The organism is Azospirillum sp. VT-I1 (genome assembly GCF_055698305.1).
Window position 1 is genome coordinate 278606 of record NZ_CP168805.1, and the last position, 56833, is coordinate 335438.

Sequence of the window (56833 nt, forward strand, 5' to 3'; positions counted from 1 at the left end):
GCGGAGGCGCTTGCCGCCAAGGACCCCGCCGGCGCCGAGGCCTACCGCACCAATGCCGACCGCACGCTGCAGCAGCTCGACGCGCTGGATGCGGAGCTGAAGGCCACGCTGGCGCCGGTGAAGGACAAGCCCTTCGTCGTCTTCCACGACGCCTACCAGTATTTCGAGGCGCGCTACGACCTGTCGGCTGTCGGCTCCATCACCGTCAGCCCGGACCGCCGCCCGTCGGCCAAGCGGCTGTCGGCGATCCGCGCCAAGATCGGCGGGCTGGGTGCGGCCTGCGTCTTCGCCGAACCGCAGTTCGAACCGGCCCTGGTCCAGACGGTGGTGGAGGGCACCAAGGCCAAGACCGGCGTGCTCGACCCCGAAGGCACCGAACTGCCGGAGGGCGTGGCGCTCTACCCCACCCTGATGCGCAACCTCGCCGCATCGCTGCGCGGCTGCCTTGGCGCTTAAGCACCGGCCGGGCCTGTGCTAAACCGCTGGGAGGGCGGGAAAGCCGGCCGGAAGAGCTGAACAGGGGATTGGCGTCATGAAGATCGGTGTCGTCGGGTGCGCGGGGCGCATGGGGCAGATGCTGGTGCGTGAGATCGCGGCGACCGCGGGCTGCACGCTGGCCGGCGGGACCGAGCGGGTGGGCGGCCCGGCGCTGGGCAAGGATCTGGGCGTGCTGGCCGGGCTGGACCCGCTGGGCGTCACCGCCATCGACGATGCGGTCGCCCTGTTCGCGGAGGCCGACGCGGTGATCGACTTCACCAGCCCCGACGCGACGGAGCGGCACGCCGCGCTGGCCGCCCAGTCGGAGACGGTGCTGGTCGTCGGCACCACCGGCCTGAACCCGGCGCAGCAGGCGGCCATCGCCACCGCGGCCACCCATACGGCCATCATCCAGTCGCCGAACATGTCGCTGGGCGTCAACCTGCTGCTGGCGCTGGTGGAGCAGGTCGCCCACACGCTGGACGACGATTTCGACATCGACATCCTGGAGATGCACCACCGCCGCAAGGTGGACGCGCCGTCGGGCACGGCGCTGGGCCTCGGCCATGCCGCGGCGGCCGGGCGCGGGGTGAAGCTGGAGGACGTCTGGCAGAAGGTCCGCGACGGCCACACCGGCGCCCGTCCGCGCGGCGAGATCGGCTTCGCCACGCTGCGCGGCGGCGACGTCATCGGCGACCACACCGTGATCTTCGCCAGCGAGGGCGAGCGGATCGAGCTGACCCACAAGGCGTCCGGCCGCCAGATCTACGCCAAGGGCGCCGTCCGCGCCGCCCTGTGGGCGCAGGACAAGACGCCGGGCCTCTACAGCATGCGGGACGTGCTGGGCCTCTGACCGTCCAGAGGGGCGGCTACACCCCGCCCCTTCCCGCGTCAGCACCGACAGGAAGGCGTCGACCACGCGCGGGTCGAAATGGCGGCCCGACTCGGCGCGCAGCAGGTCCAACACCTCGGCGATGTCCCACGCCTTCTTGTAGGGGCGGCGGTGCAGCAGCGCATCGAAGACGTCGGCGACGGCGACGATGCGCCCGGCGAGCGGGATGTCATCACCGGCCAGCCCGCGCGGATAGCCGCTGCCGTCGAACTTCTCGTGATGGCTCTCGGCGATCTCCGCCCCCATCGACAGGTAGCCGCGGCGGTCGCCGCCGCAGGCATCGCGCAGGATGCTGCCGCCGATGGACGCATGGTCGCGCATGACCGCCATTTCCGCCTCGTCCAGCCGGCCGGGCTTGCGCAGGATGGCGTCCGGAATGCCGACCTTGCCCACGTCGTGCAGCACGCTGGCCAGACCGATGGTGTCGCAGAACCAGTCGTCCAACTCGCCCGCGAAGTCGCCGCGGACCTGCAGTTCGCGCGCGATGGCCGTGGCCCAGCGGCCGAGCCGCCTCACATGGTCGCCGGTGACCTCGTCCTTGTATTCGGCCAGCTTGCCCAGCGCGTGGACGGTGGCGACCTGCGCCTCGTTCAGCCGCTCGTAGAGCCGCAGATTGTCCAGCCCGACCGCCGCCTTGGTACAGAGCAGTTCCAGCAGCGGCCGGTCGCCCTCGGCGAACGGACCGCCGAGCAGGCAGAGCGCCAGCGCCGCCGCATCGCGCCCGCGCAGCACTGCCACACCGTGGCGCGCCCCCCATCGTGTCCGCCCGTCGCTCAGCGCGGCGGCGATGTCGGCCGCGGCTTCCGCCGGCAGATCGGTCGGCAGCCCGGCCTCGGCGAGCACGGCGACGCCGCCATCCTCGCCGGTCCCGCACAGCAGGGCGGTGGTGGCGTCGGTCACCAGGGCCGACGCCCGCCCCACCAGCCCGGCCAGGAACTGGGACCGCGAGCGCAGCCCGGCCAGATGGACGGCGGCCTCCATCACCCGCTCCAGCCCCTGCCGGCCGCGTTCGATGGTCGCGATATGCTGGTAGGAGCGCAGCGCCGCCACTGCGGCGGTGTAGAGCTTCTGCGCCGTCAGCTCGCTCTTGGCCTTGTAATCGTTGATGTCGTAGGCGGCGATCACCTGCCGTTCCGGCGCCTGCCCCGGCTGGCCGGTGCGCAGGATGATGCGGACCTGCCGGTTGCCCATCTCCTCGCGGATGTGGCGGACCAGCTTCAGCCCGGCATCGTCGGTCTCCATCACCACGTCCAGCAGGATGGCGGCGATCCCCGGATTTTCGGCCAGCAGCGACCGCGCCTGCCGCGCGGTGTAGGCGGACAGGAAGCGGACCGGCCGCTCCTCGAACGTCATTTCGCCCAGCACGACGCGGGTGATGGCGTGGACCTCGTGGTCGTCGTCGACGATCAGGATCTGCCAGGGCGGATTCTGCCGGCCGCCGGCCGCATCGACGCTCTCCGCCGCGAATTCAAGGACATCGCCCGTCATGTCGCCCCTGTTGCAGCCGTCGGCCATCACCGCCCCCGCGGATCGATTCGCTTCGCCCGGCTTCGCGAAGGTTACCGGCGCGTGCATCCCCCTGTCTGTCGACAATTTTCAGAGAAGTTATCTTGCTTTGTCAACAAATCGCCGGCTGCGCGCGCGTGGAGGCACCTACGTCAGGCGGTCCGTTTCCAGGCGACGGTCAGCAGCCCGGCTCCCATCAGCAGCGACCCGCCGGTCCGGTTGACCGCGCGCTGCACCGACGGCGTCCGCACCGCGCGCCGCGCCGCCGAAGCCAGCAGGGCGTAAGCGGCGGCGTTCAGCGTGGCCAGCACCAGGAAGGTCGCCTCCATCACCACCATCTGTTCGGCCAGCGGCCGGGCGGGGTCGAGGAACTGCGGCAGGAAGGCGACGAAGAAGACGATGCTCTTGGGGTTCAGCGCGGTGACGGCATAGGTGTGCAGCATCATGCGCCAGGGCCGGACCGCCGACTCGTCGGCCACCGTCTCGGCCTCCCGGACCGGCGCCCGCCACAGCTTGATCCCGAGATAGACCAGATAGGCCGCACCGGCCCATTTCAGCAGGGTGAACAGCGCCGCCGAGGTCGACAGCAGCACCCCCAGCCCCAGCATCGAGGCGGTCATCGCGGTGAAATCGCCGAGCGCCACCCCCGCCACCGTCGCCATGGCCGATTTCCGTCCATGGCCCAGCGCATAGGACACGACGATCAGCACAGTCGGCCCCGGGATCATCAGCATGACGGCGGAGGCGGCGGCGAAGGCAAGCCAAAGGTCGGGGGACATGGGACGGGTCTCCGGTGCGGCTGGAACCCGTCCATCAATCCACAGCGCTGCGGCCGGCGCAACCGTCCCGGAGCCCGTGCGACCTCAGATCCGCCGCAGCGGACGCCGGGCGCTCCACACCCCGGCCAGGAAGGGCAGCGCCAGCAGGACCTGCAGGCCGGCCCAGCCCAGCGCTTCCCAGTTGGGCAAGGTCCAATCGACCTCGTGCAGCGCCTCCATGAAGGGAAGCTGGCCGTAGATCAGCGATTCGAGCGGGACGAAGCCCTCGGCCACCACGGTCAGCAGCGCGCCCAGCAGCAGCCCGAAGCCCAGCAGCGACTCCACCGGCATGCGGCGGACGGCGCCGCACAGGCCGCGCGGCTCGCCATCCGCGGCGGGGACCGCCGGGCGGAACAGGCTGGCGATGCCCAGCGCGTCGCGCGTCTGCGTCCCCAGCGGCCGGCGGGCGGCGCGGATCAGCCCCAGCGCCGGCAGCGCCACCGCCGGGATCAGCAGGTAGGGGTTGGGGAAGTCGCGATAGCGGCCGTCGTAAATGATGAGCAGCGACCAGACCAGCGCCGCGACACCCAGAGCCACCGCACTCAACCGCCCCACCCGCTCGGTGCGGGTCAGGGCCGGGCGGGCGTGGCGCAGGCCGACCAGCGGCTCACGCGCCAGACCGCCGCTCGCCAGCGCGCGGTGGGCGGTCAGCAGCACCGACAGCACCAGGGCGGCGGTCAGGGCCAGCATGACCACGGCCAGCGTGGTGTCCTGCCAGTAATGCTTGCCGTGCGCCGCCACGAATCCGGCGCGGACATAGAGGGTGGACAGCGCCTGCGCCAGCAGGATCAGCACCACCCAGCCGGTGCCCGGCAGATGGCGGCGGAGCCCGGCCAGCCCGCCCAGCAGCACCAGCGCGATCCCGCTGGACGCCGCGAACAGCCACGGCCAAGCGACGTTGCCCACCACCGGCCCGGCCAGCGAGAATTTCGGCGTGCGGTCGGCGTTGTAGAGGCCCCAATGGCCGCCGACGGTGCCCTCCAGCTTGGCCTTCCATTCCTGGTCGAAAGCCTCGATCACGTTGTAGTCGAAGCCCTCCTGCTCGGCCATGCGGACGAAGGCGTTGACGAACTTCGCCTTGTTGACCAGCCCCGGCACGGCGGCCCCGCGCGAGCGGCCTTGCGTCGGCCAGCCGGTCTCGCCGACCAGGATCGGCTTGCCGGGAAAGCGCTGGGCGATGGCGCGGTAGCTGTGGCGGATGCGCTCGGTGGCGCCGGCGACGCCGGCCGGCACATCCTCCCAATAGGGCAGCAGATGGATGGTCAGGTAATCGACGTGATCCGCGATCTGCGGGTATTTCAGCCACCATTCCCACACGTCGGCATAGGACACCGGCTGCTTCACCGCCGCCTTGACCCGGTAGATGTAGCCGGTCACCTGCTCCGGCGTCAGTTCGCGCCGCAGCAGCACCTCGTTGCCGACGATGACGCGGGTGATGACGTCGGGATAACGGTTGGCGAGGTCGATCAGCGAGGCGATCTCCGCCTCGTTCTTCTCGGCCTTGGAGGACAGCCACGCCCCCATGGTGACCTGCAGCCCATGCCGGCGCGCCATCTCCGGCACCACCTGCAGCCCTTCCAGCGAGGTGTAGGTGCGGATGCCCGCCACCTGCGGCGCCAATGCCGCGAGGTCCTCCTCGATCTGGGCATTGGTCGGGAAGACCTGGGTCAGCGGGCTCTGGCCGTCGCGGAAGGGGGCGAAGGACACGCTGCGCAGCTTGCCCCCCGGCGGCGGATCGAGCGGCACCGGGCGGTTCGGCAGGGACCAGACGGCGAGATTCGCGAGGCCGGCGACGAGGATCGCGGCGAGGATGAGGATCAGGCGCATGGGCGGGATGTCTACACCAAAGGCTTGACGGTTTGAACGGTGACCGTCGCACCAACAGGCCGGACGGCGATTTTATTCACCGGCTGCGGACGGAAAATGGGCGCGCCCCCAAAAGGAGGCGCGCCCAGTCGGTCAAGGATTGAGTGACGTGCCTTCGTCACAGAACGGTAAACGTGCGGGAGGGGGAGATTATTCCGCCGGGAGGGTGTGACTTTGTGGGGGCTTTGTGGGGGAAGTGCACGGCCCCCTCCCTAACCCTCCCCCGCTAACGTGGGAGAGGGAACTCCGCCGCACTTCCCGCAAAGCTCCTACCCCCTCTCCCGCGAAGCGGGGAGGGATGGGGAGGGGGCATCCGCAAGCCGACGCCCAAACCCTCACCGCTCCACGAACGCCTTCTCGATGACGAACCCGCCGGGCTCACCGTTGGTGCCCATGACGAAGCCGCGCTTTTCCATCATCGCGGTGGTCTCGGCCAGCATCGCCGGGCTGCCGCAGATCATCACGCGGTCCTTCTCGGCGTCCAGCTCCGGCAGGCCCAGATCGCTGTACAGCTTGCCGGTCTCCATCAGCGTGGTCAGGCGGCCCTGGTTGCGGAAGGGCTCGCGCGTCACGGTGGGGTAATACAGCAGCTTCTCCTTCACCTGCTCACCGAAGAACTCGTTCTCCGGCAGGCTGTGATGGATCAGGTCGTCATAGGCCAGCTCCGCCACGGTGCGGGTGCCGTGGGTCAGGATCACCCGGTCGAACTTCTCGTACATCTCCGGGTCCTTGATGATGCTGAGGAACGGCGCCAGGCCGGTGCCGGTGCTCAGCAGATACAGGTTCCGCCCGGGAAGCAGGTTGTCGGTGATGAGCGTGCCGGTCGCCTTGCGGTTCACCAGCAGCGTATCGCCTTCCTTCAGGTGCTGCAGGCGCGAGGTCAGCGGGCCGTCCTGCACCTTGATGCTGAAGAACTCCAGCGTCTCCTCGTAATGCGCGCTGACGAGGCTGTAGGCACGCAGCAGGGGCCGGCCGTCGACCTCCAGCCCGATCATGGTGAACTGCCCCGGCAGGAAGCGGAAGGACGGATCGCGCGTGGTGGTGAAGCTGAACAGCGTGTCGGTCCAGTGGTGAACGGTCAGCACGCGCTCTTTGATCAAGTTGCTCATGGGGGCGTTCCAAAACCTGTCGAGGCCAACTCCGTTGGCACTGTTCTAGCCATTGTCCGGGACGCTGCATCAGGTGGCCGGTGCGCAGACACGCAAGCGGAGCTGCCGCGACGCAACGGCCGAAACCTATCAACAAACCCGGTCGAAGGCCACGGATTTATACCAGTCAAATGACGGGCTTTCCGGCAAACAACACAAACATCGCCGTACAACATTGATCCCGGTCAATCGCCGCCCTACTCCGCGCTGGGCGGCGCGAACAGGTAGGGCGAGAGGCCGCGCAGGTTCTCGTCGACGATAAGGCGATGATTCAGCGGCGGAAATGCCCGCTGGGAGCAGTCCAGCCGCGGGCAGAGCCGGCAATTCACGCCGATCGGCGTCGCCGCATCGGTGTTGGACAGGTCGAACCCGTCCGCATAGGTGACCTGAGCCGCATGCTGGACGTCGCAGCCGAGAGCGACGGCGAATTGCTGCGGCGGGCTGCGGTGGCCGCCGCCGGCCTTCACCACCGTGCGCGCGATGGAGAAGTAGGCGGTGCCGTCCGGCATCTCCGCCATCTGGCTGTGGATCTTGCCCGGCGTGCGGAACGCCTCGTAGACGATCCAGCGCGGGCAGCCGCCGCCGAAGCGGGCGAAATGGAAGCCGGCGCCGGAAAAGCGCTTCGACACGTTGCCGGCGCTGTCCACCCGCATGAAGAAGAAGGGCACGCCCTTGGCCCCCGACCGGTGCAAGGTGGTCAGCCGGTGGCAGACCTGCTCGAAGGACGCGTCGAAGCGCCGGCGCAGAATCTCGATGTCGTAGCGCAGCTGGGTCGCCGCCTCGTGGAAGCGGGCATAGGGCATCAGCACCGCCGCGGCGAAATAATTGGCCAGCCCGATGCGGGCAAGCCGCCGCGCCTCGTCGCCCGACAGGTTGGCGGACTCGACGATGCCGTTCAGCAGGTCGCGGTGGCGCAGCAGCGCGATCTGGCAGGCCAGCTGGAAGGTGCGGCCCGACGGCGCCAGCATTTCCGACAGCAGGATGCGCCGGCTGTGGCGGTCGAAGCGGCGCACGGCATAGCCCATCACCTCCGACGGCAGCAGGCGGACACGCACGCTGTGCTGGGTGTTCAGCCAGTCGACCAGCCCGCGATAGAGGTCGCCGCGCTCCAGCTTGCCGTCCTGCCACAGGCTTTCGGCCGCCGCCTCCAGATCAGGGAAATGGTTGGAATGGGTCTGGAACAGGTCGCGCACCTCGTCCTGCGGGAAGCCGGCGCTCTGCACCAGATGCAGCTTCTCGCGGTCGGCCACCCGCTCCGCCAATGCCTGCAGGTCGTCGCGCGCGCCGCGGAAGCCGCGATAGAGCGCCACCACCGCCTGACCCAGCGTCGGCGCCACCGCCGCCAGTTCGCGGAAATCCTGGTTCTTGATGTCGGAACCGTCGAACAGCGGATCGGCGAACACCTCGCGCAGGCCGGCCACCAGCCGGCTTTCCTCATCCTCGGCAAAAGCCTGGAGGTCGACGCCGAACTGCTGGCCCAGCTTCAGCAGCAGCGGCACCGTGACCGGGCGCTGGTTGTGCTCGATCAGGTTCAGATAGCTGGGGGAGATGCCCAGCTGCTCCGCCATCTGGGCCTGGGTCAGGCCGTGGTCGCGGCGCAGGCGGCGGACCTTCGGACCCAGCATCGCCTTCTTTTCCATGGTCGCCACGGCATGCCCTTCAGCTTTACAAGATTTACGGATTTACAGGATTGTGAAAACGGCAGTTTACAAACGGACCTTTTTACAAACAAGGGCTTATTGCAACGCACTCAAGGCAGGTTTAACTCTTGATCCACGGCCGCGCTGTAAAGCGCAAGCGGCCCCGAAGACGGCAAAGTGCAGTCGATAACGGCGGGAGGAAACGCCGCTGCACATCAGCCGCAGGGACCGACAAAAGGCCCGCCCCGAGACCCAAGTTCCGCCCCGATCAACCGGGCGTACCGGACATAAGGAACCTGACCCATGTCGCTCGATGAAAAGACCAAGGCCGCCATCCACGCCGCCCGTTACGAGGGCATCCGCCGCGACTACACCATGGACGACGTCAAGCGTCTGAGCGGCTCGGTCAAGATCGAGTACACGCTGGCCGAGCTGGGCGCGCGCCGCATGTGGGAGCTGCTGCACACCGAGCCCTACATCAACACGCTGGGCGCGCTGACCGGCAACCAGGCGATGCAGGCGGTCAAGGCCGGCCTGAAGGCCATCTACCTGTCGGGCTGGCAGGTCGCCGGCGACGCCAACACGGCCGGCCAGATGTATCCGGACCAGAGCCTGTATCCGGTCAACTCGGTCCCGGCGGTGGTCGAGCGCATCAACAACGCCTTCAAGCGCGCCGACGAGATCCAGACCTCCGAGGGCAAGGGCGACACCTACTGGTTCGCGCCGATCATCGCGGACGCCGAGGCCGGCTTCGGCGGCCCGCTGAACGCCTTCGAGCTGATGAAGTCGATGATCAAGGCCGGTGCGGCCGGCGTGCACTGGGAAGACCAGCTGGCGTCCGAAAAGAAGTGCGGCCACCTGGGCGGCAAGGTTCTGATCCCGACGCAGCAGCACATCCGCACGCTGAACGCCGCCCGTCTGGCCGCCGACGTCTGCGGCACCTCGACCCTGGTGATCGCCCGCACCGACGCGGAGTCGGCGCAGCTCATCACCTCGGACATCGACGAGCGTGACCATCCCTTCATCGATTTCGACGCCGGCCGCACCACCGAGGGCTTCTTCCGCCTGAAGAAGGGCATGGGCGTCGATCACTGCATCGCCCGCGGCCTGTCCTACGCGCCGTATTCGGACCTGATGTGGTGGGAAACCTCCAAGCCGAACCTGGACGAGGCGCGCCGCTTCGCCGAGGCCGTGCACAAGCAGTTCCCGGGCAAGATGCTGGCCTACAACTGCTCGCCGTCCTTCAACTGGAAGGCCAACCTGGACGACGCCACCATCGCCAAGTACCAGCGCGAGCTTGGCGCCATGGGCTACAAGTTCCAGTTCGTCACGCTGGCCGGCTTCCACAGCCTGAACTACTCGGCCTTCACGCTCGCCAAGGGTTACGCCGAGCGCGGCATGGCCGCCTACTCCGAACTGCAGCAGGCCGAGTTCGCGGCCGAGAAGGACGGTTACACCGCCACCAAGCACCAGCGCGAAGTCGGCACCGGCTACTTCGACGCGGTCGCCACGGCGATCTCCGGCGGCACCTCCTCGACCACCGCGTACAAGGACTCCACCGAGGCTGACCAGTTCCATTGATCGCAGGTTCCGATCATCGGGATTGGTCCGTGATCCAGTGTGCGAGCTGGATCTTTTCGAACGGCTGATGCTTTGACTTGCCGACGGCCGGGGGCCTTCCCCCGGCCGCTTTTTTGTGTCCGAACGGTTTTGCCCCGGTTCATTCGGGATAAGCCGTCGGCGAAGCCACGCCGCCATGGTATGGCAGCCCTGCGCGACATCAACCGGTGGTACGGCCGGGCTGGGCCGAAAGTCTTGAACGGGGCTGGAAAATACCGTCGAATCCCCTGCCGGACAGGGATTCCGCGGGCCGCCGGCCTTGGGTGCGGCGCGGAATCCGTTGTTGACTTGGAACCGCATCGGGACCAATTAAGTCCGCATGCTGAAAACAAACCGATCCGGGACGTAAAGGTCCCACACGCCGGCACCCGACCTCGGGGTCCCGGCGGGCGGAACTGGCCGCCGTGCAGTCCCTTGCGCGGCGATGACCGATTCCCGACCGCCCCCTGCTCCGGCGGACCCCCGGCGGGTTCCCCCTGTCAGAGACTGATGGCGGGGAAGCTCCGGCGTTTTTGGTGAAACGATGAAAGGACAAGACAGTATGGATCAATCGCTCGCAGGAAAGTCCATCGCCATCCTCGTCTCCAACGGCTTTGAAGAAGCGGAGATGACCGAGCCGCAACGCGCCCTCATCAAGACCGGCGCGACGCTGCGTACCATCTCCACCGAGACGGGTCTGGTCAACGGCTGGCACGGCAAGTCCTGGGGCCATTACTTCCCGGTGGACAAGCATCTGAGCGAGGCGCTGGGCGCCGACTTCGACATGCTGCTGCTGCCGGGTGGTGAGCGCAGCGTGGCGAAGCTGCAGCAGTCGGCCCACACCCGCCGCATCGTCGGCCATTTCCTGGATGCCGGCAAGCCGATCGCCGCCATCGACCAGGGCATCCAGCTGCTCGCCATCCCCGGCAAGCTGCGCGGCCGCCTGCTGGCCGCCCCGGAAGCCTACCGCGCCGACCTGACCGCCGCCGGCGGCCGGATCAGCGACGAGGCTCTGGTCGTCGACGACATCACGGTCTCGGCCCTGGGCCAGGACCAGCTGAACGAGTTCGTCGAAGCCGTCGTGAAGCTGTTCACCGAGCTGGGTTCGGTTCGCAAGGCCGCCTGATCTCCATCCTCAGCCGGTCCCGAAACGGCCGCCGCACCAATCGGGTGCGGCGGCCGTTTCGTTTTGGTGCCCCTGCCGCTGCAATCTCCGACCAATCCGCTCACCTTCCGTGTTGATAATTTTAAACGTTCGGATTAGTAAGATTGAGGGTCGAATAATTCCATCGGTTGAGAGTTTCTCTTGCCGATGCCTTGGCGGGGATGCAGGCAAAATGGCTAAAATTCGTGCATTCGGGCACCTGACCATCCGCGCCAAGATCATCCTCGCCGTGCTGGGCACCGTGGTGATGGCCGGCGCCTTCGGCCTGTTCACGCTCAGCCGGCTTGAAATCCTAAACAATGCCGCCGAGACGATGCGCAGCCGCTCGCTGCCGGCGACCCAACTGGCCGGTCGGCTGACCTCCGCCGCGCAGAGCCATCGCATCGCCGAGGCCGCCTATGCGCTCGCCACCAACGAGATGCAGGTGAACCAGGCGGAAAAGGGCTGGGCCGAGGCGGTGGCCGAAGTCAACGCCCGCCGGCAGGAGGCCGGAACCCGCTTCATCGGCGGCGAGGGTGCGGCGCGGCTGGCGGCCTTCGACGAAGCCTGGACCGCCTATGCCGCCGCGGCGGACCGGGTGCGTGGGCAGGCGCGCGACGGCAACGCCCAGTCCGCCGTCAGCGTCTTCAAGCGTCCCAGCGCCGTCGCCTTCACCCGCGTGCAGGAGGCGCTGGACGCGCTGGTCGATGGCACGATGGCCGATGCCGGCGCCGTCGCCGACCAGGGGGCGGAGGTCTACCGCAGCGCCCACGGCATGGTGCTGGGCGGGGTGACGCTCTGCACCCTGCTGGCGCTCGGATTCGGCGTCGTGCTGGTCCGCGGCATCTCCCGCCCGATCCTCGACGTGGCGAGTTCGCTGGAACGGCTGGCCGCCCGCGACTTCTCCGCCAGTTTCGAGGAGGGCCGCCGCGACGAGATCGGCCGCATGGCGACCGCCGCCCGCGTCTTCCGCGACACCATGCTCGACACCGAACGGCTCCAGCAGGAGCAGGAGCGGCTGAAGACCGCCGCCGCCGAGGAGCGCCGCCGCGAACTGCGCACGCTCGCCGACGGCTTCGAGGCGACGGTGAAGCGGCTGGTCGAAGCACTGTCGGCTTCCACCGCCGAGATGGCCGCGGCCTCCGCCGCGATGGCGGAGGGGGCGGCCGAGACCGCGCGCCATTCCGACGCCGTGTCGTCGGCCGCCGGCCGGGCATCCGCCAATGTCGACAGCGTCGCCGCCGCCACCGCCGAACTGTCGGCCAGCTTCGCCGGCATCGCGCAGCTGGTCGCCGACTCCGCCGGCATCGCCGCCGACGCCACCCGCGACGCCGAACGCAGCACCGCTGTGATGGGCAGCCTCGCCGAGGCGGCGGAGGAGATCGGCAAGGTGGTGGACATGATTTCCGGCATTGCCGGCCAAACCAACCTGCTGGCGCTCAACGCCACCATCGAGGCCGCCCGCGCCGGGGAGGCCGGCAAGGGCTTCGCCGTCGTGGCGAGCGAGGTGAAGCAGCTCGCCGGGCAGACGGCGAAGGCGACTGCCGAGATCCAGGCGCGCATCGCCGAGATCCAGACTGCGTCCGGCACCGCGGTCGACACCATCTGCGCCGTCACCCGCACCATCGCCCGCCTGAACGAGATCTCCGGCGAGGTCGCCGCCGCGGTCGAACAGCAGTCCGCCGCCGTGGGCGAAATCGCCGCCAACATCCAGGACGCCGCCGACGGCACCCGCAGCGTCTCCGACAACATCGCCGCCGTCACCGCCGCCGCCGCGTCGGCGGAGCAGGCGAGCGGCGTCATGGTGCGCTCGGTGGACACGGTGCAGGACGACGCCGGGCGAATGCGGCAGGAGGTGGACGGGTTCCTGGGGGCGCTGCGGGCGTCGTAATAGGCAGGAACGAGACCGCCAGTGTTTCCCTCTCCCCTCCGGGGAGAGGGTCAGGGTGAGGGGGCAGCACAGGCGAAAGCCTGTGCCAGGGGATTGCCAAGGGGCAGTATGCCCCTTGGCTGCGCGCAAAGCGCGCCGGCCCCTCACCCTCCCCACCGCTACGCGGCGGGTCCCCTCCCTCTCCCCGCTATCAGCGGACCGTAGGTCCGCCTGTCGCGTCAGCGCAAACGAAGTTTGCGCGAAAGCGGGGAGAGAGGGCATTCCTCAGCGGTTTCGTACTTTCCTCACGCCTGCTTGGCGTCGATGATCCCCCGACGAACCGCCCGCGTCTTGGTGAAGTGGTCCTGCAGCTGCTCGCCCTCGCCCCAGCGGATGGAGCGCTGCAGCGCCGTCAAATCTTCCGTAAACCGCTGCAGGATCTCCAGCACCGCCTCGCGGTTGTTCAGGAAGATGTCGCGCCACATCACCGGATCGCTGGCGGCGATGCGGGTGAAGTCGCGGAAGCCGCCGGCCGAGAATTTGATGACCTCGGACTTGGTGTCCTCCTCCAGGTCGGAGGCGGTGCCGACGATGGTGTAGGCGATCAGGTGCGGCAGGTGCGAGGTGATGGCCAGCACGCGGTCGTGGTGGCTGGCCTCCATGATCTCCACGGTGGAGCCGACGCGGCGCCACATCTCCGTCACCCGCGCCAGCGCATGGCGGTCGGCGCCGGTCGCCGGGGTCAGGATGCACCAGCGGCCCTGGAACAGGGTGGCGAAGCCGGCCTCGGGACCGGAATGCTCGGTGCCCGCCACCGGGTGGCCGGGGATCAGGTGCACGCCGTCCGGCAGGTGCGGCCCGATGTCGCGCAGCGTCGCCTGCTTGACCGAGCCGACGTCGGTGACGATGGTCCCGCGCTTCAGCAACGGCCCGATGGCCTCGCCCACCGCGGCGAAGCTGCCGACCGGGGTCGCCAGCACCACCAGCTCCGCACCGGCCAGCGCCGCCGCCAGATCGGTGGTGGCCTCCGCCACGATGCCCAGCTCCAGCGCCTTGGCGCAGGCTTCCGCACTGCGGTCGGCGCAGACGACCTGCCGCGCGATCCCATATTCCGCCAGCGCCCGCGCCAGGGAGGAGCCGATCAGACCGATGCCGACGATGGCGACGCGGTCGAACAGGGGGGCGGTGTCGGTGGTGACCATGACGCGGAGTGTCCCGGAAGCGGGTTGAACGGCGAAAAACCGTCCCGTTTAAACCACCTCAGGCCCGCCGGACCAAGCGATACTTTGATCGCGCCCCCTCAGCCGTCGTTGCGCGTCATCTCCGCCCTGAGCGCTTCGGCCAGCCGCTGGAAGGTTTCCTTCCGGCCGGAGGTGCGGCGCCAGGCCAGCGCGATGCGGCGCCCCGGCCGGTCGCCGGCCAGCGGACGCACCGCCAAGTCCAGCCCGCGCAGGATGCCCGAATCGACCGCCATCTGCGGCAGCAGCGTCACCCCCAGCCCGTTCGCCACCATCTGCACCAGCGTGTGCAGGCTGGTGCCCTGGAAGGCGGTGTTGTGCGGCGTGGCGTCCAGCGCGCAGGCGGCCATGGCATGGTCGCGCAGGCAGTGCCCATCCTCCAGCAGCAGCAGATCCTCCGACGGAACCGTCACGGGCTGCGCCGGGTCGCTGCCGCTCAGCCGGTGGCCGGCGGGGCAGACGAAGGAGAATCGGTCCTCCGCGATGTCCTCCGTCTCCAGGTCACCCATCGGGTAGGGCAAGGCCAGTAGGGCCGCGTCCAGCTTGCCGGCGTTCAACTGGTCCAGCAGGCGGGCCGTCTGGTCCTCGCGCAGGTACAGGCGCAGGCGCGGGAAGGTCTCGCGCAGGGCCGGCATCACGCGGGGGATCAGGAAGGGGCCGATGGTCGGGATCACCCCCAGATGCAGGGCGCCGGACATCGGGTCGGCGGCGGACCGGGTGATGTCCACCAGCTCCTCCGCCCCCTTCAGCAGCTGGCGCGCCCGTTCGGCGATCTCGCGGCCGAGCGGCGTCGGCAGCACCGAGCGGCGCGTGCGCTCCACCAGCGTGGCGCCCAGCAGATCCTCCAACTCCTGAATGCCGGCGCTCAGCGTCGACTGGCTGACGAGGCAGGCCTCCGCCGCCTGCCCGAAATGGCAGCGGTCGACGACGGCGACGAGATAGCGGAGCTGGCGCAGGGTGGGGAGCGGCTTCATGCCGGGATATGTAATCGGATTTATCGATCAGTTCAATTGGTATTTTCTACTTCTCTTGATAACAGATTTCCCGTATTCCTCCTCGGGTCAACGGGAACCACGGAACGACGCCTCAGCCCTGCCAGCAGATCAGCCCCCTTGTTCGACCGGGTGCGCCGCACTAAGTCGGGCATGTCACGGCCACCGGCCGGGGATTGAGGCGACAACCATTCATCGCACTCCATCGGAGCACACTAATGTCCTTGATCAACAGCGAGATTAAGCCCTTCAACGCCAAGGCGTATAAGAACGGCAAGTTCATCGACGTCTCCGACGCCGACCTGAAGGGCAAGTGGTCGGTCGTGTTCTTCTACCCGGCTGACTTCACCTTCGTCTGCCCGACGGAGCTGGAAGACCTGGCCGACAACTATGCCGAGTTCCAGAAGCTGGGCGTCGAGATCTACAGCGTCTCGACCGACACCCACTTCTGCCACAAGGCCTGGCACGACACCTCGCCGGCCATCGGCAAGATCCAGTACACCATGCTGGCCGACCCGACGCTGGCGATCAGCCGCAACTTCGAGGTCCTGATCGAGGAAGCCGGTCTGGCCGACCGCGGCACCTTCGTCGTCGACCCGGACGGCAAGATCCAGATCGTCGAGATCACCGCCGGCGGCGTCGGCCGCGACGCCAAGGAGCTGCTGCGCAAGGTCAAGGCCGCCCAGTATGTCGCCTCCCACCCGGGCGAGGTCTGCCCGGCCAAGTGGCAGGAAGGCGAGAAGACCCTCGCCCCGTCGCTCGACCTCGTCGGCAAGATCTAAGGGTCCTTCGGGAACCCTGAGGATCGGGGGCCGGTTCCGGCCGGCCCCCACCCCGCGGCTGATCCGCGGTTTCAACACGCGTACCCTTGCCGGCCGGACCGGCCGCAGGGCGGTTTCCACGGGCAGGCTTCAAAGCCCCCGTGACAGGTCACGTCACCGGTTTCCCCATCCCCGCGAAGGCGGGCACCCAGACGCGCTTTTTGTCGCAGTCCGTTCAAAATCTGGATCCCCGCCTGCGCGGGGAGGACGATGACGTTTCAAACTCTTCACTGTTTCAAAACCAGACCGCCTGCCCGACCGGCTTTTCCGACTCGGGCCACCGAATTTTCCGCCCGGACCGCCGCCCCCTTGGTGCAGGCGATCCGCCCGGACACGAGACGTTGGGAAAGAGAGCCATGCTGGACGCCAATCTGAAGACGCAGTTGAAGGCTTACCTGGAGCGCATCACCCATCCGATCACCCTGGTCGCGTCGCTGGACGACGGGGCGAAGTCGCAGGAGATGCTGGGCCTGCTGGAGGACATCGCGTCCCTGTCGGACAAGATCACGCTGGACCGCAACGGCGCCGACGAGCGCCGGCCCTCCTTCGCGATCAACCGCGACGGCAGCGACATCGGCGTCACCTTCGCCGGCCTGCCGATGGGTCACGAGTTCAACTCGCTGGTCCTGGCCCTGCTGCAGGTCGGCGGCCACCCGTCGAAGGAATCCGAGGAGCTGCTGGAGCAGATCCGCAACCTGGACGGCGATTTCCGCTTCGAGACCTATTTCTCGCTGTCCTGCCAGAACTGCCCGGACGTGGTCCAGGCGCTGAACCTGATGAGCGCGCTGAACCCGCGGATCAAGCATGTCGCCATCGACGGCGCGCTGTTCCAGCAGGAGGTCGAGCAGCGTCAGGTGATGGCCGTCCCCACCGTCTTCCTGAACGGCGAGCCCTTCGCCCAGGGCCGCATGGACGTGGCGCAGATCGTCGCCAAGCTGGATACCGGCGCCGTCGCCCGCGCCGCCGAGAAGATCAAGGCCAAGGCCCCCTTCGAGGTGCTGGTGATCGGCGGCGGCCCGGCCGGTGCCGCGGCCGCCATCTACGCCGCCCGCAAGGGCATCCGCACCGGCGTCGCGGCGGAGCGGTTCGGCGGCCAGGTGCTCGACACCATGGCGATCGAGAACTTCATCTCGGTCTCGCACACGGAGGGGCCGAAGCTGGCCGCGGCGCTGGAACAGCACGTCAAGGACTATGAGGTCGACGTGATGAACCTGCAGACCGCCACCGCCCTGGTGCCGGCCACGCAGGAAGGCGGGCTGATCGAGGTGAAGCTGGCCAGCGGCGCCTCGCTGAAGTCCCGCACCGTGGTGCTGTCGACCGGCGCCCGCTGGCGCTCGATGAATGTCCCGGGCGAGGCAGAATACCGCAACAAGGGTGTCGCCTACTGCCCGCACTGCGACGGCCCGCTGTTCAAGGGCAAGCGCGTGGCGGTGATCGGCGGCGGCAACTCCGGCGTGGAAGCGGCCATCGACCTCGCCGGCATCGTCTCGCACGTCACGCTGATCGAGTTCGACAGCCAGCTGCGCGCCGACGCGGTCCTGCAGCGCAAGCTGCACAGCCTGCCCAACGTGACCGTCATCGTCTCGGCCCAGACCACCGAGGTGCATGGCGACGGCAACAAGGTCGTCGGTCTGACCTACAAGGACCGCAACGGCGGCGAGCTGAAGCGGGTGGATCTGGAAGGCATCTTCGTGCAGATCGGTCTGGTGCCGAACACCGAATGGCTGAAGGGCACGGTGGCGCTGACCCCGCGCGGCGAGATCGAGGTGGACAACCGCGGCCAGACCTCCGTCCCCGGCGTGTTCGCCGCCGGCGACGCGACGACGGTGCCCTTCAAGCAGATCGTCATCGCCATGGGCGAGGGTGCGAAGGCCGCACTGGCCGCCTTCGACCACCTGATCCGCACGGTGCCGGCCGAGGAAGCCGTGCGGGAGACCGTTGCGGCGGAGTAAGAGGGGTTATTGCGAAGCATCGGCTTCGGGTGCCCCCACCTAACCTCCCCGCTCTCAGCGGACCTACGGTCCGCCTGCCGCGTCAGCACAAAGCATAGCTTTGTGCGAGAGCTGGGCGGGGGAGGGACTGCCGCCCCCTCCCGAACAAGCGCTTAATCCCCTCCCCCGCCCAGCGGGGGAGGGTTAGGGTGGGGGTCTAACGTCGCAAGACTCCAGCCTCCCTCACCCCTTCTTCACCGCCGCCTTCTCCTTATCCACCACGTCCAAAATCCGCTGCAGCGCCTCTGTGCTCAGTGGCGACTCCATCGTCAGCCCGTCGCCGAACTTGCGCAGCGCGCCGATGACGCGGCGCCGGGCGACGAACTCGTCGTCGCCCGGCTCGAACGGCTCGACCACCGGACCCTTATAGTAGCTGCCGCGGAAGCCCCACTGGCGGCGCCCGTCGGCGCGCCATTCGCTGCCGTCGGACAGCACCATGCAGCGCCCCCCTTCGGTGTAGCGTTCCACCGTGGCGATGGATTGCGGAATGGACTGGCCGCTGCGGATCGTCACGCGGTCGCCGACGCGGAAGCTGGCGGCAGTGAACATGCTGTCTCTCCAAATGGCGCTTACCTGAGCGCCGCAAAATTCCCGAAGGCGCTGTTTTCCACCAGTTGCCCCGGCAAATCCAGCCCTACAGTGCGAAACTCGCCACCACCGGCGCATGGTAGCTGACCGGCGAGGGCTCGTCGGCGTGGTCGACCTCGTCGGTCAGATCCTCGTTGTGGATGGCGACCTCCCGCAGCCGCTCGGTCAGCCGGGGCGAGGTCATCAGATGGTCCAGAAGCACCGGCGTGCCGGCATGCAGCACGGTGTAGCGCCGCTCGTCCGGGATCGCCTGCTCCAGCGGCTCCAGCACGCGGTTCGCCAGATCGGGGTTTCCGGTGAAGTCGGGGGCGGCGCGGATGATGCGGACGGCGGTCTGCTCCAGGTCGGCGTTGCAGTCGCCGGCCACCACGATCAGCGCGTCGGGATCGGCGTCGAACAGCCGGTCGACCGCCATCCGCGTCTCCAGCGCCTGCCCGGTCCGCTTGATCGAGGCGAGGTAGAATCCCTCCGCCCAGCCGGCCGCCGTCTTCCAGGTCTGGGCGCCGGCCTTCTGCCCCGGCACCGGGGCGGCGATGGGGGCCCGCAGATGCAGGTCGAAGACATGCAGGATGCGCCCCTGCGGCATCTCCACCTCTGCATGCAGCACCGGCCGGTCCCAGCCGACCTCCGTCTCCGTGTCCGGCGCCGGGTCGGCGGTGGCGAGGCGCACGCGGGCCGGCGGCACCAGATGGTGGCGCAGCAGCCGCGCCGCCCGGATCGGCCAGCGGCTGACGATCACCGGGTTGTGGCGGTCGGCCGGCGACGGCGCATCGCCCGCGGTGACGTGGTAACCGGCATAGCGCGTGCCCTCCAGCAGGCGGGTCAGCGCACGCAGGGTCCGCGGCTCGCTCTTCACCGGGTGCTGGGCATCGACCTCCTGCAGGCAGAGGATGTCGGCCTCCAGCCGCTCCAGCTGCGGGCGCAGGGTGGCGATCCGCGCCTCGAAGGGCGGCTCGTCGGCATCGTCGTCCAGATTTTCCAGGTTGAAGGTGGCGATCCGGAACAGCGTGTCGGCCATGAAGGGCTCCGCGGAGGAACGGCGGGTGTCGGCGGCATGCCTGTGGATCAGCACGCCGCCGGTCGAGCTTATCAGAACAGCTCGACGTCGCCTTCGATCCGCGTCCTGCGCAGATGTTCCATATAGGACGACTCGTTGCGGGCGATGTCGTGCAGGGTCTCGTCGCCGATCAGCCGGCGCTGGCTGCGCCCGCTGGTGGGGAAGAAGCGCACGGCGCGGGGGCTGGCGCCGCCGACGTCCCAGCTGACGGTGGGGATGCCTTCCGTCGCCAGATAGTCCATCACGAATTCGACGTTGCGCTGGCCGATGTTGGCGGTGCGCAGCGTGGTCAGGTTCACGTTGGCGCCGCCGAACAGCTTGGCGCGCAGCCGGTCGCGCCGCCCGGTGACGGCCAGCAGACGGTTGATGAGCTGTTCCATCGCCGTGGCGCCGTAGCGCGACGACAGCGACAGCGTGTCGGTGCCGGCATCGGGCAGCAGGAAATGGTTCATGCCGCCGATCTCCGCCACCGGATCATACAGGCAGGCGGCGACGCAGGAGCCCAGCGTGGTGGTGATGACGACGTTCGGGTCGTCGGTGACGACACAGCCGCCGACGACGATGTTGACGACCTCCGCCCCCAGCCGCCGGTCGTGGTAGCGGTTGGCGGCGACATCCTGCCGTTCCAGCCTGCGGCGCAAGGCGCTGCGCGCGGTCGAGGTGCTGGAACTGGCTGTCATCATCGGGTCTGGCGCTCCCGCTGCCGGGTGGGGACGGATATGGATCGGATGGACGGGCATTCAATCCGCCTGCGGACCAATTAATGTCGGATCGCTTTGCCTTGCATTTTATCGACATGGCATAGTCGGACGTATGACCTATGTCAGTCAATAGGTTAAAACCCACCGCTCCAGCACGCCGTCCTGCAATGCGCGGGCGTCCGCCGCCCAGGCGCGCGCGTCGGACGGGATGGCGGTCACCCGGCGGTCCAGCGCGGCGTCCATCGCCGCCCGGCGCGCGGAATCGGCGATGAACAGGACGAAGCCCAGCCGCCGGCCGCTCGTTGCCGTCAGCAGCCCGGCCAAGCCCTTGACATAGGCCAGGGTCCCGGACTTGGCCCGGACGCCGGGGGGCAGCGCCTTGCCGTCCTCCTCCCCCGGCAGCAGGTCCCACAGCGCCGGCCCGCCGGCCCGCAGCAGCGCCGCCATCTGCCGCGGCGTGGCGCGCGAGCCGGTGCCCAGCCCCGAATGGTTGGCCAGCCGCAGCCCGCCCCACCCGCCCCCATCCAGCGGTTGCCGCGCCAGCAACCCCTGCAGCAGCGCCGCGGAACGCCCGAGCGCGGCGACCGCCGGATCCAGCCGGCGCGCGGCGGCCAGCCCGATCACCTCGGCCGACAGGTTGTTGGAATGGCGCAGAAGCCCGCGGACCAGCTCCGCCAACGGCAGGCTGTCCAGGGTGGCGACCGGCACCGCCCCGGCCGGCGCCGGTCCCGGCTGGGGCGGCGGCAGGGCGATGCCGGCCTCGCCGGCCAACCGGCGGAACAGCGTGGCGGCGGCCAGTCCCGGCCGGGACACCGGCACCCAGGCCGCCCCAGCCGCCCCAGCGGCAGGCGGCGTCATGCGCCAGCGGTCGGCCCCGTCCGGCAGCAGCGGGAAACGCCCGCCCGGCGCCATCGGCAGCACGGTGACGCTGTCCAGCGGCAGCCGTCCGGCGTCGGCGACGGTCAGCGCCTCCGGCCCGCCCCGGCCGCCGCGTCCCCAGCTCAGCAGGGCGCGGTTGTAGTTCAGCGACAGCGCCCCGACGCCCGTGTTGTAGGGAGCGGCCCAGGGCTGGCCGGTGTCGATCTCCGCCAGTTCGGGCAGCTGTGTGGCGTCATAGAGGAAGCGCCCCTCCACCCGGCGGAGCCCGGCGGCACGCGCCTGGTCGAGCAGCTGCAGCAGCCCCTCGGTCGCCAGGGCCGGATCGCCGCCGCCCTGCAGGATTATGTCGCCGCGCAGCACCCCGTCGGCGGACGGCCGGCTGCCGAGCAACCGGGTGGCGAATCGGTGGTCCGGTCCCAGCAGGGCCAGTGCCGCCGCGGCGGTCGGCAGTTTCGCCACCGAGGCCGGGATGAAGGGGCTGTCGGCCGCCCGCGCCTCCACCGCCCGGCCGCTGTCGGGATCGAACAGGATGTATCCGACCGCGGTGCCTTCAGGCCCCCGCCCCTCGAAATTCTCGGTCGCCGCATATGACGGCCGCGCCACTGCCGGCAGAGCGAGGCAGCCGAGCAGGCCGAGAAAGGGGCGGCGGCCCAGTGCCATCGCGGGCCGGCAGCGCTTCGAATCGGGAAGGACGGTGTCGGGAAGGATGGGGTCAGGAAGGGCGGTCAAGGGTCGGGTCTTTCCGCTTCAGATGGAAGCTTTCATAAAGTATTTTGGGCATAAAGCATTTTGGGGAAAAATCGCTGGAAATCGCGGACAGGGACGTAGCCGGGCAGCAGTCCGACTGGGGCAGGCCGAAGGGGGACGGTATGGCGATGTCCAAGCGGCGCGAGGCGCGCTTCGAGGTGGTGGTCGAACAGGGCGGCAAACCCAACATCGACGGCGTCTTCGACGACGAGAAGTCGGCGACGGAGCGCGCGAACTTCCTGCTGCGCCTCGCCAAGTTCCCGGTGGTGCGGGTGGTGAAGGTCACCGGCACCGGGCGGGAGGAGACAATCTTCCAGAAATCCTCCTCCGGCGGCTCCAAGCTGACCACCATATCCCCCATCGAAGAGGCCAATCTCTGCACCGGCGTTCTGCAGGTCTTCTCCTTCGACAGCCGGATGACCCTGCTGCGGCTGCTGCGCGGCTATTGGGACGACCAGGGCGTCGTTCCGTCGGAACAGCTTCACCGCTACTATCCGTTGCGTTATTTCGAGCGGGAAGCGCTGCTGTTCAACCCGGCGGTAAGCCGGCTCGCCGCCATCCAGGCGCCGATGCTGGGGGTGAAGCCGCATGAACGCTACGACCAGATCATCCGCCTGTTCGCCGGGCTGAAGGAGCTTGCCCAGGCGTCCGACACGCTGGCCCCCTTCGACCAGGCGCTGGTCCGCGGCGGCATATCGGGGCTGCTGCTGGCCGCCGTCGACCGCCCCGCGGAGGAGCGCGACCGCATCGTCACCCATGCCTTCGGCACGCTGCTGGAACCGCACCGCGAATGGGGGGCCAAGCTGGCCGCCGTCCTGCGCCTGCACCAGGAGGGCGACGGCGAGAACGCCCGGCTGGTGGACGAGTTCGCGGCGGAGATCGTCGACGGGCGGGAGCCGATCCGCGCCCTGATCGGCTATGCCCCCGACCTGGGCTCCGCCATCCTGGCGCTGCTGGCGACCCTGCGCGGCGACCTGGACGACCGCCTGCCCCACACCGAACCGCTGCTGGCCCTGTCCGACGTGCTGGGGTCGGATGGGACCGGCGCCGGCTTTCCCCGGACGCGGGCGGCCCTGCTCAACCGCATCCGCGGCGGGCTGGACGGGCTGACGCCGCTGACCCGCACCGGGGCGTCCAGCGACGCCCGCGCCTTCGGCGCCATCGTCGACGGGATGATCGCCTTCGACGGGTTCATGGGCGGTCCGGCCATGGCGGAATCGCTGACCCGCCGCGGCAAGACGGTTTGGGCGGCCGGCGGCAGCGACCTGCCCTTCGAGGAAACCATGACGCGGCTGGCCAGTCGCTTCGGCACGGCGGCCGGGCGGCTGGGCTACCTGCTGGATCTCGGCACCAGCGCCTACGGCCACCGCAAGATCAGCACGGTCATCCAGCGGGTCGCCGACGAGTTCAACCGGGTGAGGTCGGCGGCCGAGCTTGCCGCCCCCGGCGCCTCGATGCGCGAGGTGCGCGAGGGGCTGGGCCGCCGCCTGCGTGCCGCCGGCATTCCGCGGGCGCTGGCCGACGGGCTGATCGCCAAGATCGCCTCCATTCCCGACGAACAGCGGATGTCGGTGACCGGCAGCGGCGTCTTGGCCGGATCGCGCATCGCGCTTGCGCCGGTGGAAACGGTCGACCTGCAGGCGCCGCCCGCGCCGCGCCTGACGCTGAGCTTCCAGGGGCGCACGGTCGCCCTGCCGGATTTCGGCGGCGACGTGGTGATCGGCCGCGCCGCCGAATGCGGCATCGTGCTGGACCACGCCTCCGCCTCGCGCCGCCACGCGGTGGTGCGGCTGCGCGACGGCGCCTTCACGCTGGAGGATCTCAGCCGCAACGGCACCCGTCTGGTGCGGCAGAACGGCGAGCAGCGCCTGCTGAAGCTGGGCGACGTGGTGCCGCTGTCCGGCCGGGGAGATCGTCATCGGCTCCCTCGACCTCGGCGAACACCCGGCGCGGATCGCCTGGGACGTGTCGGCCCGATAACGAGCACGCCGGCGGGTCAGTCGCCGGCGCAGGCCTCGGCCAGCCGGGCCTCGGCGGCACGGCTGGCGGCACGGCTGGTGGCGCGGTCGTCCAGCATCGCCACCGCCCAGACCGCCAGACCGCCCAGCGCCAGCGCGGCACCGACCCAGCCGGTGGAGGTCCAGCCCCAGCCGGCGGCGATCGCCATGCCGCCCAGCCAGGGGCCGAGCGCGTTGGCGGCGTTGAAGGCGCTGTGGTTCAGCGCGGCGGCCAGCGTCTGCGCGTCCTCCGCCACATCCATCAGCCGGGCCTGCAGCGGGGTGCCGAGCCCGCCGCCGCAGCCGATCATGAAGACGACGACCGACACCAGCCAGACATTGCCGGCGGCGAACGGGTAGAGCGCCAGCGAGCCGGCGCTCCACAGCAGGATGAAGGCGACGGTCGGCATCAGGGCGCGGTCGGCCGCCCAGGCGCTGACCAGCGTGCCGACGGTCATGCCGGCGCCGAACACCGCCAGCACCACCGGCACCGCCGACGGCGAGACCTGCGTCACCTCCATCAGCGTCGAGGCGACATAGGTGTAGACGGCGAACATGCCGCCGAAGCCGATGGCGCCGATGCCCAGCGTCAGCCAGACCTGCCGCCGCTTCAGCGCGCCCAGCTCGCGCAGCGGGCTGGCGTTCGGATGCGGGCGGTCCTTGGGCGCGAAGATCCAGACCAGCAGCACGGTCAGCAGCGCCAGCAGCCCGACGACGCCGAAGCCCCAGCGCCAGCCCATCGCCTGCCCGATCCAGTTCGCCATCGGCACGCCGACGATGGTCGCCACCGTCAGCCCCAGCATGGTGCGCGCCACCGCCTGCGCCCGGCGCTGCGGCGGCACCAGCGAGGCCGCCACCAGGGCGGCGACGCCGAAATAGGCGCCGTGCGGCAGGCCGCTCATGAAGCGGAAGACCAGCATCCAGCCATAGGAGGGCGAAAAGGCGCTCGCCACGTTGGCGGCGGCGAAGACCGCCATCAGCCCGATCAGCAGGACCCGCCGCGACAGCCGCGCCGCCAGCACCGCGATCACCGGCGCGCCCACCACCACGCCCAGCGCATAGGCGCTGATGACGTGCCCGGCGGTCGGCTCGTCGATGCCCAGGCCGCGGGCGAAATAGGGCAGCAGGCTCATCGTCGCGAACTCGGTCGTTCCGATGGCGAAACCGCCCATGGCGAGCGCCAGAAGCACCAGCCCGGGATGGGCCGAGGCCACCTGTGCCTCGGCACGCATGTCGCCGTGATGGCCGGCAGAAGCCATGGTCGTCTCTCCGCTGTCGCCGCTTGAGGAAGGAATTCGGGAACCCGGCGGTCGGGGGACATGAAACGACCGGGACAAGGTCAGGATATTTGCCGCACCCCCGCTGAGGCAATCCGCCGCAGGCCCTCAATTCCGCAGATGCGAAATGAGCGACGGGCATGGCTCGGGGGTGAAAGACAATTCCCTCTCCCGGGGCGGGAGAGGGCATTCGTGCCTACAGCAGATCCTTGAACAGCGGCATCTCCGGCGCTTTCGGGGCCTTGCCCTGCTTGCGCGGGGCGGACTTGCGTTTCGGCTTGTCCTCGGCCTTGGCGGGCTGCTCCACCGGCAGTTCCGGGGCCGCCATCGGCATGGGGAGTTCGGCCGCCGGCTCCGGCACCTCCTGCGGCGGAGCGGGCTCGGGCTCCGGCGCGGCGGCAATCTCCGGCGCCGCTTCCACCACCGACTCCACGGGCGGCGCGGCCACCGGCGCAATTTCGGGCGCTGCCTCCGCCTCCGGCTTCGCGGCCTTCTTCCTGGACGGCCGGCGCGGGGCGACGCCGACGCCTTCCTTGGCGCGCTGCTTGCCCTTGTCGCGGGCCTGGGCTTCAGGCGCCTCGGGGTCGTCGGTCAGCCATTTGCGGCGCTTGATGACCTCGTTCACGCGGCCCTGGTTCACCCCCAACTGGAAGGCGATCTCCTGCTGGGTCATGTTCGTGGTCTCGTGCAGATGCAGGATCTCGGCGGCCAGCTCGGGCGTCATCTTGCGTCCGGTCAGGCGCCGGGCCGGGCGGATGGAGCGCTGGCTGCGGTCGCGCGCCCTCAGGGACTCCAGGATCTCCAGCGCCGCCGTGTTGCCCGCCGCCTTCAGCGCGTCCTCGAACTCCTTCAGCGTCGCCATTAGCTTCCCTCCCCCTATCTCTGGCCCCTGTCTCCGGCCGGTCCCCGCTGCAAACCGGCAGGATCACAGATAGTTCGTCCCGCGGCGGCGGAAAAGCCGTAATGGACATCGGGACAAACACCGGCGGGACAAGCACCGGCGGGACAAGCGCCGGCTCAGGCGGGAAAGCGCAGGTCGATCCGCGTGCCGGCGCCGTCGGCGGCGCCGTAGCTCAGCTGGCCGGACAGCTGGGCGGCGAGGCTCTGGATGATCTTCCAGCCCAGGCTGGGCAGGCGAAGCACGTCCACCCCCTCCGGCAGGCCGACGCCGTCGTCGGTCACCCGCAGGTGCAGGTGGCCGGGATGGTCCGGCACGGCATGCAGCTCGATGGTGACGACGCCGCCGTCGCGGCCGACGAAGGCGTGCTTCAGCGCGTTGGTCAAAGCCTCCACGATCAGCAGCGCCAGCGCCAGCAGCCGTTCGGGCGACTGCGGCGCCGCCCCCACCGAGACGCGGCAGGTGACGTCGGGCGTGCCGGCCGCCTGCAGCATGTCCTGGCACAGCCCTTCGATATGGCGGCCGAAATCGTCGCCGGAGCGCGGATCGTGCAGGCGCCGGTGCACCCGCGCCATGGTGTCGAGCCGCCGCCCCGCCTCCTCCAGCGCCGCCATCGCCCCTTCCGGCGACCGGCCGACCGACCGCCTTTGCAGGTCGAGGAGCGAGGAGACGAACTGCATGTTGTTGGCGACGCGGTGCTGCAGCTCGTGGAACATGGTGGTCTGCGCCTCCAGCAGCGAGGCAGTGCGGCTGCGCTCCTCGTGCAGGCGGGCCAGCGTCACCTGCATGCCGTGGATCAGCGCGATGTCCACGGTGACGATCGCCGCATAGAAGGCCAGCGCCAGCCCGCTGGAGGCATTCAGCGCGAAGGTCTCGTAAGGCGGAATGAAGAAGTACCAGGCCGCCAGCCCGCACAGAACGGCGGTCATCACCCCCGGCCCCAGCCCGACGACGAAGGTGGTCAGGATCACCGCGGGGAAGAAGGTGAGATAGGGGAAGCCGGACGGAAGGACGCCGTCGACGGCCCAGCGCAGCAGCAGGGCAACGGCGAAGGTCAGCAGTCCCGCGCCATAGCGCAGGGCGGGACCGCGCCGCAGCAGCGAAAAGCGCGCCACACGCCGCCAGACAGTCCGATCCGACCCCATCGACATCCCGTTCCCGCGACCCCCAGCGCCAACATATCACCGACACCCGGCGCTTGTAGGGTTCGTACGCCTACAACGCACGAAAATTCCACACCCGCCCCCGTGACCAGTGTCGGGCGAGGGCGTCCCGCCGGCTTCGCCGCCGAAGAGGCGATTTGTCCAAAGCTGTTCACATCTCCCCCACATCCGTTCAAGCGCGGGGGGCACTTTGTTCAATCCGCTGAGCGATTGTCGGGCATGCGCGGCGGCCGGGACCATGCCCCGCCCCGGCGCCCCCCGAATGAACAAGGCTGAAGGAACACGCCCCGTGAAGACCCGTGCCATGAAGTCCCATCTGGGCGCGCTCGCCGTCGCGGCCACCCTGTCCGTCTCCGCCCTCGCCCTGTCCGGCACCGCCCAGGCCGGCGCCACCTTCGACGGCGTGAAGCAGAAGGGCTATGTCCAGTGCGGCGTCAATCTGGGCCTCTACGGCTTCTCGTCGCCGGACGACAAGGGCAAGTGGTCGGGCCTGGACGTCGACGTCTGCCGCGCCGTCGCCGCCGCCATGTTCGGCGATGCCGAAAAGGTGAAGTACACCCCGCTGTCGGCGCAGCAGCGCCTGCCGGCCCTGCAGTCCGGCGAGATCGACATCCTCGCCCGCAACACCACCCGCACCCTGACCCGCGACACCGCCAACGGCCTGAACTTCGCGCCGACCAACTACTATGACGGCCAGGGCTTCATGGTGTCGGCCAAGCTGGGCCTGAAGAGCGCCAAGCAGCTGAACGGCGCCACCGTCTGCGTCCTGCCCGGCACCACCACCGAGCAGAACGTCGCCGACTTCTTCCGCGCCAACAAGATGACCTTCAAGCCGGTCGTCATCGAGAAGAACGAGGAGCTGCACAAGGCCTTCTTCAGCGGCCGTTGCGACGCCCTGACCTCCGACGCCTCGCAGCTGGCCGCCATCCGCGCCGCCGAGACGCCGAACCCGGCCGACTACGTCATCCTGCCGGAGCTGATCTCCAAGGAGCCGCTGTCCCCGGCCATCCGCCAGGGCGACGAGGAGTGGGCGAACCTGGTGACCTGGGCCTTCTACGCCATGGTCCAGGCCGAGGAGAAGGGCATCACGTCGGAGACCGTCGACAGCGCCATGACCTCCCCCGATCCGGACGTGAAGCGCCTGCTGGGCGTGACCGCCGGCAACGGCAAGGCGCTGGGCGTGGAAGAGAACTGGGCGTTCAACATCATCAAGCAGGTCGGCAACTACGGCCAGAGCTATGAGCGCAACGTCGGCGCCGGCTCCAAGCTGAAGATGCCGCGCGGCCAGAACGCCCTCTACACCGAAGGCGGCATGATGTACGCCCCGCCGATGAAGTAAGGGAGGCCTCCCTCTCCCGTCCCGGGAGAGGGAAGGGGCCCGCGAAGCGGGAAGGGTGAGGGGTGAGGCAAGGATCAGGAATCCATGTCCGGATCACCCCTCACCCTCCCCACGCCTTTGGCGCGGGTCCCCTCCCTCTCCCGGGACGGGAGAGGGCTTTTATCCCCCGCACGGAGCATCACCATGACCAACCTGATCCAGGCGCTGAACTCCGCGCGCGTGCGGGGGTGGCTGTACCAGGGGCTGTTCCTGGCCGGCGCCCTCGCCGTCGCCGGGTATCTCGTCTCCAACACGCTGACCAACCTCGCCAACCGTGGCGTCGCCACCGGCTTCGGCTTCCTCGAGCGCGAAGCCGGATTCGAGATCGGCGAGAGCCTGATGAGCTACGCCGCGTCCGACACCTATCTGCGGGCGCTGGTCGTCGGCCTCCTGAACACGCTGTCGGTGTCGGCCGCCGCCGTGGTGCTGGCGACCGTGCTGGGCGTCGCCATCGGCGTGGCGCGGCTGTCGTCGAACTGGATGGTCGGCCGCTTCGCCGCCGTCTTCGTCGAGACGGTGCGCAACGTGCCGCTGCTGCTGCAGCTGGTGGTCTGGTACACAATCATGAACCGGCTGCCGAGCCCGCGCGAGGCGCTGGAGGTGGTCCCCCACGTCTTCCTCAGCAACCGCGGCATGAAGTTCCCGGTGCTGGTCGAGCATCCCGGCCATGGCTGGGCCTTCCTGGCCCTGCTGGCGGGCATCGCCGCCGCGGTCGCCATCGTCCGCTACGGCCGCCGCCACCGCGAGGCGACCGGCAAGCCCTTCCCCACCCTGCCGGCGGCCATCGCCGCGGTGGTGCTGCCGCCGGTCGCGGTGTTCGTCGCCACCGGCGCGCCGCTGGCCTTCGACGTTCCGGCACTGGCCGGCTTCAACTTCGAAGGCGGCGGGTCGGTCACCCCCGAATTCACCGCGCTGCTGATCGGCCTGTCGGTCTACACCGCCGGCTTCATCGCCGAGATCGTGCGCTCCGGCATCCTCGCCGTGCCGCACGGCCAGACCGAGGCCGGTCTGGCGCTGGGCCTGTCGCCGGTGCAGATCCTGCGGCTCGTCATCCTGCCGCAGGCGCTGCGGGTGATCGTGCCGCCGCTGACCAGCCAATACCTGAACCTGACCAAGAACAGCTCGCTGGCCGTCGCCATCGGCTATCCCGACCTGGTCAGCGTCACCAACACCTCGGCCAACCAGACCGGCCAGGTGGTGGAGGCGGTGGCGATGATGATGGCGGTCTATCTCGTCATCAGCCTGTGCATCGCCGGCTTCATGAACTGGTACAACCGCCGAGTGGCCCTGGTGACGCGATGAGCAAGGAAGTCCCGACCAACCCCACCGCCTGGGCCGCCTCCTATGAGGAGGAGCCGTCGCAGGCCTCCGTCCCGCCGCAGCCCAATGGCGTCACCGCGCTGAAGCCGCTGGGCTGGGCGCCGGTCAACTGGGCCAAGGCCAACCTGTTCAACACGCCGCTGAACACGGGCCTGACCGTCGTCTGCCTCGCCATCCTGTGGTTCTCCGTGCCGCCGATGGTGAACTGGCTGCTGCTGAACGCGGTGTGGAGCGGATCGTCGGAGGCCTGCCGCGAGGCGGCCGGCGCCTGCTGGTCGATCATCGCGGTCAAGCACCGGCTGATCTTCTTCGGCACCTATCCCTACGAGGAGCAGTGGCGCCCCTTCCTGGCCTGCGGCCTGTTCGTGGCGATGCTGGGCGTCAGCGGCGTGCGCGCGTTCTGGCGGCCCGGGCTGGCCGTCGCCTGGGCGCTGGTCCTGGTCGCCATGGGCGTGCTGATGTGGGGCGGCGTCCTCGGCCTGACCTATGTCGCCAACGACCGCTGGGGCGGCCTGCCGATCACGCTGATGCTGTCGGTCTTCGCCATCGCGCTGGCCTTCCCGCTGTCGATCCTGCTGGCTCTCGGCCGCCAGTCGTCGCTGCCGGCTATCCGCACCTTCTGCATCGGTTTCATCGAGCTGATGCGCGGCGTGCCGCTGGTCAGCGTGCTGTTCATGGCATCGGTCATGTTCCCGCTGTTCCTGCCGGAAGGCGTGACGGTGGACAAGCTGCTGCGTGCACTGGCCGGCCTGACCCTGTTCACCGCGGCCTATCTGGCCGAAGCCGTGCGCGGCGGCCTGCAGGCGATCCCCAAGGGCCAGTACGAGGCCGCCGACGCGCTCGGCCTGTCCTATTGGCAGAAGACCCGGCTGATCGTCCTGCCGCAGGCGCTGCGCATCGTCATCCCGCCGATCGTCAACCAGTTCATCAGCTGCTTCAAGGACACCTCGCTGGTCACCATCGTCGGCCTGTACGACCTGCTGACCGCCGCCACCGTGGCGACGACCGACCCCGAATGGCGCCCCTACTTCGCCGAGGTCTACGTCTTCGCCGGCATGATCTTCTGGCTCTTCTGCTTCAGCATGTCCCGCTACAGCCAGTGGCTGGAGCGTCTGGCCAACCGCTACACCCGCCGCTGACCGGCCTTCTGGGAGACCGACACATGACCGAGAACGCCATCATCGAACTCCGCAAGGTCGGCAAGTGGTACAACAGCTACCACGCGCTGCGCGACGTCAGCCTCAGCATCGGCAAGGGCGAGAAGGTCGTCGTCTGCGGCCCCTCGGGCTCGGGCAAGTCGACGATGATCCGCTGCATCAACCGGCTCGAGGCGCACCAGACCGGCCACATCATCGTCGACGGCATCGAGCTGACCGACGACGTGAAGGCGGTGGAGAAGATCCGCCGCAAGGTCGGCATGGTGTTTCAGAACTTCAACCTGTTCCCGCACCTGACCGTTCTGCAGAACCTGACGCTGGCCCCCATCTGGGTCCGCGGCATGGCGAAGTCCGAGATCGAGGAAATCGCCATGATGTACCTGAAGCGGGTGCGCATCCCCGACCAGGCGCACAAGTTCCCCGGCCAGCTGTCCGGCGGCCAGCAGCAGCGCGTCGCCATCGCCCGCGCGCTGTGCATGCGCCCCGAAATCATGCTGTTCGACGAGCCGACCTCGGCGCTGGACCCCGAAATGGTCAAGGAGGTGCTGGACGTCATGACGGAACTGGCGGGCGAGGGCATGACCATGGTCTGCGTCACCCACGAAATGGGCTTCGCCCGGCAGGTCGCGGACTCTATTGTCTTCATGGCCGAGGGCTCGATCATCGAGAGCGGGTCGCCGGCCGAATTCTTCGAGAACCCGAAAAGCGAGCGCACCCGCCAGTTCCTGGGCCAGATTCTGGAACATTGAGGCGGACCCGCCGGCAAGGCGGGGCGAGGAAAAGGCGGACGAGACGGCCATGCCGGCGACCATTGCCATCACCGACGACGACGCGGTGACGCGCGAGACGCTGAAGTCCTACCTGACGGACGAGGGCTTCGACGTCCTGCTGGCCCGGAGTGCGGAAGAGCTGAAGGACCTGCTGGCGGCCAGCGCGGTGGACGTCGTGCTGCTCGACATCCGGCTGCCGCGCCAGGACGGGCTGACCCTGACCCGCGAACTTCGCGCGGTGTCGGAGATCGGCATCATCCTGGTCAGCAGCCGGGCGGAGAAGCTGGACCGCATCATCGGGCTGGAGATGGGAGCCGACGACTACATCGCGAAGCCGTTCGAGCCGCGCGAGATCCTGGCCCGGGTGCGGAACCTGCTGCGCCGGCTGAAGGCGCCGGGCGACCAGCGCGACGACCGCCAGCGCCGCTTCGCCGGCTGGACGCTGTGGCTGGACCGCATGCGCCTGACCGACCCGCAGGGCAATCCGGTGCGGCTGACGGGTGCGGAGTTCGAGCTGCTGTCGACCTTCGTCTGCAACCCCGGCCGGGTGATGAACCGCGACTATCTGCTGACGGCGACGACCCGGCGGAAGACGGACGCGACCGACCGCACCATCGACAGCCTGGTCCGCCGCCTGCGCCGCCTGATCGAGACCGACCCGGCCGACCCGAGGCTGATCGTGACCGTCCACGGCACGGGCTACCTGTTCGCCGGCGACGTCACGCAAGACGGGTAAACACTCCCTCTCCCGCCCCGGGAGAGGGAAGGGGCCCATGGCATCGCCATGGGAAGGGTGAGGGGTGAGACAAGGATCAGAAATCCATGTCCGGATAGCCCCTCACCCTCCCCACGCCTCCGGCGCGGGTCCCCTCCCTCTCCCGGGCCGGGAGAGGGCGACAGTCTGCCTACCCCGAGCAAACTCCCCCGTCGCAGCAGTCTCGCGGCGGCCACGCGCTCGGCAGCCTGGGCCACGGGACATGCGAAAAAATCGCACGGTCCCGTGGCCCTATTTTTATGCAACTCCCGAGGCCGGCAGCCTATTCCGAAGTCAACGCACCACAGACGGTTGAGTCTCGTCTTGCCCCATTCTCTTTCCGGAAAGTCATAGGCCGTCGAACCGGCGAAAAAGCCGTCTCATCCTTTGTCCGCGTCGGCTCCGCTTGTCTCAAATGCAAAAGAAAAGACACGAGCTGTTCACATTTGGACGCTAAACCGTTCAAAGGGCCCTGCGACGATGTGCGCGTAGCAATCCGTGAAACCGTTTTTGTGGCGGCGGGGGTTTTGGGCATGACGACAATCTCGAAGACGGCGGGCGGCACCCTGGACGACACCGGCGCCCGGTACCGGTTCTGGACCCTGCGCCGCGCCATGGTGTCGGTGGTCGGCGTGCTGGTGGCGGCGCTGATCGCCAGCCAGGCCTGGGTGTCGCAACGCTACACCGACTTCGCGCTCGCCACCTTCAACAGCAGCGCCGCGGCCACCCTGCGGGTGCTGTCCAACGACCGCATCCGCAAGAACTACACGGAATGGCTGCAGAACCACGCCAACGAGTGGAGCCGCGACTCCTTCCTGGTCGACAGCATCAACCAGAATGATCCGGCCAAGACGACGCTGGCGCTGAAGAACATCAATTCCCGCCCGGTGGTGGTCGACCGCGAGGTCCGGCTGGTCTCGGTCGCCGTGTTCGATCCCGAGATGAAGCGGATCGCCGCCACCGGCGGTGAGCAGGACAGCGTCGCCACCGTCGCCCCGCTGTTCGAGGCGCTGAAGTCCCGCGACCTCGCCGACAAGCGCCGCCCGGCCAGCCTTCTGTGGCGCGACGGCCAGGGCCGGCCGCTCTACAGCATGATCGTTCCCATCGGCGGCTTCCGCGTCCTGGGCTTCCTGGAGGTGGTGACCGATCCGCTGCCCGCGCTCGCCAGCCTCGGCGCCGTACTGGACGCCGACATCCGCTTCACCGACGGCAAGGGCACCGTTCTGTTCGAATCCAAGGGCAGCGCACCGTCCGACCATGCGCAGATCTCCAGCACCACGGTGGCGCTCGGCGGCGACGGCGGGCTGCCCTGGGCGACGGCGGAGATCTCTCGCGACGTCGCCGAGTTCGTCGGCGCCACCGAGGCGCTGCGCAACGACGCGCTGAAGATGGTCGCCGCCTTCGCGCTGGCCGTCGCCATTGCCGCGGCCCTGCTTCTGCGCGTCGCCGTCTTCGCCAACCTGCGCAAGTTCGCCCGCGCCATGGAGCAGATCGCCGCCGGCGACCTGTCCATCGAGGTGCCGCGCACCGGCCGCGACGAGCTGGCGGTGATGGGAACGGCGCTGCGCGGCCTGCGCGGCAGCGTGGAGCAGGTGCTGCTGATGAAGCGGATGGTCGACAGCAGCCCGGTGCCGACGGCTCTCCTGCGCACGAATGGACAGGTCGGTTTCGTCAACCCGGCCGCCCGCGCCTTCTGCGAGGCGCACGGCATCGACCCGGCCGGTCCCGACCTGCTGGCCCAGGGGCCGGGCTTCACCGCCGAATGCACCGACCCCGCCCGCCCGCCGATCCCGCGCCGCACCCTGACCGTGGGCGAGACGACGGTGGAGGCCCATGTCGACACCGTGTTCGACGACCAGGGCAACGTGCTGGGCAAGACACTGTCCTGGACCGACGTGACGGAGCAGATGCGCTCGGCCGCCCTCGCCCGCCAGTTGATGGAGGACGTGCATCAGGTGGCGTCCGGCGTCGCCACCCAGTCGGGCCAGCTGCGCGAGCTGGCCGACGCGCTGCGCCGGGAATCGGCCGGCACCATCGACAGCACGGTCAGCGCCGGCAGCTTCGTCGCCGAGAGCAACCGTAACGCCAACACCTGCACCGGCAGCGCGGAGGTGCTGATGGACACCATCGGCAGCGTCTCCAGCCTCGCGACCGAGGCGGCGGGGGTGGTCGGCGCCACGCTGGGCGAGCTGACCGCCGCCCGCGGCGTGGTCGACCAGCTGGGCGAGAACACCGAGCAGATCCGCCGCATCGTCGACGTCATCACCGGCATCGCCCACCAGACCAAGCTGCTGGCGCTGAACGCCACCATCGAGGCGGCGGCGGCCGGGGAGGCCGGGCGCGGCTTCGCCGTGGTGGCGGCGGAGGTGAAGAAGCTGGCGGAGGAGACCGCCAAGGCCACGGTGCAGATCGCCAGCTCGGTCAGCGCCATCAACGGCAGCATCCAGAACACCGTCGGCACCTTCGCCCGCATCTCCGGCTCGGTCGAGCGGATCAACGAGGTGCAGGAGCTGATCGGCGAGGCGGTGGCACGCCAGACCGAATCCTCCACCGACATCCGCAGCCGGGTCGGCGTGATCGCCGGCAACACCGGCGAGGTGGCGGCGCTGATCGACGGGGTGAGCGCCCAGGCGTCGCGCACCGGCGACATCGCCGGCTCCCTGACCCTGACGGCGAACACGCTGGCCGAGGAAGCCGCTTCGCTGCATAGTCTGCTCGGCACGCTGCGCGCCCAGCAGGCGGCCTGACCGCGGTCCGCCCGGTGCTGGACGCCGTACGGATGGGCGCCGTGCGGATGGGCGCCGGACGGTTCGGGAGATGGATTTCGCGATGGGGCTGGTCGGGACCATCCGGCGTTTCGCCGCCGGGATGCTGCTGGCGCTGGTGGCGGCCTCACCGGCTTTCGCCAACGACGGCGAGACGCTGGAGCGCATCCACGGCCGCGGCTTCCTGATCTGCGGTCTGCGCAGCGGTGTCAGCGGCATCTCCTTTTCCGACCCGCAAGGGCATCTGGACGGCTTCCTGGTCGATGTCTGCCGCGTCTTCGCCGCGGCGACGCTGGGCAACGCCCAGGCGATCCGCGTCGTCCGCCTGCCGGAGAAGCCGCAGGAATTCCAGGCGGTGGAGAAGCACGACGTCGATATCGCGCTGACCACCACGACCTGGACCTTCAGCCGCGACCTGTCGCACGACATCGAGTTCCTGATGCCGCTGCTGCATGACGGCCAGGGCTTCGCCATCCACGGCGACGGCACCGCGCCGCCGCTCGATCGGCTGGGGCCGCGCACGGTCTGCGTCAAGACGGCGACCACCACCGTCCGCAACCTGGAGGACCATATCCGCAAGTCCGACCTGCCCTGGTCGATCCGCACCTTCCAGACGCTGGACGAGGCGCTGCAGGCCTTCCTCGCCCATGAATGCGACCTGCTGACCACCGACCGCACGGTGCTGGTCACCTCGCTCGCCGGCTACCGCAAGGCGGGGATGGCTATCCACATCTACCCCGACGTGATCTCGCGCGAGCCGCTGACCCCCTATGTCGCGCGGGGCGACCGCAACTGGTACGACATCGCCCGCTGGGTCCTCCATGCCATCGTGCTGGCCGACGCCAAGGGCGTCACGTCGGCCGACGTGCAGGCCGGCCGCATCCCCGACGATCCGGAACTGCACCGCATGCTGGGCCATGCCGGCAGCGCCGCCCGCAACCTGGGCCTGCCCGACGACTGGGCCCTGCAGGTGCTGGCGCAGGTCGGGAACTACGGCGAGATCTTCGACCGCAACCTGGGCGTCCCCTACGGCATGGAGCGCGGGCAGAACAGGCCCTGGACCCAGGGTGGATTGCTGTATTCACCGCCGTTCAGGTGAAACCGATCCCTAAGGAAGAGGACTTTGATCACGCTGAAGGGCGACGCCGGGCGCACGGCGTCCGGCGTTTCCTAGAGCGCTCACGCCCCGATGAAGCCCTTTTTCGCCATGCATGCATCCTTCGACAGCGGCTCCTTGCTGCCGTCCGGCAGGTAGCAGGTGCCTATGTTCAGCGGCGCGGTTGATGCCCCCGGAGCCGCAGGTGCCAGGGTCACGTTGCTCGGCACGGGAGGAGCGCTGCTCGAACGTCCGCCCGCCGATGGGAACGCGCCAGAGGCTGTCACCGCGGTGACCGGTAGCTGGAGGGGGCCGACGTGAATCACCTTGCCCCCTGCCTCTTTGCACCACGTCTCCTCACGGTATTCTTCCACCTTTCGGAGGCGGCAAAGGACGAGTACCTGGGCAGGAGTGGACTGTCCCGCGGAGACCATAGCTCCTGCGACGTGTGCCGATGATTCAGCCGGCAATGACAGCGAGACAAGGATCTGAGCCGGATACTGGTATGCGGCTCCAGAGCCCATGTCGACGGCGGCACCAACGATTCCGCCGGCGATGATGTTGCCGAATGCGGCACCAGCCGTCGTCGAGTTAACCGACGACGACCCCGCATGTCCGGCCTCAGTCCGGCATTGCACCGACAGCGGTCCATAAGCCTTCGAGACCGTTGCCGCACTGGGCGTGCGAACGATGGTCCATTGGCCTTTCTCGTTCTGCAACGTGCAGGTGGCCTGCTGGACCGGCGTGGTGTCGACAACGACCGACTGCGTAGTCCCTGTCGTAATCGAAGCGCATGCCTGTGTGGCTAGGCACAGCATGAGCAGGGCAACCACCCGAAGGATTTTGGTCATGGCATGCCCCCGGATCAACGAAACTGGCTCTTCAGGATCGGGTAGAAGCCCTGGTACTGCTCCTTCACCTGATCGAGGAATTGACGGCGTTTTGGATCCTTGGCGATGAGGTCCTTGTGCCAGGGGCTGCTGGCCCAATTGCTCTCTCCAGCAGAAGAGAAACCATAGAACTCTGGATTCAATAGAATTTCATAGTTCACATACGAATGCTCATTTGCCAAACGAAACACTGTATTGATCATCACTTTGGGCATGTCGATGCCTTTCTCTGCTAATGTCTGTTGTATATTCTTTCCATAAGTCGGAGAATAAGTGCCCGTTGGTGAGAAGATGTGATGGTTAATACCCCAGCAGGCTTGCTCTCGCTGATATGCCGAATCAAACTGAAGGAAGTATATGTCCTTGCGGAAGCAGAAATTATAGGTTTGCCAGCCGTTTCTCCCGAGATCGACGTTCGTCGATACTGAGACGTACCCGAGCAAGCGTCCGTTGACGATGTTCGCCATTGTAACTGTGGCATTAATGTTGAACTGATTGTTACTGCTCTCGTTAAGTGCTGTTACCGTCCATTTTCCCGGCGGCAAAGGAACCTGCGTCCGCGACACTTTGACGCTCCCCTCGTAGGTCGCGCCAATCGGCATTTCCGAGGCGATACTGTCAGCGAAGGCTGGAGCGCCACTTCCCAACAGCGCAATCAAAGAGATAGCTCGTAACGTGTTCCGGAGGATGTTCACTTTTCTTTGTCCAATTCGCGGTTAAAACCAGCCCAAGGATTGCTCCCTAAACCTTTGCGCGAATTATCCATAAGTAAACACCAATTTGGTTACAAGGCCGTAACAGCCTTGATCGGCGACCTGTCGTACCATCACCGTAGATAACGAAACCGTCAGGCCCGCACGACCGGGTTCTCGGCGTGATGCGTCGCGTGGCACGGCTAGCGTCGGTCCCGCCCCGGAGCCCAGTTCTGCAATTTCCCCCTACGCCGCCAGCGCCACGCCCAGATGCCGTTCCAGCAGCGCCGCATCCGCCTTCGCCTGAGCCGCCGGCCCCGCATGCACCACCCGGCCGCGGTCGAGGAAGACGACGCGGTCGGCGAACTCCAGCGCGCGGTCGACCTGCTGTTCCACCAGCACCACGGTCATGTCCAGGTTCGACAGCGCCGCCATCAGCGTGTCGCAGATCACCGGGGCCAGCCCCTCCAGCGGCTCGTCCAGCAGCAGCACCGTCGGCTTGCCCAGCAGCGCGCGGGCGACCGACAGCATCTGCTGCTCGCCGCCCGACAGCTCGCCGCCGCCGTTGCGCCGCCGCTCGCCCAGCCGCGGGAACAGCTCGTACGCCTCTTCCAGCGCCGAACGCGGACGGCCCTTCAGCCCGGTGACGAGGTTCTCCTCCACCGTCAGCGACTTGAAGATGTCGCGCGTCTGCGGAACATAGCCCAGCCCCGCCGCCGCCCGCGCCGAACTGTTCATGCCCGCAAGCTCCACCCCGTCCAGCCGGATGGTGCCGCCATGGCGGGTGGTCTGGCCGACCAGCGTCGCCAGCGTCGTCGTCTTGCCCACCCCGTTGCGGCCGAGCAGGGCCAGCCGCCCGCCCGCCGGCACGCTGAAGGAGATGCCGTCGAGGATCAGCGTCTTGCCGTAGCCGGCGCGCAAATCCGCGACTTCCAGGCTTCCGACCGCTTCAGTGGGCATTGGTCCGGCTCCCCAGATAGACCTCGCGCACGCGCGGGTCGGCGACGATCTCCTTGGCGGTGCCGCTGCACAGCAGCCGCCCCTGCGCCAGCACGACGATGGTCCTGGCGAAGCGGAAGACGAGATCCATGTCGTGCTCGATCATCAGCACCGCCAGATCCTTGGGCAGCCGGTCGATGGCGTCGAGGATGCGCTGGCTTTCCGAATGGGGCACGCCGGCCGCCGGCTCGTCCAGGATCAGCACCTTCGGCTTCATGGCGAGCGCCAGCGCGATCTCCAGCAGCCGCTGCTGCCCGTAGGCGAGTGAGCCGACCGCCGTGTGCGCCACATGGGTCAGCCCCATGCTGCCCAGCAGCTCCGCCACCTCGTCGGCCAGACCGGCGACCTTGGCGACATTGGCGAACAGGCGGAAGGTGCGGCGGTCGCGCTGCAGCACGGCCAGCTCCAGATGCTCGCGCACCGTCATCGACTTGAACAGCCGCGCCACCTGGAAGCTGCGGATCAGACCCAGCCGCACCCGCTCCGCCGCCGGCAGCCTGGTCACGTCGCGGCCGTCCAGCCGGATGGTGCCGGCGCTGGGCGGGATCACCCCGGTGACGAGGTTGACGAAGGTGGTCTTGCCGGCGCCGTTCGGCCCGATCAGGGCGCAGCGGTCGCCCGCCTTCAGCGTCATGGAGATGTCGGACGCCACCTGAAGGCCGCCGAAGTTCTTGCTCAGCCCCTCCACCTCCAGCAGCGCCGTCATGCCCCGCCCTCCTTTCCGCGCCGCAGCCCGCCCAGCCGTTCCACCACCGACACGATGCCGCCGGGCAGGAACAGGACGATGCCGATCAGGAACAGGCCGATGAAGGCCATCCAGTGATAGGGGTCGTTGGCGGCCAGGATGTGGTGGACGCCCATGAAGGCGGCGGTGCCGATCACGGCGCCGTAGAGCCGCCCGGTGCCGCCCAGCACCAGCATGACCAGCGCCTCCGCCGACCAGGAGAAGCCGGTGCTGTCCAGCCCGACGATGCCGCTGGTCACCGCGGTCAGGGCGCCCGCCACCCCGGCGAACACGCCGGCCACGGCATAGAGCACCACCAGATAGGCTTTCGGCGAACCGCCGATGGCGGAGATCCGCAGGGGATCTTCCTTCACCCCGCGGCAGGCCAGCCCGAAGGGCGAGCGCACGATCCGCCGTGCCACCGCCAGCCCGACCACCAGAACCGCCAGCGCGAACAGGTAGGAGGTGTGGCCGAACATGTCGAAGCGGAACATCCCCAGCACCGGTGCGGGGTCGATGCCCGACAGGCCGTCGCTGCCGCCGGTCCAGTCGCGCGCCTTGTTGGCGACCTCCTGCACGATCTGCCCGACCGCGATGGTCAGCATCAGCAGGGTCAGGCCGCGGGCATGCAGGATCAGGGCGCCGGTGACCAGCGCCAGCAGCCCGCCGGCCAGCCCGCCGACCGCCAGCATCGCGAAGGGGTCGTTGTTCCAGTTGACCGCGAGGATGCCGGCGGCATAGGCGCCGGTGCCGAACATCGCCGCCTGCCCCAGCGTGGCGATCCCGCCATAGCCCAGCACGAGGTCGAGCGACAGCACGAACAGCGCCGAGGCGGCGATGCGGGTCAGCAGCGCCAGATCGTCCGGCAGCAGCCAATAGGCGGCCAGCCCGGCCGCCGCGATCAGCGGGATGCCGATCCAGTCCAGGTCGCGGCGTTTGCCGAGCGGAGCAGGTCTGGTCATCCGGCCGGCCTTGCCGTCACGCTCGGCGACGCTCGTCATGCCGTCCTCCCTTTGAAGAAGCCGTGGGGCCAGCGGAACAGGATCAGGATCAGGGCGGCGTAGAAGAAGAACTCGCCGAAATTGGGGATCAGGTATTTGCCGGCGGTGTCGACGATGCCCAAAGCCAGCGCCGCCGCGGCCGAGCCGAAGATGCTGCCCGCCCCGCCGACCGCCACCACCGCCAGGAACAGCACGATGTAGCGGATGGCGTAATAGGGCTCCAGCGGCAGCAGCTCCGCCCCCAGCACGCCGCCCAGCGCCGCCAGCCCGGTGCCGAGCGCGAAGGTCGCCAGATAGAGCCGTTCCGTCCGGATGCCCAGCGCCGCCGCCATCGCCGGATCATCCACCGCCGCGCGCAGCCGGATGCCGAAGTCGGTGCGCTCCAGCAGCCACCACAGCCCCAGCAGCGTCGCCGCCCCGGCACCGATCACGAAGGCGCGGTGGGTCGGGATCGCCTTCGGCCCCAGCTCCACCGTTCCGGTCAGCAGCTCCGGCAGCGGGATGCGCTTCAGCGTCGGGCCGAACAGATAGTTGATGCCGGCGACGATGACGAAGGTCAGCCCGATGGTCAGCAGCACCTGCGCCAGCTCGTTGGCCGACCCGTAGATGCGGCGGTACAGCAGCCGTTCCAGCGGCAGCGTCGCCAGCACCGTCAGCGCCACCGCCACCACCAGCGCCACCCCATAGGGCAGCCCGACGCCCTGCGCCGCATAGGACGCGACATAGCCGCCGACCATGGCGAAGGCGCCATGCGCCAGATTGACCACCCGCATCAGCCCCAGCGTCACCGACAGCCCGACGGAGATGATGAAGAGGATCATGCCGTAGGCGACCCCGTCGACGGCGATCCCGAACATGGTTTCCATGATGTCTCTCCACCTGCCCTCTCCCGCCCCGGGAGAGGGAGGGGACCCGCGCCGAAGGCGTGGGGAGGGTGAGGGGTGAGGCAAGAATCCAGAAGCGCATGGCTCCGTGCCTCACCCCTCACCCTTCCCGCTTCGCGGGCCCCTTCCCTCTCCCGGGGCGGGAGAGGGATACTCGCCCCTCACTTCCCCAACTTGTACCCATAGTCCGGCTGGTTCGGGAACGCCTCCTTCTCGACGTTCTCCAATTTGCCGTCGACCTTCTCGACGGTGCGCAGATAGATCGTCTGGGTGACGTGGCGGCTGTCCCGGTCGATGGTCAGGGGACCGCGCGGGCTTTCCCAGCTCATGCCCTTCACCGACTCCACCGCCTTGGCGCCGTCGATCCGGCCGCCGCCGCCGTTCTTTATCATCTGGTAGATGACATGCACGCCGTCATAGGCGCCGACCGAGCTGAAGGTGACGGTGTCGTAGGACCCGAACATCTCCTTGTGCTTGGCGACGAAGGCCTTGTTCTTCGCCGAATCGTGCGCGCGGCTGTAGTTGAAGCTGGTGGTGATGCCCAGCGCCGCGTCGCCCAGCGCCGGCAGGTCCGGTTCCTGGGTCAGGTCGCCGGGGCCGAAGAACTTGATGCCCGCCGCCTTCAGCCCGGTGTCGTTGAAGGCCTTGGCGAAAGCCAGCGTCGACGGGCCGGCGGGCAGGAAGGCGTAGACCGCCTCGGCGCCCGCATCCTTGATGCGCTGCATGAAGGGAGCGAAGTCGTTGGACTTCATCGGCATGCGGATGGTGTCCACCACCGTGCCGCCATTCTTCTCGAAGGTGGTCTTGAAGGCGGTCTCGCCATCGATGCCGGGGCCATAGTCGCTGACCGCCGACACCGCCTTCTTGATCCCCTGCTTGGCCATGTATTCGGCCAGCGGCACCGTGTTCTGCCACAGGGTGAAGGAGGTGCGGACATAGCGCGGCGACTTTTCCGTGATGGCGGAGGTCGCGGCGTTGAAGATCACGCAGGGGATGTTCGCCTCGTCGATCAGCGGGGCGACGGCCAGCGCGTCCGGCGTGAAGAAATAGCCGGCGAGGAAGGACACCTTCTCCTTGACGATCAGCTCCTGCGACAGCGCCTTGCTTTGTGCCGGGTTGGGCTGGTCGAGGTCCTTGTAGACGAACTCCACCGTGTCGTTGCCGACGGTCTTGCCATGTTCGGCCTGATAGATCTCGATCGCTTCCCGGAAGGTCTTGCCGACCACGCCGTAGGGTCCGGAGAAAGGCGCGACGACGCCGACCTTGATGGTGGCGGCCCCGGCCGATCCGGCCGTCAGCGCCAGACCGAACGCCGCACCCAGCAGCGCGTTGCGCAGAGTCCTCGTCATCGTCCCTCCCACATGTGACCATATGCCGGCGCCGGAACTCGCGGCCCCGATCGTTGACTGTTCCGCCCAGCGTACTGAGGGGCCGCCGAACCGTCAAGTGCGATATTTGACGTTTCGTGCGATTAACGCACTTCCCTTGGCTTCCGTGTAAACCCTTGCTCTAAATCGGAAAACAGAACCAATCCGGATTACTTCACCGCATTTTCCTTATGTTGCGGCGCAATATGTGCGATTATCGCCATAACATGCCTATATTCGACCTTGACAGCCGAAAGCCACGCCGCCCAATCTGTGCGTAAAGACGATTACCCGTGCGATTTTCGCACAATCGGGAGGTCATATGGCCAAGATCACGCCCCTGCGCGAGGCGGTGGCGAGCCTCGTGCAAGACGGCGACACGGTCGCCCTGGAGGGGTTCACCCATCTGATTCCCCATGCCGCCGGGCATGAGATCATCCGCCAGGGCCGGCGCGGCCTGACTCTGGTGCGCATGACGCCGGACCTGATCTACGACCAGATGATCGGCATGGGCTGTGCTACGAAGCTGATCTTCTCCTGGGGCGGCAATCCCGGCGTCGGTTCCCTCCACCGTTTCCGCGACGCGGTCGAACAGGGCTGGCCGCACCGGCTGGAGATCGAGGAGCACAGCCACGCCGGCATGGCGAACGCCTATGTCGCCGGCGCCTCCAACCTGCCCTTCGCCCTGCTGCGCGGCTACACCGGCTCCGACCTGCCGAAGGTCAATCCGAACATCCGCTTCGTCGAGTGCCCCTTCACCGGGGAGAAGCTGGCCGCCATTCCCTCCGTCCGCCCCGACGTGACGGTGATCCACGCCCAGAAGGCCGACCGCCGCGGCAATGTGCTGCTCTGGGGCATCCTCGGCGTCCAGAAGGAGGCGGTGCTGGCCGCCAAGCGCTCCATCGTCACGGTGGAGGAGGTCGTCGAGGACCTCGAGGCGCCGCCGAACGCCTGCGTCCTGCCGAGTTGGGCGCTCTCCGCCGTCTGTCATGTCCCCGGCGGCGCCTATCCGTCCTATGCGCAGGGCTATTCGGAGCGCGACAACCGCTTCTACAAGGCCTGGGACCCCATTGCCCGCTCGCGCGACGACTTCCGCGCCTGGATGCAGCGCCATGTGCTGGACACCGACGATTTCGCCGGATTCCGCCGCGTGCTGGCCGAAAGCATGGCCCAGAACATGAAGGAGGCCGTGTGATGGCCACCGCTCGGACCACTGCCGAAACTCTCGATTTCACCGCGACCGAGATCATGACGGTGGCGGCCAGCCGGCTGCTGAAGGACGGCACCGTCTGCTTCGTCGGCATCGGCCTGCCGTCGACCGCCGCCAACCTCGCCCGGCTGACCCACGCGCCGGACGTGGTGCTGATCTATGAATCGGGACCCATCGGCGCCAAGCCGACGGTGCTGCCGCTGTCCATCGGCGACGGCGACCTCGCGCTGACCGCCGACACCGTGGTCGGCACGCCGGAGATCTTCCGCTACTGGCTGCAGGGCGGGCGGATCGACGTCGGCTTCCTCGGCGCCGCGCAGGTCGACCGCTTCGCCAATATCAACACCACCGTCATCGGCCCCTATGACGCGCCCAAGGTGCGGCTGCCCGGTGCCGGCGGCGCGCCGGAGATCGCCTCCCAGGCCAAGGAGGTGTTCATCGTCCTCAAGCATAACCCGAAGGCCTTCGTCGCCAAGCTGCCCTTCGTCACCTCGGCCGGATTTCTCGACGGGGGCGAGGCGCGCGCCAAGGCCGGCATCCCCGGCGCCGGGCCGACCGCGGTCATCACCGACCTCGGCATCCTCACCCCCGATCCGGTGACGAAGGAGCTGACCTTGACCGGCATCCATCCCGGCGTGACGGTGGAGCAGGTGAAGGCGGCAACCGGCTGGGACCTGAAGATCTCGCCCGACCTGAGGACCACCGAACTCCCGGACGCCGAAACCCTGACGGCGCTGCGCGACCTCCAGGCCCGCACCGCCGCCGCCCACGACATCTCCCATGGGCAATCTGGCGGCGGAGAAGGATAAGACCATGCGTGACGCCTATATCTGCGACGCCATCCGCACCCCCATCGGCCGCTATGCAGGATCCCTGTCGTCGGTGCGCGCCGACGATCTCGGCGCCGTGCCGATCCGCGCCCTGATGCAGCGCAACCCCTCGGTCGACTGGGCCGCGCTGGACGACGTGATCTATGGCTGCGCCAACCAGGCCGGCGAGGACAACCGCAACGTCGCCCGCATGGCGGCCCTCCTGGCCGGCCTGCCCGACGCGGTTCCGGGCACGACGATGAACCGGCTCTGCGGCTCCGGCCTCGACGCGCTGACCACCGCCGCCCGCGCCGTCAAGGCGGGCGAGGCCGAGCTGATGATCGCCGGCGGCGTGGAGAGCATGAGCCGCGCCCCCTTCGTCATGGGCAAGGCCGACGCCCCTTTCTCGCGGCAGGCCGAGATCTTCGACACCACCATCGGCTGGCGCTTCGTCAACCCGGCGATGAAGGCGGCCTACGGCACCGATTCGATGCCGGAGACGGCTGAAAACGTTGCCGCCGACTGGAAGATCGCCCGCGCCGACCAGGACGCCTTCGCGCTCCGCAGCCAGCAACGCGCCGCCCGCGCCATCGCCGACGGCAGCATGGCCCGCGAGATCGTCCCCGTCACCATCCGTACCCGCAAGGGCGAGACGGTGGTGAGCACCGACGAGCACCCCCGCGCCACGACGATGGAGGCGCTGTCGGCGCTGAAGCCCATCGTCCGCCCCGGCGGCACGGTCACCGCGGGCAACGCGTCGGGCGTCAATGACGGCGCCGCCGCCCTGCTGGTGGCCTCCGAATCGGCGGTGAAGCGTCACGGCCTCACCCCGCGCGCCCGCATCGTCGGCGGCGCCACCGCCGGCGTGCCGCCGCGCGTCATGGGCATCGGCCCGGCGCCCGCGACCCGCAAGCTGCTGGAACGGCTCGGCCGCACCATCGCCGACATCGACCTGATCGAGCTGAACGAGGCTTTCGCCGCCCAGGCGCTGGCCGTTCTGCGCGAGCTGGGCCTGCCGGACGACGCGGCGCATGTGAACCCGAACGGCGGCGGCATCGCGCTCGGCCATCCGCTCGGCATGAGCGGCGCCCGTCTGGCGACCACCGCGGTTTACCAGCTCGAGCAGTCCGGCGGACGGACGGCGCTCTGCACCATGTGCATCGGCGTCGGCCAGGGCATCGCGGTGACGATCGAGCGGGTGTAGCCGTCAAAGTTAGACCCCCACCTATCCTCCCCCACTGGGTGGGGAGGGACTGCCGCCGCCCTCCCGCCTCAGCACCAATCCCCTCCCCGCCCAGCGGGGAGGGTTAGGGTGGGGGTCTCACTTCGCAAGCATCCAGTACCCACCACAACCACCACAGGCGGACCCCATGCCCTTCATCGAAGCCGCCGGCATCACCCAGCACTACGACCTGACCGGCCCGGCCGACGCCCCGGTGCTGCTGTTCGCCAACTCCATCGGCACCAGCTTCCACATCTGGGACGCCGTGGTGCCGCACCTGTCGCAACGCTACCGCGTCCTGCGCTACGACATGCGCGGCCACGGCCTGACCCAGGTGACGCCGGTAACGGAGACCTCCGGCTACAGCATGGACATCCTCGCCGACGACGCCGCCGGCCTGCTCGACGCGCTGGGCATCGCGCGCGCCCATGTCTGCGGCCTGTCCATCGGCGGCATGATGGCGCAGCGCCTCGCCGTCAAGGATCCCGGCCGCGTGCACGGCCTGATCCTGTGCGACACCGCCGGGGTGATCGGTCCGCAATCGGTCTGGACCGACCGCATCGCCGCCATCCGAGCCCGCGGCATGGCCGCCATCGCCGACGGTGTAATGGCGCGCTGGTTCACCCAGGCCTTCCGCGACGGCCGGCCCGACCAGATCCGCGGCTACACCGCCATGGTCGCCCGCATTCCCGAGGACGGCTATGTCGGCTGCGCCATGGCGATCCGCGACGCCGACCTGCGCGCCGCCAACGCCGCCATCACCGCGCCGACCCTGGTGATCTGCGGCGAGCATGACGTCGCCACCCCGCCCGACGCCGCACGCGAGCTGGCGGCCGGCATTCCCGGCGCGCGGTTCGAACTGCTGCCCGGCGCCGCCCACATCCCCGGCGTCGAGAAGCCGGCGGAACTGGCCGCCCTGATCGACGGCTTCCTGAGGGACCTGCGATGAACGACCCTGAAATGAAGGATCAGGACCTCTACGACCGCGGCATGGCGGTGCGCCGCGCGGTCCTGGGCGACGCCCATGTCGACCGCTCGCTGGAGCGCGCCACCGATTTCGACGCCGATTTCCAGGAGTTCATCACCAAGACCGCCTGGGGCCAGATCTGGACCCGGCCGGGGCTGGACATCCGGACGCGCAGCATGCTGACCATCGGCATGCTGGCGGCGCTGGGCAAGGATGGCGAGCTGAAGCTGCACATCCGCGCCACCCGCAACACCGGCGTCACCCGCGACGAGGTGAAGGAAATCCTGATGCAGACCGCCATCTATGCCGGCGTCCCCGCCGCCAACCACGCCATCGCGCTGGCCCGCGCGGTGTACGCGGAGATGGATGAAGAGGACGCCCGACAGGGCTGACAGGCAAAGGCTGACCATCATGACCGTCCTCCGCCACGCCGATCCGCTGCTCGATCCGCTCTTCACCACCGATGCGGCGGCAGACGCCTTCTCTCCCAGCGCAAGGCTGCAGGGCATGCTGGATTTCGAGGCGGCGCTGGCGCGGGCGGAGGCGGCGGTCGGCGTCATCCCCGCCTATGCCGTTCCGGCCATCGCGGCGGCCTGCCGCGCCGACCTCTACGACCTCGACGCGCTGGGGGCCGAGGCGGCGCTGGCCGGCAACACCGCGATCCCGATGGTCAGGCACCTGACCCGCAGCGTGCAGGCCGCCGACGAGGAGGCGTCGCGCTACGTCCATTGGGGCGCCACCAGCCAGGACGCGATGGACAGCGGCCTGATGCTGCAGCTGCGCCGCTTCCTCGACGGGCTCGACGCCGATCTGGCGGCCTTGGCCGACGGCTTGGCCGACCTCGCCGACCGCCACCGCGCCACGCCGATGGTCGCCCGCACCTGGCTGCAGCATGCCCTGCCGACCACCTTCGGGCTGAAGGCCGCCGGCTGGCTCGACGCGCTGGGCCGCGACCGGCTGCGGATCGCCGCGGCGAGAGGCCGCCTCGCCCTGCAATTCGGCGGTGCCGCCGGCACGCTGGCGGCACTCGGCGAGGCCGGCCCGGCGGTGGCGGAGGCGCTGTCGAAGGAGCTGGACCTCCCCCTGCCCGCCCTGCCCTGGCACGCCAGCCGCGACCGCATCACCGAACTGGCATCATCTCTCGGCATCCTGGCCGGCACGCTCGGCACGCTCGGCCGCGACATCTCGCTGATGATGCAGATGGAGGTCGCCGAAGCGTTCGAGCCCGCCGGCCCCGGCCGCGGCGGCTCCTCCACCATGCCGCACAAGCGCAACCCGGTGTCCTGCGCCGTCCTGCTCTCCTGCGCCATCCGCGCTCCCGCCCTGGTCGGCGGGCTGCTGGCGGCGCAGGTGCAGGAGCATGAACGCGGCCTCGGCGGCTGGCACGCCGAATGGCAGGCGCTGCCCGACCTCTGCCGCCTCGTCGCCGGCGCCGCCCGCCATGCCCGCGAGACCGTCGCCGGCCTGACCATCGATGCGGAGCGCATGCGCGCCAACCTGGACCTGACCCGCGGCCTGATCCTGGCCGAGGCGGTCACCATGGCGCTGGGCGACCGCATGGGCCGCATGGCCGCCCATTCCCGCGTGGCCGACGCCAGCCGCCGCGCAGCCGGGACCGCCCGCCCCCTGCGCGACCTGCTGGCCGAGGATGCCGAGGTGGTGGAGGCGCTCGGCCCCGACGGTCTCGACCGCCTGTTCGACCCGCTGCGCTACACCGGCGCGGCAGGCCATTTCATCGACCGCGTTCTGGCACTCCACAGGCAGCAACAGCGTCAGCAGAACTGACCGCCCCCAAGGAGGACACCCGAGATGGACACAGCCGTGCAAGAGGTGGAAGGCGATTCCGATTCCCGCGACTTCGGCCCCCGCGACTGGGCGCAGCACCCGCCCTACCTGTCGCCGCTCTACAAGTCGACGGTTCTGCGCTCGCCGTCCAAGCCGCTGATCCCGATGAAGCAGTGCCTGTCGGTGCGCACCGGCCCGGTCTTCGGCCATGACAGCGTCGATCCGCTGGACGGCGACCTGACGAAGAACGGCCGCGTCAACGGCGAGCCGATCGGCGAGCGCATCGTCGTCACCGGCCGCGTGCTGGACGAGAACGGCCGGCCGGTGCCGCACACGCTGCTGGAGATCTGGCAGGCCAACGCCTGCGGCCGCTACGTCCACCGCTGGGACCAGCATGACGCGCCGCTCGACCCCAACTTCTTCGGGGCCGGCCGCTGCATCACCGACGCCGAGGGCCGCTACCGCTTCACCACGATCAAGCCCGGCGCCTATCCCTGGGGCAACCACCACAATGCCTGGCGCCCGGCCCACATCCATTTCTCGCTGTTTGGGCCGTCCTTCCTGACCCGGCTGGTCACCCAGATGTATTTCCCGGGCGACCCGCTGCTGCCGCTCGACCCTATCTACAACGGGGTGCCGGAGGGCGCGCGTGAACTGCTGGTCTCCCGCTTCTCCATCGACGTGACGGAGCCGGTGTGGGCGCTCGGCTATGAGTTCGACATCGTCCTGCGCGGACGCCAGGCCACGCCGATGGAGGGCTGACCGCCATGACCCAAATGCTGAAACAGACCCCGTCCCAGACCGTCGGCCCCTATTTCGCCTATGCCTGGACCCCGGAACTCTACGGCCGCCGCCCGCTGGCGACCAACCGGCTGGCGACCCGCGACATGGCCGGCGAGCACATCCGCATCGAAGGCGTGGTTTACGACGGCGAGGGCGCGCCGATCCGCGACTGCGTGGTGGAGATCTGGCAGGCCGGCGCCGACGGCCGGCACGCCCCCGGCGCCGCCGGCTTCGGCCGCTGCGGCACCGACGACGCGGGCCGTTATTTTTTCGATACGGTGAAGCCCGGCGCCTGCGACCCCGGCCACGCCCCGCACATCGCGGTGACGGTGTTCGCCCGCGGCATGCTGAGCCACGCCTTCACCCGCCTGCACTTCTCCGACGAGGCGGTAGCGAACGAGGCTGACCCGGTTCTGGCGAGCGTCCCCGCCGACCGCCGCGACACCCTGATCGCGAAACGCGCCGAGCTGCCGGGCGGCGTGGTCTACCGCTTCGACATCCGTCTGCAGGGCGAGGGGGAGACGGTGTTTTTCGATTGTTGAGGGTGGGGTGTCGTCGGCTTCGATTGCCCCCACCCCATCCCTCCCCCGCTGGGCGGGGAGGGGGTAAGTGCTTGTTCGGGAAGGCAGCGGCAGTCCCTCCCCGCCCAGCGGGGGAGGATAGGTGGGGGCATCGTCAGCCGACACCCCCACACTCCTCACCCCTCCCGGATCGTCGCCACGAAGCGCTGCACCTCGCTGCGCAGCTGGGCCGACTGGTGCGACAGGGTGTCGGCGGCCGCGCGGGCCTGGGCGGCCATGCTGCCGGTCTCGCCGGCGGCGCGGGTGACGCCGTCGATGTTGGTCGACACCTCCCGCGTGCCGGCGGCGGCCTGCTGGACGTTGCGGCTGATCTCGCGGGTCGCCGCCCCCTGCTCCTCCGCCGCGGCGGCGACGGCGGTGACCGTCTCGCTGATGCCGAGGATGGTGCGGCCGATGGCCTGGATGGCGCCGACGGCGCTGCCGCTGACCGCCTGAATCTCGGCGATTTGGGCGGCGATCTCCTCGGTCGCCTTGGCGGTCTGGCTGGCGAGGTTCTTCACCTCCTGCGCCACGACGGCGAAGCCCTTGCCCGCCTCGCCCGCCCGCGCCGCCTCGATGGTGGCGTTGAGCGCCAGCAGGTTGGTCTGGCCGGCGATGGACTGGATCAGGTTCACCACGTCGCCGATCTTCTGCGCCGCTTCGGCCAGACCGGCGACGGTGCCGTTGGTCTTCTCGACCTCGCCCACCGCATCGTTCGCCATGCGGGACGAGGCGGCGATGCGCTGGTTGATCTCCTCGATGGAGTGGGCCAGCTCCTCCGCGGCGGCGGCCACCGTCTGCACGTTGCTGCTGGCGACGTCGGCGGCGCTGGCGACGGCCGCGGCCTGGGCGTTGGTCTGCTCGGCGATGGCCGACAGCCCTTCCGAATCGGTGCGGATCAGTTCGGCCTGCTGGGCCACGTTGGCGACCACGCCGCCGACCGTGCCTTCGAACCGGTCGGCCATCCGGGCCAGTTCCTGCTTGCGCTGTTCGGCGGCGCGCTGCTCGTCCAGGCGGCGCTGCTCCTCCATCTCGGCGACGCGGCCGGCATTCTCCTTGAACAGCTGGAGCGCCTTGTTGATGGCGCCGATCTCGTCGGCGCGGTCGCGGTCGGTGACCTCCACGTCGCGCCGGCCGGCGGTCAGCGCCTGGATGGTGACAATGATCCGCCGCAGCGGCTGGCCGATCACCATGCGGCTGGTCAGCCACAGCGCCAGCAGAAGCCCGGCGCTCAGCAGAACCGCGCCCACGGCGATGAAGGTGCTCAGTTCCTGCTTCGGCACTTCGATCTTGTTGATCGGCAGGTTGACCAGGATCGACCAGGGCGTGCCGGTGCTGCCGACGACGACCGGGACGAACAGCTGCTTCACCTCGGTCTTCAGGCTCGCCGACACCGAGAAGTGGGCAAAGGTCCTGCCCTCGCGGATGGCGGGCAGGGCATCCTTGAGACGCTGGTTGGTCTCCAGGATCGGCTTGCCCAGGTGATCGGGGTTGCTGTAGGCCGCCCAAGCCCCGCCGTTGGAGATCAGGAAGACCGATCCGGTCTCGAACGGCTTGGCCACCTTCAGCTCGTTCCAGATCTCGTCGTTGGCGATGTCCACGCCGGCAACGCCGATGAACTTGCCGTCCTCCATGATCGGCACGGCAAGCGACACCATCAGCACGTTCTTGCCGGCGACGAGATAGGTGTATGGTTCGACGATGACTTCGCGCTTCGTACGCTTGGGTTCGTTGTAATAGAACCCGTCCGGACCGGTAGTTTCGTAATTGGACAGCGGCTGGTAGTTGATCTTGTCTCCGACCCGGTTCCAATAGGGTATGAAACGCCCGGTAGAATCGCCGGTGGGGGCGTTGACGAAATCCTTGTCTCTTCCATCGAGCGCGTTGGGCTCCATGCCCACCCAGACGCCAAGCAATTTGGGATTGGCGACCAGCAGGCTTTTGAGCCACTCGCTCAACTTGTCGCGGTCGACGACACCCTGCTGCTTCATCGCGAGCAGAGTGGTGCCCATGAAGCGGCTGATGTTCATGGCCTCGTTCAGCCGCCGTTCGACGACGGCGGCGTGATACCTGCCAAGTTCCTCTCCGACCCTGAAGGACAGGTCATCGGTATCCGCCCCGCTTTTGACGGAGATCACGACCGACCCGGCACCCAGCCCGATCATCAGGACCAGACCGATCGCCAGCACCAGTTTGGTCACCAAAGGCAACTTCTTGAACATCGACTCCCCCGCGACACATCCGTATGAAGGCACGACACCCCCACCGACTGTCCCGCGGGTCGGTTAAATTCGAGTAAATTGCCGTATAAGGTATGCGCTTATCCCAAGTAGATTGCGAGCCATTCTCAAAGTTTAGAGCAGTCCGCTCAATTTCTCATTTTATGGCTCATACTTCAGGACCCGCACCGCGCCCTGTATGAACGCAAACAACCGGTGCTGCACAATGCCGCAGTTCTTACGCTCCGGAAGACGAAAGGGGCGGACCGGTTTCCCGGTCCGCCCCTTCTTCACTCAGACCTGCCCGACCTGCGTCGCCGCGGTTACTTCCGGGCGGCGGCGATGGCGGCCTGGATCTCCTTCAGGACCTCGGCACCGCCGTCGGCGGCGTACTTGTCGAAGGCGGGCTTGACCATCTCGCGCATGCGGTCCAGCTCGGCCGGGCTCAGCTCATTGATCTGCATGCCCTTTTCCTTCAGGTACGCGATGCTCTGGGCCGAGGCCTCGCGGCTGTCCTTGCGCTCGAACTCGCGCGAGGCGACGGCGGCCTCGTTCAGGATCTTCTTCTCGTCGGCCGACAGGCCGTCGTACCAGCGCTTGCTGGCCAGCACGATCCACGGGCTGTAGACGTGGCGGGAGATGGTCAGGAACTTCTGGACTTCATAGAACTTGGACGACTGGATGGTCGTGACCGGGTTCTCCTGGCCGTCGACCGTGCCGGTCTCCAGCGCGGTGAACAGTTCGGAGAAGGCCAACGGCACCGCGTTGGCGCCGAAGCGGTTGAACATGTCGATGTAGACGGGGTTCTGCATCACGCGCAGCTTGATGCCGCCCATGTCTTCAAGCTTGGTGATCGGCCGCTTGCTGTTGGTCAGGTTGCGGAAGCCGTTCTCCCAATAGACCAGCCCGACCAGCCCCTTGTCGTTCAGCGACTTCAGCAGCTTCTCGCCGAAGGGGCCGTCCAGCACGGCGTCGGCTTCCCGTTCGTTGTTGAACAGGAAGGGCAGGTCATAGACGCCGAAATCCTTGACGATGCCGACGAGGGTGGCGGTGGAACCCACCATCATCTCCTGCGCGCCGCCGATCAGGGCGTTCTGCATCTGGATGTCGTTGCCCAGGCTGGCGTCGCCGAAGCCCTTCATCTTGAACTTGCCGCCGCTGCGCTTGGACAGTTCCTCGGCGAAATACTTCACCGCGCGGCCCTGGTTGCTGCTTTCCGACAGGCCGTAGCCGAAGCGGATGATGCGGGTCTTCACCTCCTGGGCGGAAGCGCTGGTGACGGCGGCGACCGGGGCGAGCAGGGCGGCAGCGATGCCGGTGGCGAGAAGCAGTCTGCGGAACATGGTGTCGGTCTTCCTTCCTTGGGCGTTTCGTTGTGGTTGGCGTTCAGGCGTCAATGGAAGAAGTGCAGCGGTGCGGTGACGATCTCCGGCACGGCGATCAGCAGGCCCACCAGGACGATGTAGGTCAGCAGGAAGGGCCAGATGCCCTTGGTGGCGCTTTCCAGCGAGATGCGGGCGACGCCGCACACCACGTTCAGCACCGTGCAGACCGGCGGATGGATCAGGCCCAGCGTGCCGATCAGGACGAACATCACGCCGAAATAGGTCGGGTCGATGCCGGCCTTGATCGCCAGCGGGGTCAGGACGGGGCCCAGCACCAGGATGGTCGGCGTCAGGTCCATCACCGTGCCGACGGCCAGCAGCAGGACGGCGATGGCGAGCATCAGCAGCTTCGGGTGCTCCATCAGCGGGGCCAGCAGCTCCGTCATCTGCTGCGGCAGGTCGGCCAGCGTCACCATGTAGGACGACACCAGTGCCGCGGCACACAGGAACATCACGGTGCTGGTGGTGCGCGCCGCCTGGACCAGCAGCGGGACCAGCTGCGGCAGCGTGACCTGCCGGTAGACGAACAGCGCGACGAACAGCGAATAGACGGCGGCGACCACCGCTGCCTCGGTCGGCGTGAAGATGCCGCCGCGCAGGCCGCCGATGATGATGACCGGCAGGGCCAGCGCCCAGACGCCGTCGCCCAGCGCCTTCAGCCGCTCCCGCCCGCTCGCCTTCGGCTGCAGCTTCACCGTCATGTCGCGGACGACGAACATCCAGGTGAAGACCAGCCCCAGGCCCATCAGCAGGCCGGGCACGATGCCGCCCATGAACAGCGAACTGATCGAGGTGTTGGTGGTCACGCCGAAGATGATGAAGGGCATGCTGGGCGGGATGATCGGGGCGATGATGCCGCCCGACGCGATCAGGCCGGCCGAGCGCGGCACCGGATAGCCGTGGTCGCGCATCATCGGGATCAGCAGCGTGGCGAGTGCGGCGGTGTCGGCGATGGCCGAGCCGGACAGGCTCGCCAGCATCACCGAGGCGCCGATGGTCACGAACCCCAGCCCGCCCTTGATGTGGCCGACCAGGCTGACCGCCAGGTTGATGATGCGCTGGGAAATGCCGCCGGCGTTCATCAGCTCGCCGGCCAGGATGAAGAAGGGCACCGCCATCAGCGGGTAGTTGTCGGCGCCGCTCAGCATGTTCTGGGCGACCAGTTGGGCGTCGAAGAAGTCCAGGTGGAACATCAGCGCGACGCCGGTCAGCATCAGCGCGAAGGCGATGGGCATGCCGAGCAGCATGAAGCCGAACAGCGAGCCCAGGAAAATGGTGAGGGTCATGGCGGAATCTCCGTCCGCAGGAGGTCGTCTGGGCTCAGTGCTTGGCGACGGCGGCGCTGCCGTGCGGGGCCGGGGGCGCCACGGCGGGACCGTGCGACTCCGGATGGTCCAGCATGGTATCGGGATCGCCGGGAACGCGGGCGCCCGGCTGGTTGGTGACGATCCGCACCAGGTTGGCCAGCACGATCAGCGCCATGGCGATGGCCGGGAAGAAGCCCGCCGCGGCGTAGAAGGCCATGGGGAAGCGCAGGACGGTGGAGAAGGTCTCCATCCCGATCAGCAGCTGGATCCAGCTGCCCTGCACGAACAACCACAGGGCATAGAGCATCATCAGGTGCGCGATCACCGCGCAGGCGCGGCGGACCTTGGCCGGCAGGCGGCTCTGCACGATCTCCAGCCCCAGATGCCGCTGGTGCCGCAGCGCGACGGTGGCGCCCAGGAACACCAGCCAGACGAACATCAGCCGCGCGATCTCCTCCGCCGCGACGATGCCGCTGTTGAAGATGTAGCGCAGGACGACGTTGCCGAAGACAAGACCGACCATGATCGCCAGCATCAGCGCCATGATCCATTCGGTGATCCGCTCCAGCAGATCCGCCACGCGTTTCATTCGGTCCTCCCAGTATTTTCCCCGCCGGTCAGGCGGGCGCAGGCGTCGGCGACGATGGCGTCCGCCGGCAGCGTCACCTCATAGGACAGCACCGCCTCGTCGTCGGCGGGCATCTCAAGGTCGGCGAACTGGCTGTCGACCAGGGCGGTGGGCATGAAATGGGCTGTCCGCGCCCCCATGCGAGAGGCGATCAGCGCCTTGTCGCCGTGCAGATGCAGGAAGACGACCCGCTCGCAGTCGCCGCGCAGCCGGTCGCGGTAGCGCCGCTTCAGCGCCGAACAGGCGACCACCAGCCCACGCCCCTCGCGATGCGCCTCGGCGATGAAGCCGGCCAGCGTGCCGAGCCAGCCGTCGCGGTCGGCGTCGGTCAGCGGGATGCCGGACGACATCTTCGCGATGTTGGCGGGCGGGTGGTGGGCGTCGCCCTCGATGAAGGCATGGCCCAGCGCCGCGGCAAGGCCCTGGCCGACGCTGGACTTGCCGCAGCCGGCGACACCCATCACCACGACGATCGGCGATGCGGCGGACAGGCTGTCCGGCGGGCGCGCGCCGGTGCCGGGAGACGGCGCGATGGAGGGACCGTTCATGTGCCAGTGTTCCCGATTGCCGGTGCAAGGCGGCATCCGCGACCTTCCCGGTCACGGCGGCCCCGCACTACAAAAAGATGTTAGCGCTATCATGTCCGGACCAAAGGCGCATCCGCGGCCCTATGGCCCGAATGCACGGATGACGCCGAGACGAGATGGCGATATTGTTAGCGCTAACCTTGACGCGCGTAAAGAGTTTTGTTTGAGTTGCGTACCAACAGGTTGGCAGGAGCCGCGGGTTGCAGGCAGCGCTTGCCCGCCATGCTACACAACGGTAATCAGCGGTCCAGCGTGGCGCATCGTC

General features: G+C 68.6%; 47 protein-coding genes and 2 pseudogenes (1 of these 49 only partly in view). 23 read left to right on the plus strand and 26 right to left on the minus strand.

What is annotated here, in order from left to right; genetic code table 11:
* Both znuA and dapB read left to right on the plus strand, forming a co-directional pair.
* Nucleotides 1-456 carry the final stretch of a zinc ABC transporter substrate-binding protein ZnuA gene (gene znuA / locus AB8P05_RS27005; RefSeq protein WP_472761595.1) on the plus strand. The gene continues 522 nt to the left of window position 1, outside the view, so the window shows 456 of its 978 coding nt (coding positions 523-978); its start codon lies beyond the left edge, outside the window; the stop codon is at nucleotides 454-456.
* Nucleotides 457-532: 76 nt separating this feature from the next.
* On the plus strand, nucleotides 533-1330 hold the full coding sequence (gene dapB, locus AB8P05_RS27010) for a 4-hydroxy-tetrahydrodipicolinate reductase (RefSeq protein WP_472761596.1): 798 nt from the start codon (nucleotides 533-535) through the stop codon (nucleotides 1328-1330).
* A 123-nt stretch (nucleotides 1331-1453) separates the two neighbouring features.
* Here dapB and AB8P05_RS27015 read toward each other — a convergent pair.
* The 5 genes and pseudogenes from AB8P05_RS27015 to AB8P05_RS27035 all read right to left on the minus strand — a co-directional run.
* Nucleotides 1454-2944 (minus strand): annotated as a pseudogene (locus AB8P05_RS27015) (HD domain-containing phosphohydrolase); the annotation flags it as partial.
* Nucleotides 2945-3027: 83 nt separating this feature from the next.
* Entirely contained in the window at nucleotides 3028-3654 is a 627-nt protein-coding gene (locus tag AB8P05_RS27020; RefSeq protein ID WP_194912525.1) for a LysE family translocator, read from the minus strand.
* Nucleotides 3655-3738: 84 nt separating this feature from the next.
* A complete protein-coding gene (locus tag AB8P05_RS27025) occupies nucleotides 3739-5520 on the minus strand; it encodes a glycoside hydrolase family 17 protein (RefSeq protein ID WP_472761597.1) in 1782 nt (593 codons plus the stop codon).
* Between the two features lie 374 nt (nucleotides 5521-5894).
* Entirely contained in the window at nucleotides 5895-6668 is a 774-nt protein-coding gene (locus AB8P05_RS27030; RefSeq protein ID WP_014189844.1) for a ferredoxin--NADP reductase, read from the minus strand.
* A 236-nt stretch (nucleotides 6669-6904) separates the two neighbouring features.
* Complete coding sequence (locus AB8P05_RS27035) at nucleotides 6905-8347, minus strand: helix-turn-helix domain-containing protein (RefSeq protein WP_472761621.1); 1443 nt, start codon at nucleotides 8345-8347, stop codon at nucleotides 6905-6907.
* A gap of 303 nt (nucleotides 8348-8650) precedes the next feature.
* On the opposite strand from AB8P05_RS27035, the gene aceA reads away from it, so the two are divergent.
* From aceA to AB8P05_RS27050, 3 genes are all read left to right on the plus strand, one after another.
* Entirely contained in the window at nucleotides 8651-9928 is a 1278-nt protein-coding gene (gene aceA, locus AB8P05_RS27040; RefSeq protein ID WP_472761598.1) for an isocitrate lyase, read from the plus strand.
* Between the two features lie 580 nt (nucleotides 9929-10508).
* Complete coding sequence (locus AB8P05_RS27045) at nucleotides 10509-11072, plus strand: DJ-1/PfpI family protein (protein WP_042697580.1); 564 nt, start codon at nucleotides 10509-10511, stop codon at nucleotides 11070-11072.
* 211 nt (nucleotides 11073-11283) lie between these two features.
* On the plus strand, nucleotides 11284-12981 hold the full coding sequence (locus AB8P05_RS27050; RefSeq protein ID WP_472761599.1) for a methyl-accepting chemotaxis protein: 1698 nt from the start codon (nucleotides 11284-11286) through the stop codon (nucleotides 12979-12981).
* Nucleotides 12982-13265: 284 nt separating this feature from the next.
* Here the strand turns inward: AB8P05_RS27050 and AB8P05_RS27055 are convergent, their stop codons facing one another.
* Nucleotides 13266-14162: a prephenate/arogenate dehydrogenase family protein gene (locus AB8P05_RS27055; protein WP_472761600.1), complete on the minus strand. Its 897-nt coding sequence runs from the start codon at nucleotides 14160-14162 to the stop codon at nucleotides 13266-13268.
* Between the two features lie 98 nt (nucleotides 14163-14260).
* Nucleotides 14261-15172 (minus strand): hydrogen peroxide-inducible genes activator, encoded by a 912-nt coding sequence (locus AB8P05_RS27060; RefSeq protein WP_472761601.1) that lies wholly within the window; start codon nucleotides 15170-15172, stop codon nucleotides 14261-14263.
* A 236-nt stretch (nucleotides 15173-15408) separates the two neighbouring features.
* Here AB8P05_RS27060 and ahpC point away from each other — a divergent pair, with 236 nt between their 5' ends.
* Together ahpC and ahpF are read left to right on the plus strand one after the other, a co-directional pair.
* Entirely contained in the window at nucleotides 15409-15972 is a 564-nt protein-coding gene (gene ahpC / locus AB8P05_RS27065; protein ID WP_455175495.1) for an alkyl hydroperoxide reductase subunit C, read from the plus strand.
* Nucleotides 15973-16367: 395 nt separating this feature from the next.
* On the plus strand, nucleotides 16368-17963 hold the full coding sequence (gene ahpF / locus AB8P05_RS27070) for an alkyl hydroperoxide reductase subunit F (protein WP_472761602.1): 1596 nt from the start codon (nucleotides 16368-16370) through the stop codon (nucleotides 17961-17963).
* A gap of 222 nt (nucleotides 17964-18185) precedes the next feature.
* On the opposite strand, the gene AB8P05_RS27075 is transcribed toward ahpF, so the two are convergent.
* The 4 genes from AB8P05_RS27075 to AB8P05_RS27090 form a co-directional block, all read right to left on the minus strand.
* Nucleotides 18186-18551, minus strand: a complete 366-nt coding sequence (locus AB8P05_RS27075) for a hypothetical protein (RefSeq protein WP_472761603.1) — start codon at nucleotides 18549-18551, stop codon at nucleotides 18186-18188.
* An 85-nt stretch (nucleotides 18552-18636) separates the two neighbouring features.
* Nucleotides 18637-19662, minus strand: coding sequence for an endonuclease/exonuclease/phosphatase family protein (locus tag AB8P05_RS27080; protein WP_472761604.1), 1026 nt, complete (start codon nucleotides 19660-19662; stop codon nucleotides 18637-18639).
* 17 nt (nucleotides 19663-19679) lie between these two features.
* Complete coding sequence (locus AB8P05_RS27085; RefSeq protein WP_472761605.1) at nucleotides 19680-20330, minus strand: chemotaxis protein; 651 nt, start codon at nucleotides 20328-20330, stop codon at nucleotides 19680-19682.
* Between the two features lie 144 nt (nucleotides 20331-20474).
* Complete coding sequence (locus tag AB8P05_RS27090; protein ID WP_472761606.1) at nucleotides 20475-21956, minus strand: D-alanyl-D-alanine carboxypeptidase/D-alanyl-D-alanine-endopeptidase; 1482 nt, start codon at nucleotides 21954-21956, stop codon at nucleotides 20475-20477.
* 1583 nt (nucleotides 21957-23539) lie between these two features.
* Between AB8P05_RS27090 and AB8P05_RS27095 the strand changes: the two are divergent.
* Nucleotides 23540-23806 (plus strand): annotated as a pseudogene (locus AB8P05_RS27095) (FHA domain-containing protein); the annotation flags it as partial.
* A gap of 164 nt (nucleotides 23807-23970) precedes the next feature.
* On the opposite strand, the gene AB8P05_RS27100 reads toward AB8P05_RS27095, so the two are convergent.
* The 3 genes from AB8P05_RS27100 to AB8P05_RS27110 form a co-directional block, all read right to left on the minus strand.
* The gene (locus AB8P05_RS27100) at nucleotides 23971-25230 is read right to left on the minus strand and encodes an MFS transporter (RefSeq protein WP_472761607.1); all 1260 of its coding nucleotides are present in this window, start codon (nucleotides 25228-25230) and stop codon (nucleotides 23971-23973) included.
* 214 nt (nucleotides 25231-25444) lie between these two features.
* Nucleotides 25445-26110, minus strand: coding sequence for a hypothetical protein (locus tag AB8P05_RS27105; RefSeq protein ID WP_472761608.1), 666 nt, complete (start codon nucleotides 26108-26110; stop codon nucleotides 25445-25447).
* A gap of 155 nt (nucleotides 26111-26265) precedes the next feature.
* Entirely contained in the window at nucleotides 26266-27291 is a 1026-nt protein-coding gene (locus AB8P05_RS27110; RefSeq protein ID WP_472761609.1) for a sensor histidine kinase, read from the minus strand.
* 322 nt (nucleotides 27292-27613) lie between these two features.
* Here AB8P05_RS27110 and AB8P05_RS27115 point away from each other — a divergent pair, with 322 nt between their 5' ends.
* From AB8P05_RS27115 to AB8P05_RS27145, 7 genes are all read left to right on the plus strand, one after another.
* Nucleotides 27614-28648: an amino acid ABC transporter substrate-binding protein gene (locus tag AB8P05_RS27115; protein ID WP_455175685.1), complete on the plus strand. Its 1035-nt coding sequence runs from the start codon at nucleotides 27614-27616 to the stop codon at nucleotides 28646-28648.
* Nucleotides 28649-28831: 183 nt separating this feature from the next.
* Nucleotides 28832-29989 (plus strand): amino acid ABC transporter permease, encoded by a 1158-nt coding sequence (locus tag AB8P05_RS27120; protein ID WP_472761610.1) that lies wholly within the window; start codon nucleotides 28832-28834, stop codon nucleotides 29987-29989.
* Nucleotides 29986-31146, plus strand: a complete 1161-nt coding sequence (locus AB8P05_RS27125) for an amino acid ABC transporter permease (RefSeq protein WP_472761611.1) — start codon at nucleotides 29986-29988, stop codon at nucleotides 31144-31146. The genes AB8P05_RS27120 and AB8P05_RS27125 overlap by 4 nt, the downstream gene beginning before the upstream one ends.
* 23 nt (nucleotides 31147-31169) lie before the next feature.
* A complete protein-coding gene (locus AB8P05_RS27130) occupies nucleotides 31170-31913 on the plus strand; it encodes an amino acid ABC transporter ATP-binding protein (RefSeq protein WP_472761612.1) in 744 nt (247 codons plus the stop codon).
* A 49-nt stretch (nucleotides 31914-31962) separates the two neighbouring features.
* Nucleotides 31963-32670, plus strand: a complete 708-nt coding sequence (locus AB8P05_RS27135; protein ID WP_455175507.1) for a response regulator — start codon at nucleotides 31963-31965, stop codon at nucleotides 32668-32670.
* Nucleotides 32671-33221: 551 nt separating this feature from the next.
* On the plus strand, nucleotides 33222-35435 hold the full coding sequence (locus tag AB8P05_RS27140) for a methyl-accepting chemotaxis protein (RefSeq protein WP_472761613.1): 2214 nt from the start codon (nucleotides 33222-33224) through the stop codon (nucleotides 35433-35435).
* A 70-nt stretch (nucleotides 35436-35505) separates the two neighbouring features.
* Entirely contained in the window at nucleotides 35506-36552 is a 1047-nt protein-coding gene (locus tag AB8P05_RS27145) for an amino acid ABC transporter substrate-binding protein (protein ID WP_455175509.1), read from the plus strand.
* A gap of 80 nt (nucleotides 36553-36632) precedes the next feature.
* Here AB8P05_RS27145 and AB8P05_RS27150 read toward each other — a convergent pair whose 3' ends face one another.
* From AB8P05_RS27150 to AB8P05_RS27180, 7 genes are all read right to left on the minus strand, one after another.
* Nucleotides 36633-37400, minus strand: coding sequence for a hypothetical protein (locus AB8P05_RS27150; protein WP_472761200.1), 768 nt, complete (start codon nucleotides 37398-37400; stop codon nucleotides 36633-36635).
* A gap of 14 nt (nucleotides 37401-37414) precedes the next feature.
* Nucleotides 37415-38134, minus strand: a complete 720-nt coding sequence (locus AB8P05_RS27155; RefSeq protein WP_472761201.1) for a hypothetical protein — start codon at nucleotides 38132-38134, stop codon at nucleotides 37415-37417.
* Between the two features lie 243 nt (nucleotides 38135-38377).
* On the minus strand, nucleotides 38378-39091 hold the full coding sequence (locus AB8P05_RS27160) for an ABC transporter ATP-binding protein (protein ID WP_472761202.1): 714 nt from the start codon (nucleotides 39089-39091) through the stop codon (nucleotides 38378-38380).
* Complete coding sequence (locus AB8P05_RS27165; RefSeq protein ID WP_472761203.1) at nucleotides 39081-39836, minus strand: ABC transporter ATP-binding protein; 756 nt, start codon at nucleotides 39834-39836, stop codon at nucleotides 39081-39083. The genes AB8P05_RS27160 and AB8P05_RS27165 overlap by 11 nt, the downstream gene beginning before the upstream one ends.
* The gene (locus AB8P05_RS27170; RefSeq protein WP_472761204.1) at nucleotides 39833-40855 is read right to left on the minus strand and encodes a branched-chain amino acid ABC transporter permease; all 1023 of its coding nucleotides are present in this window, start codon (nucleotides 40853-40855) and stop codon (nucleotides 39833-39835) included. The genes AB8P05_RS27165 and AB8P05_RS27170 overlap by 4 nt, the downstream gene beginning before the upstream one ends.
* Nucleotides 40852-41721 carry a branched-chain amino acid ABC transporter permease gene (locus tag AB8P05_RS27175; RefSeq protein WP_472761205.1) on the minus strand — a complete coding sequence of 290 codons (870 nt, stop codon included), beginning with the start codon at nucleotides 41719-41721 and terminating at the stop codon, nucleotides 40852-40854. The genes AB8P05_RS27170 and AB8P05_RS27175 overlap by 4 nt, the downstream gene beginning before the upstream one ends.
* 179 nt (nucleotides 41722-41900) lie before the next feature.
* Nucleotides 41901-43088 (minus strand): ABC transporter substrate-binding protein, encoded by a 1188-nt coding sequence (locus AB8P05_RS27180; protein WP_472761206.1) that lies wholly within the window; start codon nucleotides 43086-43088, stop codon nucleotides 41901-41903.
* A gap of 340 nt (nucleotides 43089-43428) precedes the next feature.
* Here AB8P05_RS27180 and AB8P05_RS27185 point away from each other — a divergent pair, with 340 nt between their 5' ends.
* From AB8P05_RS27185 to pcaG, 8 genes are all read left to right on the plus strand, one after another.
* The gene (locus AB8P05_RS27185) at nucleotides 43429-44301 is read left to right on the plus strand and encodes a CoA transferase subunit A (RefSeq protein ID WP_472761207.1); all 873 of its coding nucleotides are present in this window, start codon (nucleotides 43429-43431) and stop codon (nucleotides 44299-44301) included.
* Nucleotides 44301-45125 (plus strand): CoA-transferase subunit beta, encoded by an 825-nt coding sequence (locus AB8P05_RS27190; protein WP_472761208.1) that lies wholly within the window; start codon nucleotides 44301-44303, stop codon nucleotides 45123-45125. Before AB8P05_RS27185 ends, AB8P05_RS27190 begins: the two co-directional genes overlap by 1 nt.
* Nucleotides 45126-45129: 4 nt before the next feature.
* A complete protein-coding gene (pcaF, locus tag AB8P05_RS27195) occupies nucleotides 45130-46329 on the plus strand; it encodes a 3-oxoadipyl-CoA thiolase (RefSeq protein WP_472761209.1) in 1200 nt (399 codons plus the stop codon).
* Between the two features lie 166 nt (nucleotides 46330-46495).
* Nucleotides 46496-47296 carry a 3-oxoadipate enol-lactonase gene (pcaD, locus tag AB8P05_RS27200; protein ID WP_472761210.1) on the plus strand — a complete coding sequence of 267 codons (801 nt, stop codon included), beginning with the start codon at nucleotides 46496-46498 and terminating at the stop codon, nucleotides 47294-47296.
* Nucleotides 47297-47307: 11 nt separating this feature from the next.
* On the plus strand, nucleotides 47308-47706 hold the full coding sequence (pcaC, locus tag AB8P05_RS27205; protein WP_472761622.1) for a 4-carboxymuconolactone decarboxylase: 399 nt from the start codon (nucleotides 47308-47310) through the stop codon (nucleotides 47704-47706).
* 19 nt (nucleotides 47707-47725) lie between these two features.
* On the plus strand, nucleotides 47726-49099 hold the full coding sequence (locus tag AB8P05_RS27210) for a 3-carboxy-cis,cis-muconate cycloisomerase (RefSeq protein WP_472761211.1): 1374 nt from the start codon (nucleotides 47726-47728) through the stop codon (nucleotides 49097-49099).
* A gap of 24 nt (nucleotides 49100-49123) precedes the next feature.
* Nucleotides 49124-49861: a protocatechuate 3,4-dioxygenase subunit beta gene (gene pcaH, locus AB8P05_RS27215; protein WP_472761212.1), complete on the plus strand. Its 738-nt coding sequence runs from the start codon at nucleotides 49124-49126 to the stop codon at nucleotides 49859-49861.
* 5 nt (nucleotides 49862-49866) lie between these two features.
* A complete protein-coding gene (gene pcaG, locus AB8P05_RS27220) occupies nucleotides 49867-50424 on the plus strand; it encodes a protocatechuate 3,4-dioxygenase subunit alpha (RefSeq protein ID WP_472761213.1) in 558 nt (185 codons plus the stop codon).
* 155 nt (nucleotides 50425-50579) lie between these two features.
* Here the strand turns inward: pcaG and AB8P05_RS27225 are convergent, their stop codons facing one another.
* The 5 genes from AB8P05_RS27225 to AB8P05_RS27245 all read right to left on the minus strand — a co-directional run bounded on the left by AB8P05_RS27225 (nucleotide 50580) and on the right by AB8P05_RS27245 (nucleotide 56529).
* The gene (locus AB8P05_RS27225; protein ID WP_472761214.1) at nucleotides 50580-52643 is read right to left on the minus strand and encodes a methyl-accepting chemotaxis protein; all 2064 of its coding nucleotides are present in this window, start codon (nucleotides 52641-52643) and stop codon (nucleotides 50580-50582) included.
* A gap of 341 nt (nucleotides 52644-52984) precedes the next feature.
* On the minus strand, nucleotides 52985-54004 hold the full coding sequence (locus tag AB8P05_RS27230; RefSeq protein WP_472761215.1) for a TRAP transporter substrate-binding protein: 1020 nt from the start codon (nucleotides 54002-54004) through the stop codon (nucleotides 52985-52987).
* 50 nt (nucleotides 54005-54054) lie between these two features.
* Nucleotides 54055-55332 (minus strand): TRAP transporter large permease, encoded by a 1278-nt coding sequence (locus AB8P05_RS27235; protein ID WP_472761216.1) that lies wholly within the window; start codon nucleotides 55330-55332, stop codon nucleotides 54055-54057.
* 34 nt (nucleotides 55333-55366) lie between these two features.
* Nucleotides 55367-55942, minus strand: a complete 576-nt coding sequence (locus AB8P05_RS27240) for a TRAP transporter small permease (RefSeq protein WP_472761217.1) — start codon at nucleotides 55940-55942, stop codon at nucleotides 55367-55369.
* Complete coding sequence (locus AB8P05_RS27245; RefSeq protein ID WP_472761218.1) at nucleotides 55939-56529, minus strand: gluconokinase; 591 nt, start codon at nucleotides 56527-56529, stop codon at nucleotides 55939-55941. The genes AB8P05_RS27240 and AB8P05_RS27245 overlap by 4 nt, the downstream gene beginning before the upstream one ends.
* Nucleotides 56530-56833 lie beyond the last annotated feature (304 nt).

What these genes read in the sequence shown, in the direction of transcription:
- AB8P05_RS27060 (WP_472761601.1), bottom strand. Translation starts at nt 15,172, where the DNA reads ATGAAGCCGCTCCCCACCCTGCGCCAGCTCCGCTATCTCGTCGCCGTC.
- AB8P05_RS27130 (WP_472761612.1), top strand. Translation starts at nt 31,170, where the DNA reads ATGACCGAGAACGCCATCATCGAACTCCGCAAGGTCGGCAAGTGGTAC.
- AB8P05_RS27160 (WP_472761202.1), bottom strand. Translation starts at nt 39,091, where the DNA reads ATGCCCACTGAAGCGGTCGGAAGCCTGGAAGTCGCGGATTTGCGCGCC.
- pcaH (WP_472761212.1), top strand. Translation starts at nt 49,124, where the DNA reads ATGGACACAGCCGTGCAAGAGGTGGAAGGCGATTCCGATTCCCGCGAC.
- AB8P05_RS27020 (WP_194912525.1), bottom strand. Translation starts at nt 3,654, where the DNA reads ATGTCCCCCGACCTTTGGCTTGCCTTCGCCGCCGCCTCCGCCGTCATG.
- AB8P05_RS27140 (WP_472761613.1), top strand. Translation starts at nt 33,222, where the DNA reads ATGACGACAATCTCGAAGACGGCGGGCGGCACCCTGGACGACACCGGC.
- AB8P05_RS27035 (WP_472761621.1), bottom strand. Translation starts at nt 8,347, where the DNA reads ATGGAAAAGAAGGCGATGCTGGGTCCGAAGGTCCGCCGCCTGCGCCGC.
- AB8P05_RS27120 (WP_472761610.1), top strand. Translation starts at nt 28,832, where the DNA reads ATGACCAACCTGATCCAGGCGCTGAACTCCGCGCGCGTGCGGGGGTGG.
- AB8P05_RS27030 (WP_014189844.1), bottom strand. Translation starts at nt 6,668, where the DNA reads ATGAGCAACTTGATCAAAGAGCGCGTGCTGACCGTTCACCACTGGACC.
- AB8P05_RS27100 (WP_472761607.1), bottom strand. Translation starts at nt 25,230, where the DNA reads ATGGCTTCTGCCGGCCATCACGGCGACATGCGTGCCGAGGCACAGGTG.
- AB8P05_RS27245 (WP_472761218.1), bottom strand. Translation starts at nt 56,529, where the DNA reads ATGAACGGTCCCTCCATCGCGCCGTCTCCCGGCACCGGCGCGCGCCCG.
- AB8P05_RS27105 (WP_472761608.1), bottom strand. Translation starts at nt 26,110, where the DNA reads ATGGCGACGCTGAAGGAGTTCGAGGACGCGCTGAAGGCGGCGGGCAAC.
- pcaG (WP_472761213.1), top strand. Translation starts at nt 49,867, where the DNA reads ATGACCCAAATGCTGAAACAGACCCCGTCCCAGACCGTCGGCCCCTAT.
- AB8P05_RS27210 (WP_472761211.1), top strand. Translation starts at nt 47,726, where the DNA reads ATGACCGTCCTCCGCCACGCCGATCCGCTGCTCGATCCGCTCTTCACC.
- pcaC (WP_472761622.1), top strand. Translation starts at nt 47,308, where the DNA reads ATGAAGGATCAGGACCTCTACGACCGCGGCATGGCGGTGCGCCGCGCG.
- AB8P05_RS27115 (WP_455175685.1), top strand. Translation starts at nt 27,614, where the DNA reads ATGAAGTCCCATCTGGGCGCGCTCGCCGTCGCGGCCACCCTGTCCGTC.
- AB8P05_RS27235 (WP_472761216.1), bottom strand. Translation starts at nt 55,332, where the DNA reads ATGACCCTCACCATTTTCCTGGGCTCGCTGTTCGGCTTCATGCTGCTC.
- AB8P05_RS27190 (WP_472761208.1), top strand. Translation starts at nt 44,301, where the DNA reads ATGGCCACCGCTCGGACCACTGCCGAAACTCTCGATTTCACCGCGACC.
- aceA (WP_472761598.1), top strand. Translation starts at nt 8,651, where the DNA reads ATGTCGCTCGATGAAAAGACCAAGGCCGCCATCCACGCCGCCCGTTAC.
- AB8P05_RS27110 (WP_472761609.1), bottom strand. Translation starts at nt 27,291, where the DNA reads ATGGGGTCGGATCGGACTGTCTGGCGGCGTGTGGCGCGCTTTTCGCTG.
- pcaF (WP_472761209.1), top strand. Translation starts at nt 45,130, where the DNA reads ATGCGTGACGCCTATATCTGCGACGCCATCCGCACCCCCATCGGCCGC.
- AB8P05_RS27180 (WP_472761206.1), bottom strand. Translation starts at nt 43,088, where the DNA reads ATGACGAGGACTCTGCGCAACGCGCTGCTGGGTGCGGCGTTCGGTCTG.
- dapB (WP_472761596.1), top strand. Translation starts at nt 533, where the DNA reads ATGAAGATCGGTGTCGTCGGGTGCGCGGGGCGCATGGGGCAGATGCTG.
- AB8P05_RS27135 (WP_455175507.1), top strand. Translation starts at nt 31,963, where the DNA reads ATGCCGGCGACCATTGCCATCACCGACGACGACGCGGTGACGCGCGAG.
- AB8P05_RS27050 (WP_472761599.1), top strand. Translation starts at nt 11,284, where the DNA reads ATGGCTAAAATTCGTGCATTCGGGCACCTGACCATCCGCGCCAAGATC.
- AB8P05_RS27240 (WP_472761217.1), bottom strand. Translation starts at nt 55,942, where the DNA reads ATGAAACGCGTGGCGGATCTGCTGGAGCGGATCACCGAATGGATCATG.
- AB8P05_RS27185 (WP_472761207.1), top strand. Translation starts at nt 43,429, where the DNA reads ATGGCCAAGATCACGCCCCTGCGCGAGGCGGTGGCGAGCCTCGTGCAA.
- AB8P05_RS27025 (WP_472761597.1), bottom strand. Translation starts at nt 5,520, where the DNA reads ATGCGCCTGATCCTCATCCTCGCCGCGATCCTCGTCGCCGGCCTCGCG.
- AB8P05_RS27145 (WP_455175509.1), top strand. Translation starts at nt 35,506, where the DNA reads ATGGATTTCGCGATGGGGCTGGTCGGGACCATCCGGCGTTTCGCCGCC.
- ahpF (WP_472761602.1), top strand. Translation starts at nt 16,368, where the DNA reads ATGCTGGACGCCAATCTGAAGACGCAGTTGAAGGCTTACCTGGAGCGC.
- AB8P05_RS27075 (WP_472761603.1), bottom strand. Translation starts at nt 18,551, where the DNA reads ATGTTCACTGCCGCCAGCTTCCGCGTCGGCGACCGCGTGACGATCCGC.
- AB8P05_RS27175 (WP_472761205.1), bottom strand. Translation starts at nt 41,721, where the DNA reads ATGGAAACCATGTTCGGGATCGCCGTCGACGGGGTCGCCTACGGCATG.
- pcaD (WP_472761210.1), top strand. Translation starts at nt 46,496, where the DNA reads ATGCCCTTCATCGAAGCCGCCGGCATCACCCAGCACTACGACCTGACC.
- AB8P05_RS27230 (WP_472761215.1), bottom strand. Translation starts at nt 54,004, where the DNA reads ATGTTCCGCAGACTGCTTCTCGCCACCGGCATCGCTGCCGCCCTGCTC.
- AB8P05_RS27045 (WP_042697580.1), top strand. Translation starts at nt 10,509, where the DNA reads ATGGATCAATCGCTCGCAGGAAAGTCCATCGCCATCCTCGTCTCCAAC.
- AB8P05_RS27165 (WP_472761203.1), bottom strand. Translation starts at nt 39,836, where the DNA reads ATGACGGCGCTGCTGGAGGTGGAGGGGCTGAGCAAGAACTTCGGCGGC.
- ahpC (WP_455175495.1), top strand. Translation starts at nt 15,409, where the DNA reads ATGTCCTTGATCAACAGCGAGATTAAGCCCTTCAACGCCAAGGCGTAT.
- AB8P05_RS27055 (WP_472761600.1), bottom strand. Translation starts at nt 14,162, where the DNA reads ATGGTCACCACCGACACCGCCCCCCTGTTCGACCGCGTCGCCATCGTC.
- AB8P05_RS27170 (WP_472761204.1), bottom strand. Translation starts at nt 40,855, where the DNA reads ATGACGAGCGTCGCCGAGCGTGACGGCAAGGCCGGCCGGATGACCAGA.
- AB8P05_RS27125 (WP_472761611.1), top strand. Translation starts at nt 29,986, where the DNA reads ATGAGCAAGGAAGTCCCGACCAACCCCACCGCCTGGGCCGCCTCCTAT.
- AB8P05_RS27085 (WP_472761605.1), bottom strand. Translation starts at nt 20,330, where the DNA reads ATGATGACAGCCAGTTCCAGCACCTCGACCGCGCGCAGCGCCTTGCGC.
- AB8P05_RS27150 (WP_472761200.1), bottom strand. Translation starts at nt 37,400, where the DNA reads ATGACCAAAATCCTTCGGGTGGTTGCCCTGCTCATGCTGTGCCTAGCC.